The following is a 46501-nucleotide window of genomic DNA, read 5'->3' as shown; positions in this document are numbered from 1 at the left end:
CGGCACGACGACGAACTTTCTCTACGACGGCGCCAATGCCGTGCAGGAACTCGCGGGCGGCACGCCGAGCGCGAACATGCTGACCGGCCTCAGGGTCGACGAAGTCTTCGGTCGTACCGACAGCTTGGGGACGAGAAGTTTTGTGACCGACGCTCTGGGCAGCACAGTGGCGCTCACCGATGGCAGCGGCGCGGTGAAGACGAACTACACCTATGAGCCGTACGGCAATACGACGACGAGCGGCGAGGTGAATGGCAACGCGTCGCAGTACACCGGGCGGGAGAACGATGGCACGGGCCTCTACTACTACAGGGCGCGGTACTACAACCCCGGCTTTGGTCGATTCGTGGCGGAGGATCCAATTGGAATTAGGGGAGGGAGCAACCTCTTTAGCTATAGCATGGCCGACCCAATAGACTATGCAGATCCAGTTGGCAATATGACGACGCCTGGGGCTAGCCTGGTTGAGTCGATAACCGGCGACGCAGCGCCGGCGGGACCAGGGGCCGGCTCAGCTTGTCCCGTGCCAAAAGACGGCATGCAAATCGCAGCGTCCACGAATAACGAGAACTACGCAGCCAAGATGCTGGGGTATGACAGAAACGAATTCGGTGACATGATTCATAGCCTTAAGTATGATTCCGGTCTGCGAGGAGATGATAATTTGCTATTTTATGACACAGGAGATGTCTATTTTAACGGTGAACACTTGGGGAATATACATGACTGGGCTCGGTAAGTTGAAGCCGTCCTCCAATAGCGAAGGGCCGCGAGCATATGCGACCTTTCTCATATCAGGAGATTCCGTTTTTCCAGATTTTTGGACAAAATATTTTGGAGTTGATCCAGATGCCGTGATAACAAAGGGAAAGCCCTTCGTGACGCCATCTGGCCGAATAAGTGCTGCCCCGGGAAGAACTGGCGTTTGGGGCGTATCGAGTCGCGCGACTATCCATGATGATGGTCTCGATGCACATCTTCGGTTTTTAATCTCTTTGCTCGGTTTGCCTCGAGAAGATCTGTCCGTCGCGCTGCGTACGGCTGGTGCGACGATGCGCTTTTTTTGTTATTGGGAGAATTATTCCGGAACCAGAACGCCTCATATATCAATCGATATCACGGAAATAGTGACTACCCAAGGAGGGGTGATCGAAATTGACGAATACCCCCAAAGACATAGGTTTAAAGGGAACGATGGCGAAGAGGAGGTTTGGGTTTAGCGATTCCTTCTAACGTCGCGAGCGGCGCACTGTAGGCTGTGCCACAGGACCTCTAGAGGTCGTCGGTAGGATACCTCGCTTACGGGTAAGATTCGCGTAACCGGCTTATCTCGCTCACGCTAGCCGCGACGAGCTTTGCGTACGATGCCACGAGGAGACGTAACGGCAAGGCGATCAACGGCGCGAAGACAAACTTCCTCTACGACGGTGCCAGTGCTGTGCAGGAACTTGCGCGCAGCACGCCGAGTGCGAGCCTGCTGGCCTTGGGATTGACGAAGTCTTTAGCCGCACCGATAGCTTGGGGACGAGAAGTTTTGTGACCGACGCGCTTGGCAGCACAGTGGCGCTCACAGATGGCAGCGGCGGCGCCCGCGTCGGCATCGGCGCTGACATCGACCACCGATGCTTCAATGGTGACGCCCCGCTTTAGGATATCGAGATCCGAAACGAGCATACCGTCTCCGTCGATCCGTTCCGGCTTGTCGCGGATGAGGATCGAATTGGTGGCGGCATCGGCTTCGATCGTCGGTAGCGGTGCGTCGAATTCGACGATTCCTGGCGCGTCCGCTTGAGTCGAATCGGCAAGGTCAAGTGGATCTTCATGGAAGCGCCGCTTCAACAGCGTAGCCGCACCCGGCACGACGACGGGCCGACCGCCGACTACACGCGATTCGTCGGCGGCACGCGCGAAGGACAGCCGGAAAATGCGGACCGTCGTGCGCACGCGCCGCGCTGCGTCGTGCTCGAAGTGCGCGGCGGCGACGCGAATGCGGGCGACATAGGTGCGCGGGCCGCGTACGCTCACCGTGCGCTTCTTGCCGTCCAATTCGAGCGGGAAATGCGGATCGGTCACGCCGGCCCGCACGAGCGCCGCGCGCAAAGCCTTCGCGCTGAGGTAGTTCGGGCGCATCGCAATGCGCGTTTCGGCGCTTGCCGGCGAGATCTGCAATATCGCGCCGTCGACGTACCAGACGAAGCCGTAGGCGTTGCCGAGCGTATCGAGAAAGTCTCGGGGCGCCAGGGCGAAACGCCCGCTCACCACGCCTTGGACGTTGCCGTCGACACGTGCCGACAGGCCTTCGTCAGCGGCGAACAGGTTCAGCGTCTGCACGATGCCGCTGCCGTTCGTCGCGTAGACGAAGCGGCCGCTCGTCCATGCATGCGGGGCTGCACCGGCATCGGCATATCCGCCGAAAAAGGCGAACAAGCCCGCTACGAGCGGTGCGCAGATGCGCAAGCGCGGCGGCGATGTATTCACGATCGGTCCGACGAGCCCGGCTCGGGTTCGGGCTCCGGCTCGCCCTGCGGCTTGGCGTCGGACTTCAGGGTCAACCGGTAACCCGTGGCATAGACCGACTGCACGTTCCACGCAATCCCGGCCGCTTTCAGGTTCGAGCGCAGACGGCTCACGTACATGTCGACGGAACGGCTTTGCACGGCCGCGTCCCAGCCCCAGACGACGCTCATCAGATCCTGCCGCAGCACCACGGTGCCCATGTGGCGGGCGAGGTGCCAGAGAATATCGAACTCCTTCGTGCCGAGCTTATGCGCCGCGCCGTCGACGGTCAGCGAGCGAGCGTGCTGGTCGAGCGAGCAGTGATCGTCGACGAGCAGCTTGCTGCCCTGCAGATTCATCGGCGCGAAGCGGCGCAGCAGCGCGCGCACGCGCGCGAGCAGCACCTGCCGATCGTAGGGCTTCACGAGATAGTCGTCGGCGCCGGCATCGAGGATGTGCACGATGTCCGACTCCGCGGAATGCACGGTCTGGAACATGACGGGCATCGTCGAATTCGCGCGGCTGCGGATTTTCTGCAGCAGCTTGTCGCCGTTGATGCCCGGCAGGTCCCAGTCGAGAATCGCGAGATCGGCCCAGTTCTCGGACAGAAATTCGTGCGCGTCGCGCCCGCGCTTGAAGGCATCGATGTGGTAGCCCTCGGCCTTCAGCCACGAATTGACGAGCGCATGATGCGCCACGTCGTCCTCCACGAACAAGATGCGTACCGGTTTGCCTGCAAGCGATTTCATCGTCAAACCTTTCTATGTGCGGAGGCGGGGCCTCGCATGCGTCAATCGGGTTTCGCGGAACGCAGCGCCCGATCGGCATCGACCAGCGATGTCGGGGGTGCCGACCCGGCCGGGGGATTCAGGCACGGCAGGCGAAGCACGAACACGGTACCCCCTTGCCGGTTGAGCTCGGCATAGAGTGCGCCGCCGTGCAGGGCCACGATCTGCACGGCGAGTTTCAGACCGAGACCGAAGCCCGTGGCCGTCTTCTTGCCGAGCCGCTCGAAATCGGTCAACCGCTCGCCTTCGGCCAGGCCCGGCAGCCCGCCCGCGCGATCGTTGACGAGCACTTCCGCGAAGCCGTCTACGCGGCGCAGCGATACGGTCACCGCTTCGCCGCGTGGCGAAGCGCGTACTGCGTTGTCGGTCACGTTCTGAATCGCGCGCGCAACGAAGTTGCGGATGCCGTTGACCCAGACCGGGGAGCTGTCGGGAAGCCACAACTGCAGCGGGACGCCGCAATAGACCGCGGTGACCTCCAACTGAGAGACGATCTGACGCAGCGTCGCACGCAGATCCAAGCGCTTGAAATCGCGCCGATGCAAATGCTCCGCCACCGACGTGAAAATGAACTGCTCGCCGAGCGAAAGAACGTAATGCGCGAGCGTCGTGATTTGCTGCATCCCGCCGCAGCGCTCGAACTCTTCCGGGTCGCTCGCATCGAGTTGCGTGAGTGCACTGATCGAGTTGAGCGGCGAGCGCAAGTCGTGCAGCAGAAAGCGCAGCGACATCGCGCGCTCTTCCAGCGAGCGGGCGAACGGCGTCACGTCGGTCACGGCGATCACCGTATCGACCGCGCCCGTGCCCGCGGGGCTCGACTGGATCAGCAGCGTCGTCTCGTCGACGCGTAGCTCTCGTCCCGCTTCCCAATCGCGCGGACGCGGCACGTCGGGCATCTCGAAGCGCTCGCTGACGGCCACACTGAAATCCACGCCTGCTGGCAGGTCCATCCTCAGCATCTCGAGTGCACGTTCGCTCGCATGCACCACCGCGCCCGAGCTGTCGAGCGTGATGACCCCGCACGGTAGCCCGCGCAGCACGCTTCTCAGGCGGCGTGCCTCGTCGTCGGACATACGCTGATCGGACTCCACCATGGTCTCCTAGGACGGGGAAATGACGCGTGGCGACAACAGGAACAACTGCTCCATATGGCTCTTGCTCCGGTTGTCCGTGCGGAACAGGGCGCCGAGCACGGGAATCTTCGAGAGCAGCGGCACGCCGGTGCGGCCGAACGACGAATCGTCCGCCCGATAGCCGGCGATGAGGAGCGCCTGTCCTTCGTCGATGACGGCCTGCGTATTGATCGTGCTGTTCTGGATCACGGGCAGGTTGCTGACGGTCTGCGAGGTGAGTTGGCCGTCCTGGATCGCGACGTCGAGCTTGATGCGCGTATGGCCGTCCTCGTCGACGACCATCGGCAGCACGCGCAGCGTGATGCCCGCGGAGACGCTGTAGAGATTGCCCGACGTATAGCCGGAAACAGGCACGAAGAACTGCGTCTGATTGTCCATCACCGCTTCGATGTTGTTGAGCGTGATGACCTTCGGACTCGCGTCGATTTTCGCGAGATTGTTGCCTTGCAGCGCCGAGATGCGCGCCATCAGATAGCGCCCGGCATTGCCGAGGACCGCTGCGATCGACACGCCCGCCGGCGTTGCGTCGGCGGCCACGTTGCCCGGGAGGTTGGTCTGGCCGAAGCTCTGTGTGATGGCGCCGCCGCTGTAGACGCTTTGCGCAAGCGTGCCGCTGCCCGTCTGTACGTTGACGTGGCTGTTGTTCGCGGTCCAGTCGACGCCGAGTTTCGAGAGCGCGTCGTCGTCGATCTCGATGATGTGCGCTTCGATTTCGATCAACTCGGGCTTGACGTCGAGCCGTTCGATCAGCGGCGCGTATTGGCCGATGCGGTCGGGCGTATCGCGGATGACGACGGAATTGGTGCGCTGGTCGGCGACGATCACGGGCAAGGCGTCTTGCCCCGATGCGCCGGCAGCCGTACCGGGCTGGCCCATGCCGCCCATCGCTGTCTGGAGAACCGCCGACGGTTTGCCCGATAGCCCCGCGAACATGTTGCCGGCCGTGCCGGCACCCGCGGGCAGCGGCGGCGGCACGAACGGGTTCGTGTAGGTCTTGCCGTTCACGTCGTTCACGGGCGCGTTGCGCGTCACGTTGCTCGCCGGCAGCGCCATGGATCCGCCTGCGCTGTCGGTCGCCTTTTGCGCTTGCGGATGGTAGACCGCATTGAGCACGGAGGCGACACCGGGCAGCGTGACCTGCCGTCCGTCGATCGGAACGCTCCGGTCTTCCGACCAGGCGTGCAGCAGCGGAAAGACGCGCACCTCGGTGCCGGCGCGGTGCACGGCGTTCGTTTCGAGCCGGTCGGCCACGTCCTGCACCATCTTCACGTAGCGCGGCGGCCCGCTGACGAGCGCTGTGCCCTGCGAGGCGTCGTAGACGATTGGAAAGCGCGGATCGGCGATATGGAGCCGGTCGAGTTCTTCCCGCAACTGGCCCGTGTTGGCGGTATCGAGCTTGACCAGCGTGCTCTGCAAGTCGGACGCGGTCGTGATGTCGAGCACTTCGCCATCGTAGTACCAGACGAAGCCGAAGGACGCGGCGAGCGTATCGAGAAAGCGCCGCGGCCGCAGATGAAACTTGCCGCTGACGGTGCCGGAGAGTTCCGAGGCGATGCGCGTCGGAATGCCTTCCACTCCGCCGAAATCGCGCAGGACGTCCTTGATGTCCTTGCCTTGGGCTTCGTAGTCGACGACGGACGTTTTCCAGTGCACTTGCGCGGCTCGCGCGGCCGAAGGGAGGAAGGCCGTCGCGGCGAGAGCGAGCGAGCCGGCAAGCGCGACGCCCGCCATGCGCCGGCGCCATCGCGACGACATCGCGCCGCGGCGCGCGCAAGGAGAGAGGCCCGCCGTCAGGCTTGCTGTCAGGCTCGCCGACATCGCGCGCGTCTCCGACACATTGATGGGATTTTCAGGTAAGTTCCGACTATCTCTCATTCGAAGGCCTCGACGATGAACGCTCCAAGTCCGGAACGCCGCGATCTCACCCGCGAGATTCTCGAACTGATCGATTTGCGACAAACGTTTACCGACATTCATATCGAGCAGGACCGGCCGATCATGATCAAGGCGCCGCGCGGCTGGCTCGCGGTGGGCGAGGAGCCGGTGCTCTACGATGAAATGGTGCCGACGCTCGCCTCCATCGATCCCGATTGGGAGATGCTGCTGCAGCGTGGCGCCATCGACCGGCCGTTCGTGCTGACGCGCTGCCGTCTGCGCTGCAACATCTATCGAACGAATGCCGGCCGCAAGATCGTGATCTCGATCCGCCGCTTGCCGCTCACGCCGATCCCGCTCGACAAGCTGGGTCTGCCCGCCTATGTCCGCTCGATGATCGACAGCGCGAAGGGGCTCATTCTCGTCACGGGGCCGACGGGTTCGGGCAAGACCACGACGATCGCGTCCTTGCTCGAGCACATCAACCGCACGCGCAACAGCCACATCGTTACGATCGAGGAGCCGATCGAGTACGAACTCGAGGGGCGCACCTCGATCGTTTCGCAGCGTCAGGTGCCCACCGATACGCCGAGCTTTGCCGCCGGCCTGCGCGAAGCGCTGCGTCAAAAGCCCGACGTCATCATGGTGGGCGAGGTGCGCGATCCGGAGACGGCCGAAACGGCGCTGCAGGCCGGCGAATCGGGCCACCTCGTGCTGGCCACGATGCACACGGGCAGCGCGATCGGCACGCTCACGCGGCTGCTTTCGTTCTTTCCGGCCGAGCAGCGCGAACGCTACGCCGCGGCACTGTCGAACTGCCTCATCGGCGTGATCTGTCAGTGTCTCGTGCCGACCGGCGACGGCGAGAACCTCGTGCTCGCCAGCGAGCTGCTCTTCAACAACAACCAGCAGATCAGCGGCATGCTGACCGATCCCGCCAAGCTGCCGTTCCTCGCCGATTTCATGAAGCGCAAGGAGGACAACATGTCCCGGCTGCTCAACGAGCACCTGTTCAGTCTCGCGGCCAAGAACCAGTGCCTGCCGCGCGACCTGCTGCGCGCCACGTACAACCGGCTCGAACTTCACGAAATGCTGCAAACGCTTGCGCCTCATGGTGGTAGCCAGTAAGTAGTCAGTAGTAGGTGTTGATCGCCCAGCCGGCGGCGACGGGCGTGTTCTGTATCGTCGAGCCGTCCTGCGCGCAGTAGCTGCTCGACCACGGTGTGCCGATGGCGGCATAGGTGGCCCAGTTCGTCGTGAACCGGACGCTATAGGTGCCGGGCGAAGCGGCCGTCGCGATCGAATTGTTGATGCCGCCCGAGTCGTCGACCAGCGTCGGTCCCTGGCTTTCGGTGTGGGTGATGTCGTTGCCGTTGCCGTCGAATACGTCGACTTGCTGCGAGATCTGCGCCGCATGGCCCGGTTTCGACCCGCACACGCCGTCGTTCAGATGCGCCCAGCCGATCGCGACGATGATTCCGGGCTTGATGAGCGTGACGGACTTCGTATAGATGTAGGAGTACGTGCCGTTGGTGCCGTTGTAGGCGTACGGCGATCCTGTGTAATTGAAGGATTGCTGCGGCGCGCACGACGGATAATCGTTGGCACCGGGGTTCTGCATGATGAGCTGGCATGCCACCAGCGTCATGCCCGGCACGACTTCGCTTTGCGTTTGCCAGGAGGCGCCGGTCGAGCTCGTCGAATCGGCTTGGCAGGACAGAACGCGGCCCTTCGAATCGGTCGAGACGAGCGTCGTATTCGACGTCGGCGTGCATGGCGTACCCGCGGTCTGCGCATTGCCGAGCGCGAGGTTGCCGGCTTCGTCCACGGCCAGCGCCTGCCAGGCGTTCGTCGCGCCGTTGTACGTGTAGGCGCGATTCGTCGCGAGCGTCATTCGCACGTCGCCCGCGTTGGCCGGGGTCGGCAGCGATTGCGCATCGGCCACCGGTTCGCGCCAGTGAAACGAGGCCTGCGGTGTCCATTGCTGGCTTTCCGCATCGCAATTCAGCACGTTGCCTAATGAGTCGGCCGCGATCGATCCTGGTTGCGAGCAGGACGTGTAGTCCGCCACCGCCTGCTGAAGGACGATCGGCACCTGCATGGTATTGGCGGCCGCATCGCCGGGCACGGCGACGCGGTACAGGTAGTCGGCGTTTTGCGCCTGCGTGCCGTTGTAGTAGATGAGGCTCGCGAGGTGGCCGACGTTCGTCTTCGTACCCGAGCAAGACACGCCCGCGGGATTCGGTGCCGTCAGCGCCCAGCTTCCGTACGCGCCCTTCGCCTCGCCCGCCGGGGTGTTGATGGCTTGAATCGAGCCGCCGCCCGCGCCCGAATTCGCCGCGATATAACCGAGTTGCCCGTCGGGGATCGTGCCGCCGCCCTCGGTCACGAGCAGCCCTTGCAGCGCGCCCGGCGTCGACGTGCCGTAGATCAGCAGGCAAGGAGTTTGACCGTACGCGTTCACGTTTTGGACTGAGCTCGGCAAGTAGTTCGACAGTTTGTAGGTCGTGCCCGTCAGCGCCGCGACCGCGGGCGTCGTGGCGCTGACCTGCGAGGCGAGCGCCGTGTAGTTCTGCTGGATCAATCGCGTGGCGGCCGCCGTCATCTCCGATTGATAGAGCGCGGCTTGCTGGGCACGCGTATCGTCGAGCGAAGAATTGACCATGGCCGCGAAGCCGGCAATCATGATTGCCGCGACCGCCAGTGCGGCGAGCGCCTCGATCATCGTGAATCCGCGCTCGCGATCGCGCGGCCGGCTCTGCCGGTTTCGGCGCAGGTTTTGGCGCAGGCTTGCGCGGATGCGCGCGTCCTTCATGAGCGGGGTGGGCCTCTTATTCATAGGCTTGCGCCATCCATACCGGCATGCCGTCGGCAATACCGTTCGCGAGCGCGGCGGGCAGGCTCACGGGAGGATTGCCGGGCGAGACGATCGATACGCCCGCGGCTACGCCGGCCATCGCCGAGCCTTGCGCGAGTTGCTCCATGGCCGGGATGACGGCAGTCGCGGCCGTCGACGATGCGTAGACGATCACGAGGCTGCCCGCATAACCCGTGTTCGTATTGGGTTGAACGTAGTTGAGCCATATCGGATTCGCGACCACCGGGCCGAGGTAGGGTTGCAGGGTCTTGATCGGCACGCTGCCCGTGAAGCTCGGGTTCGCCTGCGCGAAACCGACCAGCGCCTGCCGGTACTCGCTCATGTTCGTCGCGAGCCCGAACGCCGAGGCCGATTGCGTCGCCGGTGCCGATTCGGCACCGAACAACGCATAGGCGCCCGTGAGTGCACCGAGGGCGACGACGACCCAGATGACGTACATGGCGATAGGGAGTCGGGTTGGCGGCCGAAAAAGAAAAGGGGAGAACCGGGCGATGCGATCAGGTGGAGGTCCACGTGATGTCGACGGGGCCGGAGCTTCCGCAGTCGGTTTGGGCTGTCTTCGGATCGAGCGGCACGGCCGTCTCGGTATTCGTCCCGATTTTGATGGTGGTCCAGCTCCCGCCCGCCGTGACGGCGTTGATGCAGACCGAAGTTGGAACGTTGGTGTACGCGATATCGAATGTCGTCTGGGTACCCGTTATCGTGACGTTCCCGCCCCACGCATTGGTTGCAGACGAGCCGGAGAATGGAACGGTCGCGGGAAGGACGCCCGCGGAAGAGAGCACGGAATCGTTCACATTCGTGTATCCGCTGGACTGCCCCATGTAAAGTTTCTTGACGCCCGCCTGAATCGCATTGACCTGTTCCGACAACTCGTTGGTGCCGGCACTCGTGAATGCGCCGTTCAGCAGCGCGACCGCGCCGATCACGACGATCGCGGCAATGCCCAGATACGCGATCGCTTCGAGCAGCGATGCGCCACGTTGTTGCCGCCGGAACCGGCGGACGCCCCGTTGCGCACACATGGATGCCTTCATAAGCCCTTCTTGCATGTTGTTCTCCTTCGTTTCGAGAATCTACGATCGATACACGAGACACAAGACTGCGCGTGCCGTCCCGCGGACGGCGGCAATACCGCTCCGTTCGGTACAACGAGGTGGCGGGTTCAATGCATGCTTCGAGCCATTGCGGCGATTTCTTGCTCGATGCCAAAAAATCCGGTGATCAGCCAACTGAGTACGAGCGCGAGGCCGATGATCGCGGCACCGTTGATGACGCGCATCTGCGCCTCGATCCGTTCGATGCCGTCGCTCATCCATTCCGCGGCAATGGCGTGCAGGGCTTCGGCAAAGCCTTTGTATTCGGCGTAAATGCAGAGGTCGTCGACGATCTCCTGCGAAGGAAAGCGATAGCCCGTGTTTTTCATCGCCTCGCCCACGTTGAGCCCGGACTTCACACCGAACAGCATGTCGTCGATGCGTTGTCTCAACCACGGCCGCGCATCGGCCGCCAGCCGCGTGAGCGAGCGCTCGACCGTGAAGCCCGCGGTTTGCAGCGAAGAAAACGCAACGAGAAAGCCGCACCCGACGACGAGGCGATAAATCGAGTAGGGCGGAAAGCGGTCGAGCACGACGCGCGCATTGCCGGCCCAGCGCGGCATCGAATAGATCAGCAAGGCGAGCAGCACGACGAGCAGCGCGACGCAATAGAACATCCAGTGCTGCGCGAAGCGCGACAGGTCGTAAAGCGAGCGCGCGACGCCATGCCAGCGTTCGGGGCTGACGATCGTGGCGAAGCGCGGAATCACGAGCTTGCCGAAGAGGTAGAGGTATCCGACCGTCATCGCGAGGATCACGATCGGATAGGCCATGCCGCCGACGATCGCCACCCGGATGCGGCGGCTGTACTGCACGACGGAGCACACGTTCAGCAATGACGCTTCGAGACGTCCTGACTGCTCGCCGGCCATCACGATCATCTGCTCCGTATGCGGGACCCACCACGACATCGCCTCGGCCAGCATGCCGCCGTTCTGAACCACCCCGCGCCAGTCGGCCATCGTGATGGCGAGCGACTCGTTCGGTTTGCGGCCTTCATGCGAGGCGCGCAACTCGAGATCCTCGAGGATCTTCAGCAGCGGCAGCCCGTTCGCAAGCATCTTCGCGATTTTCCGGTAGATCCGCAGGCGCGCGGTCGGCGTCAGCTGCAGGCGCGCCCAAAGCCGATTCGGGTCAAGTGCCATAGCTGTTTCCGAGCGTCAGCTGACGTTCGAAGTCGCCGCTCTGCCGCAGCGGTCCGACCACGCGTTCCGCCATGCGTGGATCGACGAGCCCCGCGGCAACCTTGGCGAGCGCGTGTTGAGCAACGGTCTGTCCACCGAGTTCCGTTAGCCAGTAGCGATGCGCATCGGGCTTGCGACCCGCGCGCAGCAGTTCGCACAGTGTCTGATCGGTGTGCACGACCTCCGCCACCACGGTGCGGCCGATCGTGCCGTTCTTGCAGTTCGGGCAGCCCGGCCCCGCAATGCGGACATGCTCGAAATGCGAACCGACCGCGCGCTTGATGCGCGCCACGAGCCCCACGTCGAGTTGATGAATCGCTTCGGTGAGCGGCTGCGAACAGTGAGGGCACAGGAGCTTCACCAAGCGCTGGCTGATTAGACCCGTCACGAGCGATTCGTCGGTGATCATCGCCAGCGGCAGCCCGAGATCGACGAGCCGGTCGACGATCGCGAGCGAACCGTTCGCATGAACGGTCGTCCACACCTGATGGCCGGTCATGGCCGCGCGCAACGCGCTTTGCGCCGAGGCGCGATCGCGGACCTCGCCGATCATGATCGTATCCGGGTCCAGACGCATTGCATTGGCGATGGCGGCGGCAAAGGCGAGGGAGCGCGCCTCTTCGGTCGTGGCGTTCACAACGGGTGTCTGCACGGCGCCTTCGATCGGATATTCGACCGGATCTTCCACCGTGATGACGTGAATCGTGCCCGCCGTTTCCCGCAACTGCATCGTCAAGAGGCGTTGCAGCGTCGTCGATTTGCCGGAGCCGGTTGGGCCGCTGATGATGTTCATCCCATGCGGCTGCTGGGCCAGCAGATCGAACACGCTCGCCTGGGTCGACGTGAATCCGAGCTCCATCAGATCCGTGGCTTCGCCCGCATCGTTGTAGAGCAGGCGCAACACCATCAGGTTGCCGATGCTCGTCGGCGCCGTCGCGATGCGCACGCCGAAGAGGCGGTCGGGCAGCTTGTCGCGATCTCCGATGGCGGCGTCCTGGCGCTCGTTGGGCTTGTAGGTGGCGTCGGACACGCTCGACATGGCCGCATAGAGCGTGGCCAGCAGCCGCTCGCCGTACTCGCGGGTCTGCTCGGAAACACGGACGAGTTCGTTGTGGATCCGGAACAGGATCTCGGTGCTGAAGCGGTTGACTCGGATATGAATGTCGGAGGCGCGCTCGTCGCACGCTCGCGCGATCAGATTCTTCGCCACGACCTGCATCTGTGTGTGATCGATGCGCTCGGCGCTGCCGTCGCGGCGCTGGCCTTGATACGAGCGCCGGATCGCGTCGATGCTTACGAGCCGTGTCACGTAGCTGAATTTCAGGCGCCCGAGCCGGGCCCGGTAGGACAGCACGAACGGATTCATTTCGTGCCCGTCGGCGATCAGCAAGATGCCGTTGTCGAGCAGGCAGAGGAACTTGCGTTCCTCGCCGCTCGCGGCGAACTCGCCGCTGTCGGAAAGCGGGTGCGCGTTCGCCGTCGGCGACGGGTTGGGTACGACCGCATGCGCCGGAACGGATACGATGGGTGACGCTGTTGCGCTTGTAGTCGTTTCGCGCGCGGGGGCCGGCGCGGCCGAGCCATCGACGAGAACGGGTCTCGCGGCACGCGGCAGAACGAGGGGGGTGACCTTCTTGTCCGAGTCGTCCGGATTCAACGGAAAGGAGCCCATCGCGGTCACCTCAATGAAGTGGGCAGGGGCGGGAGCGGCGATAGGCCGGCGCCGTTCGCGGGACCCGTCACCGACGCATCGCGCAGGCTTTGCTGCGGCGGAACGACGGCGAGCGTCTCGCGATGGCCGCTTCGGCCCGCGAGCACGACGGCACCCGGGCGGATCGACACGACACGCATGCCGTTCGGCAGGACTTCGCCGGCCCGGACGCTGAACTCCGCGCCGTCGCTGCTCGAGAGCGTGGCGCTCGTTACCTTGCCGAGGCTTTGCGTGGCGGTCAGCGCGAGCTCGCCATACGCGACCGGGCCGCCCATCCGGCGCAGCGCTTCTTCCCGCTCGGCCACCTGCGCTTGGGCATCGAGCTTTTTCAGCTGGGCTTTGAGCAGCAGGGTTTCTTCCTGCAACTGCATCAATTCGGTAGCGGCCTGCGTGGTGGCCTGCGTCGCCGGAGCGGGGGACGCAGGGGCGGCGGTAGCAGCAGAGGCCGCGGCCAGCGGCTTCGTACCAGCGCTCGCGGCGGAGGCGTCTCCCGTCGCCAGTGCGCAAGCGGGCCACGCGAGGGAGCCGGCGACCATCCACACGATCATTGCGTGGTCATTCCTATTCCTCATATAGCACTCCGTCTAGTGACCATTGCCCCGACTTGTAGGAGAGTTTCTCGATTCGAACGCCCGGCTCGTCCAGGTAATGGATCACGCTGCCGGGCCATACGTCGCCGAGATTTGCCGAAATGCGCCAGCTGTGCCACCCGGGCGGCGGCGGTGCGCCGCCCACATGCAGTTTGTCGAGCGTTTGCGAAACACGGCCCTTTTGCTGCACGCCGGCCGCCTGCGGTGCGAACGCGAAATTCACGCCGAGCAATTGGAACGCGGACAACATGCGCAATCGCACGCGCCGAATGCTTTCGATTGCGTCGTCGCCGCCCGCGGGCAGCGCCAGCGGCTCGACGTAGGTTGCATGGTCGCCGTCGTTGTCGATCACCGCACGCGGCTCGATCGCCATCAGCATCGCCACGTTCGAGCCGTCGCGCGACCAGCTGTAACTGACGTTCGACGCTCTGCAGTCATATTCGTCGAGTTGCCAGCCGCCCGGCGCCAAATTCGAGAAGCGATTGAGACAGGCGCGAACGAATACCTCGGGCGAGGGCTCCGTCGCCCAGGGATGCACCGGTTTGCTCGGAGCGGACTGCGTCGGCGGGTGCCGCAGCAATTGCGCGCGCATCTGTTCGAATGCTTGCTCGCGTGCGACTTCGAGTGCGTGGCGGCGATAGGCTTGGAAGCCGAGCGCGCCGCCGGCGATCAAGGCGGCGGCGAGTGCCGCGACCGCGAGCGTGCGCCGCGAAACCTGTCTCGACACGCGCCGCAGATTCAGCCAACGGGGCAGGTGAGGCTTGCCGCCGCGGCGCGGAATCATGTCTTCTATCCGCCGCGGATAGAAGTTGTGAAAGCCCTGGACTTCGAGCTGCGCATCGCCGATCACGACATTCCAGCCGCCGAGGCTGTAGTCGCTGTGCAGCCGTTCGAAAACTTCTTCGCTCGTTCCGGCCCAGTCGCCGTTCGGCAGAAACGCGCCGTCGCGCACGGCGAAGTACGCCCAGCGGCCATCGGGCAGACTAAAGGCGCCGAGCCAGTTCGGCGCGCTCTGTTGGCGGCCGTCGTAGAACGCGCCCTCCGTCGCGATCGCCTTCGAGACCAGCGCGCCGAGCGACGGCAGCCCGACTTGGGCGCCTTCTTTCGTGCTCGCGAAGCCGACGCCCGCGAACGTGCGGTCGATGCGCAGCACCATCGCATCGAAATTCAATCGTGCGGCCAACTCGATCGCTTCGGCACGCAACTCGTGCCGGCGCGACAGCGATTGCCAGAACAATCCGCAAATGAAGCGCTGCCGATCGATCTGGATGACTTGCGTCGCCATGACGGAGCTCCTGAGCGGTCCGGGTGATCAAGCGCCGTTCATGACCACGGGCGAGAGCAGCACGACGATGATCTCCCGCGATCGCGATGCGTTGAGCCCTCCGCCGAGCGCGTAGTTGGAAGGCGTGCCGACGCCTTGTCGATTGCCCTGGTCGGTGATGCCCTCGTACCCGCTGATCACGAGCGTCTGCCCCGATTTCACCGCGATGCGCTGCAGGAAGTTGCGCGTGTCGACGGTCGGAAGCTGTATCTCCTCGCCGTTCGACCCGAACTGCTGCAACGCCACGAGCGATGAGATGTTCGTATAGAACTGCATCATGACGGTGCCGTCGTCGAGCACGTGCGGCAGCAGCGTGAGGTTGAAGCCGGTCGTCACCGAGCCGGGCGTCAACGAAGTCTCGCTGCCTACGTTCACGGTGTTCGTCGTCGAGATCTGGGCGAGGTAGCTTTGCTGCTCCGCGACTTGAACCGGCACCGGCTGATCGTTCATCGTCGTGAGCGAAGCCGAGGTCTTGCGGCGCACCGAGCCTTGCGTCGAGAGCGCGCTGATCACCGCGGACGTCGCATCGGCACGGCTCGAGGGCGAGATGACCGTGGCCGAGTACTGATTCGGACTCGAGATCAGACTCGTAAAGGCCGTCGTGATGCCGAACCGCGTGCCGAGCGCTTGATAAACGGCTTTCCAGTCGATGCCGTAGCTGTCGCCGGAGTTGAGCGTGACGGACAGCACGGTGACGTTGACAAGCACTTGCCGCGACAGTACGCGGTTTTGCTGCGCCATGTACTCCCCGATGCGTTCGAGCGCGTCGGGTGTGTCGGTGACCGAAATCGAGCCCGTCGCCGGCGTCGTGATGACCGATCCGGCCGGCGAGAGCATGGCCTTGATCGCGGTCTGCAAACCGTTATAGACGGACAATTGCGCGTTCATCGCGATGTTGTCGGTGTTGGTCGACGACACCGACGGCATGGCTCCGGTCGTGCCGGTGCCGCCGCCGATCGTCGTGCCGGCGGCCGGTGTGCCGCTCGACGATTGACCGCCCGAGTTGCTCGCGCCGCTCACGACGTTGGTCGCGACCGACGAATCGCCGGGAATCGCCTGCACTTGGAAGACGCGCGTCTCCGTATAGAAGAAGACGATCGCGTTGCCTTCGTATTTCCAATAGACCCCGAAGCGCGCGGTGGCCGTGTCGAGCAAGCCATGCAGCGTGCCGCCCGAATAGGCGATGTGGACGGGCGTGGACGGAATCGAGGCGCCGCGTCGCGAGGCTGACGCATGCAGCCCCGGCGCTTGCAGCATGCCTGTCGGCAGCGGCGGCGTGCCCGGTGTGCCGGTGCCCGTTTCGTTCGACATACCGGCGGGTTCCGTGGCGCGCGCGGCGGCTTCGGCTGCGCTGGGCGCGACCTTCACCGGAACGTGAACGAGGCGCGAGATGCGATCGGCGAACGTTCTGAGCGAATCGACGGTGCCATCGAAGCTGGCCGGTTCGTCGAATACGGGCGGCAGCGCGACCGTCTTCGTCAGTTTGAGGGTCTTGCCGGACAGCCAGAGCTGATCCTTGACGACGACGGCGTCGGCATCCGCATCCGCATCCGATGCGCGGTTGTCGCCGGCCTCGGATCGGCCGAGCAGCCGGGTTGCGTGCGCGTTGTCGGCGCCGGTGTCGCGATCGATGCTTGAAAGCAGACCCGTGCAGCCGGTCAGCAGCGCGAGGCATGCCGCAACGGCAGTGAAGTGACGACCGAATGCACTCATCAGCTTGCCCCCTTGGCAATGACGCGCAAGACGCGGTTGCGCTCGTACATGACGACCTGGATCGGGACCTGCGAACTCGCCAGCGCATCGACGACCTGGCGCAGCGCTTGGGCGAGGGTGCCGTGTATCGTGGCCGTCGCGTCGATCGCGAAATCGGTCGGTACGTCCCAGACGAACTGCCAGCCTGCTTCTTGAGCCCAGCGCGCAAGTGCCTGGCGCACCGATCCGTCGGATATCCGCAATTGCCACTCGGCTTGAGCGGCCGGCAATGGCGGCGATGGCGGCGACATGACGGCGGGCGGCACGGACGGCGCCACGCGAGCGGGCAATCGAGTAGACGCTAGTGCCGTGGGGGAGGCGGATACCGGCAACGAGGGTGCCGCCATGGGGGCCGCGATCGGGGCCGCCGCGGCTTGAGTTTGCATCAACGGCGGCTCGATCGGGCCGCCGGGGCTCGCGGCCGCCGCATTCGGCAGCAAGGGGGCGGCCGCGGTCGTTGTGGCCGCAACGGAATTGGGCTGTGCCGCCGGCATGGCCGGCTGCGATGACGCCGTGTCTTCAGGCGAGCGCGCGCGTTCGGTGACGGTGACGAGGCCGAGGTCCGTGTCGATGTGAGCCTGCAGCAACGGGTTCACCGACAGAATTTCACCGAGTACGTGAACGAGCGAGCCGCCCCGATCCCAGCTCACGGAGACGTCGGCCCATGGGCCGGCATTCGGGACGTTGACACTGTAGTGGGCCGGCACGACTTCTTCGAGCGCGTGCAGCAGCGGCACGCTGTGGCCGCCCACGCGAACGGCGTCTCCGACGTGCCGCGAGCCTTCTACGATGACCTGTGAATCCGACGCATGGGCCGCGCAGCATGCAAGCCATGCACAGCACAGCAGTGCTTTGATGGTCTGAATCGCCGGCATTTTGCGCGGTGCCGACCTCGGGCCTTCGCGCGCGCTATCGCCCGAATGCGGCGGGCGTCTCCTGTCTATCGTGGCCACGATATATCCCACTAAGTGGTGATAATTCTGGTCGCTGACGACGGCAAATCCGGTCCCGGCTCTTCAATTGCAGCCGCGTCGTACCGAGCGTCAACCCTTTGAAATAGCCTTATTTTTATGGTCAATTGCCCCTCTCTCGGGTAATTGACCAAGCTATATTACGGCAAGTTCGTTTCCGTCTGAAGAAAAAAATTAAGTTGTTACAGGGTTCGTCTTGGCACGCGGGTGTTTTCATGCTCACTCATGCGCGCAGCCACATGTAATCGCCGCGTGCGATGCCGGCGAACATTTCGTCGCTCGACTCGATGATGTGGCGGCGCCAGTAGCGGCCATGCTCGGCGTAGTGCGACAACAGATCGGCCACCGCGTTGCCGTCGATGCCGTCGGCGAAGGGCAGCCGCACGATCAGGATGATGCCGCCGGTATCGGTGTCGAGACCGAGCTGCGCCTGGTCCTGCGCGTAGATCAGCAAATTCGCCTCGAGCATCAGCCGGAAGATCACCAGCGTGCGTCCCGCGGTCACCGTCCCATAGTGGAAGTTCACATACATCGCGTCCTGGTCGTTTTCGAAGTGGTCGAGACGCACGTCGAAGCCTTCCACCTCGATCGCGCGCGTGTCGAGCACGTGCTCCGCGTCGGGTAGTCCGACCACCTCGCAGACATCGCGTACGACGTTTTCAAAGTGCTCGAAGCTCATGTCGGTCCGGGGAAGAAATGAGAGCGCGGCGTGCACCGTGAGCGCACGGCATGAATGCGGCGCGCCGCGCGCGCATCAACTCTTCTTCGACGCATCCTCGACGTCCGATGCCGCGGTCTTTGCGACGTTCAGCACAGCCATCACCATCGCCATTTGGACTTGCGCGGATGCGGCGGCCGTCATCACCGGAATCATCGAGTTCAGGATCGAGCTGATGGCCGAGATTTCGCTGCCGCCGCCGCCCTCCCCAACGCCGCCCGATGAACCCAGATCTATCATCACCATGTCAGTACTCCTTGTTCGAATAACTCAGGTCGCTTGTTTCAACTCGGTACCGTGCTTGACGATCGGTCGCGCGCTACAGCGGCGCCGCTTGGCCCGGATTGGGCAATTCGTGCAGCCGCTGCACCAGCCGGGATGCCGCGAGCAGCCCGCGATAGAGCGTTTGCAGTTGCGCGCGCTGCGCTTCGCCGGCAACGTCGCGCGGGCGCTCGGCGATCAGCCGGATCGTCTGGTCGAACGCTTCGCTCACGCGGCGCACGCGGCTCGTCGCGTCGTCGGATGCGAGCATGGCCGGTAGACGCTTCAGTTCGTCTCGGATCGCTTCCAAAGCTTCGTACATCGATGTTCTCCTAGTGCTGTTGCGGGGAAGGGTCTTTTGCATCGGCGAGCTGCGCCGGCGCGCGAGCCGGTACGAGCGTTTCGCGCAGCCGAGCCGGTGCGCCGTCCGTCGGCGCGCCGTCGACGAACAAATGCTTGATGCCGTCGGAGGTCTGCACGTAGAGCGTGCCGCCGGCCGCCATCATCGAGGTGTATTCCGTCTGCGGCAGGGCGTTGGTGCTTTGCGTGACGTCGACTTCGATCCGTCGCACGTTCGAGTCGAGATCGGTTTGCACGCGGTCGAGCGCGTTGCGCAGTCGTGACAGCGATGCCACTTCGCCGGTCACGCTGAGCACCCCCGGCTCGCGCCAGGCGACATGCACGCCGTCGCTGCCGAGCGATTCCTCGAGGCTGGCCAGATCGGTCTGCTCGACGTCGTAGCGACGGACGACACGCGCGTCGTCGAGCTTCATCAAAACGCCGCGTGCGGCGAGGTCTTGCGCGGCGTTGGCGACGAAGCCATCGACCTCGACCAGGGCACCGTGCGCGGCGGCGTGCAGCGCGGGCAGATGGGCCGCGCCGAGCGCCGCGTTGACTTGCGCGGCGAGCTGAGCGGGATCGGACGACGCAAGCGTATTCGCGTGCGCGCGAGGCCGTCCCAACAGCCCCGATGCGACGAGCGTCACGCCGCCGAGCGCCAAGATCCCCGCCGCCGCGCGGCGCAGCCGGCGCTGGCGCCGCTGTGCGTCGAGCGCATCGCGCGCTTCGCCGGGTGCCGGCTGCTGCGCGCTTTCCTCGCGCGTGCCTCGATACATGCCCGCGAGCAGTTCGATATCGGGGGGCCAGGGTACGTCGTCGGCGCCGAAGCAGAGCACCGTGTTTCCAAACGGGAACGGCACGAGATCGGGTATCAGCACCACGGAGGCGTCGAGCGTCGGCTCGTTCTCGCGCGGCTCGGCGGGCGGCTCGGCGCGACCGGCGTCGCCGGTATTGCGCCATGCGCGCAACCCACCCGCATCGTCGAGTTCGACGAGCACTTCGTCGTCGTCCCAATCCGTGATGCAGACGTCGGTTTCGTCGCCCTTGCCGATCCGGTAGCGGCCCGGTTCGAGCCGAACCTGGATGCCCGCGTGAGCGCCGGTGAGGATGCGCAAGGTCTTCATTCGGATGCCATACGATGATCGGTCACTGGTGGATCGGCGCACACCGCCGTGCGAATGTTGGAGGCAGTGTAGATGGGTGCGGCGGGCGCTTTGCCCTTCGGGGCGAAGCGATCACGAGTTCTCCGAAGTGTCGTCGTTCGGGGTGCCGTGCCGTTGTCCTTCGCCGCCGTCGCGGGTGTGTCCGTCGCCGGGTTCGCGCGCTTGCACGGCATCGACCGGCGCACGCCGGCCGAAACGCAGCGTCGCCAGCGCGGTTTGCAGATGGCGGCGCGAGCGCTCGCTAAGCGCCGGCGCGAAGCGGCGCAAGCTCGCGAGCGTCACGAGCGGCGCCAGCAGGAACCAAGTCTGGCCGGATTCGGAGGTAGGGTCGGGCAGCTTCAGATCGGGCCGCTGCGCACGCGCGTCGGTCAGTAGCTGGGCGACGCGTTCGAGCGTGTCGAGACGCGCTTGATCCGCCGAGTCGGCGCCGTTGGCCGCGTCGAGCCATCCATGCGCGTCGAGCATGTCGAGCATCAGAGCCATTTGCTCGCGTGTCGGCCACTCGCTCGTCGCGGTGAGCCATTGCAATTCGGCGAATTTTTGTGGCAATGCGCCGCGCAGCATCAGCGGCCGATCGGCGAGTCGAGCAGCCAGCGCGCGCAGATCGTTCGGCGAGCCTGCTTCGATGCCGGCACCCGGCTGACGGGGCGTATGGCCGCGGTCGTTGCCGGACGAAGCAGGGGCTCGGCTCGCGTTTCTTGCGCTTTCCGCATCGGTCGCATTGGCCGCATCGTCGAGCGATCTCGGCGTGCGAAACATGGCCGCCGCGCCGACGCCGTCGACATTGAGCCCCTGCCGGCTGTCTCCGGTCATGCGGCCCGTTTCGCGCGATGGCGTTTGCGCTTGACGGGAAGGGACGTTCTCGCGGGGGCGCGGCTGTTGTTGACGCGGCTGTTGCTGCGGTTGCTGTTGTTTTTGCCGTTGTTGTTGCTGGCGATTGCGTTGACCGTCCTGGCGCTGCTGCTTGCCGCCGCGCTGACCGTTTTGTTGGCCGCCGCCGGAATGCTGACGGTTCTGACCGCGGCCGTCGCCGTGCCGCGGCATGACTTTGTGCGACAGGCCGCTCGAGGCGAGGCGCCGGCGGCCTTCCTCGAGGTTGTGCGGCTTGCGCGCCTGTGAACTCTGCGAAGCGTTCTTGAAGGCGGTGGCCTTGCGCAGGCTCACGCGATGATGCGAGTGGTGGCGACGGCTATCGGCGACGCGCTGTTCCTCGAGTTGCGTCTGCTCGGCGGCGTCGGTTGCCGGCGGCTGCAGGCGAGTCGAGTCGATGCTCATGTCGGCACCGCGATGGTCATCAATTGCTGTTCGAAGCGAAGGATCGCCGACGCGCCCCACGCGCCGCATATCGCGATCGTCACCGTGACCGCGATCAGCTTGATGCTATGCGAGATCGTCTGGTCCTGCAGCGACGTGATCGCCTGGACGAACGACACCAGCAATCCGGCAACCGCCGCGACGGCGATCACCGGGAGCGAGACGTATAGGCACAGCAGCAGCCCGTGCATGGTCAGGCCGATCAGATCCTCGGTTGAAGTCATGGATAGCGCGCTCCTCGCGTTACTCACTTGTAGGTCAAGATCAATCCGTGTATCAGCGCCGACCAGCCGTCCATCACCACGAACAGCAGCAGCTTGAACGGGATCGCGACGTTGGTCGGCTGAACCTGATTCAGGCCCATCGCGAGCAGGATGTTGGCGACGACGAGATCGACCACGAGGAAGCCGATGTAGAGCAGAAAGCCGATCTTGAACGCATCGGTCAGCTCGGACAGCGTGAACGCCGGGGCGAGCACGATCAGATCGTCGGGCTTCAGTTGATCGGCGAACTCCTGCGGCCAAACCACGTGCGCCGAGCGCAGGAAGAAGCGTTTCTCGCGTTCGCGCGTGTGCTTCGTCAGGAACTGCCGGAACGGCTCGCGCGCGGCGCCCAGGGCTTGAATCATCGCTTGCGACGCTTCGCTCGAGACTTGCTCGTGCGAGAGCGTGCGCGCCGCGCTCATGCCGACCGGCGCCATGACGTACAGCGATACGAGGATCGCGATGCCGTTGAGCACCATGTTCGGCGGCACTTGCTGCACGCCGAGCGCATTGCGCAGCAAGCCCAGCACGACGACGATCTTCGCGTAGGACGTGACCACCATCGCGATGAACGGGACGAGGCTGATCGCCAGCACGGCGACCAGCAGGCCGGTGAAGTCACTGAACTGAGTCATGGGTGCCGGACATCTGAATGATCCGTACGCCGAGCTGATCGCCGACGCTCACGAGTTCGCCCGAACCGATCATCTGGCCGTACGACATGAGCCGCACGCGCGCGTCGCGCACGGTAACCGGGAGTTCGAGCACGTACCCCGCACGCAGCGCGGAGAGTTGAACGAGGGGCAGCGTAACCGTCTCGATTTCGATCGAGACCGGCAGCTGAAGCGAATCGATCGAGGCGGCATCGTCGGTGCTGGGCAGGGTGTCGGGGCGGAAGGTGTCTTGGGTCATGAGAGGATCCGAATCGAGGACGAGGCGCGTGCCGTCGAGCGTCGCGCGCACGCCGAGCTGGCGCGCGCCGCCTAGCCCCCACAGCACGTGGAGTTCGAGCGGCCGCGCGGGGGGGGCGAACCAGCCGGAGAGCGCGGGATCGAGCACACGCAGCAACACGTCCCCAGGCCTCAGGCTTTCGAGCGTATGTACGGCCAGTACCGGTGTACCGAGACGCGCGCAGCCGGGCACGGGAATTTCGCTGAGCGCGCGCGACAGCGGTACGTGCAGATCGGCGAGCCGCTCGTCGACGAGCGCGAGCCAGTGTGGGGCCGCGTCGGCGACGAGACATTCGTGGTCGCGCCCGTCATGCGCGAAACGTATCGCGAGCGCGTCCGGCGTCGCCTGCCGGTGGCCTTGGGCCGGCGGGGCATCGCGCGGCACCGCGATTCGGATGTCGTCGTCGCAGAAGGCCCGCAGTGCGTCGAGCGCCGGCGCGAGCAGGATCGCGGCAACCGCGTGCCGCAGCGTGGCGCTGAGCGTCGCATCGGCATCGCGGGTGCCGTGCGTGGCCGCGCTCGCGAGCGCCGGATAGCGCGCGGCATCGAAGCCGACGCGCGCCGCGCCGAGTGCGCAGGACAGATCGATCCAGGCCGTGCTCGCCTCGGTGTGCGCCAGGCTGCCCTGCGCACGCCAGTCGGTCACCCCATGCTGTTGCGCGAGCCAATTGCGCAGCCGCGCGTCGCAGAGCGTGCGGCTCAGCCGTGCATGATGCGGCGGGACGGTGCGCAGCCCATGCCCCGTGGCAAGTTCGGCAAGCCGCCGAATCGATTTGCCCGCGTCTAGCGGTGTCACGTTCATAGTTCGTGGTCGTCTTCGTGGATGCATTGCATTGCGGTCGACCGCTGCCCGCCTCGACGGTCGAGGCGGTCGCTCACGCTTCGACGCTGACGTCGCGTGGGCAGTCGAGCGTGTCGAGCAGCGTTTCGAGTTGCCGTTCGAGCACGGCCTGATGCGCGCAGATTAGCCGCCGCACGGCGGGGTCGCGGGCTTCGAACCGAAGCGCAAGTTCGAAATGCGAAAGCGTCAGATGCAGCACGCACTCGGGCAGCAGCTTGTCGTCGAGCGGCAGGCGTGCGCTCCAGTGGCCGCTCGCGACGATCGCGCGGTCGGAGCAGAAATCCGCGATGCGGTTCGCGAGAAAATGCATCAGCTGCGCCATATGCGCTTGCTGCGCGGCGAGCGTCGCCACGAACGGCATGGCCAGCGCATCGGCATGACGCCGCGCGGCGGGATCGGTTTCGTCGGTGCGGTGCTCGGGATCGGTTTCGAGCGTCTCCTCCGGTTCGTCGGCGGCACTCGGCGGCGGTGCGTCGAGCGGATCGGCATCGTCGCGCCGGTCGGTCGCGCGGCGCGGGTCTTGTTCGGTGCGTGCGCTTGTCTGCGCGGCTTGCGCGCGTCGATGTGCGCGCCGTACGAGCGCGGCGTAGTCGAAGCCGCGCCGCACGGACCGCGGTGCCGGTGCCGGCATCGGCTCGGCTTCGTCGTCGGCCGGCAAACTGGGCGCGATGATGCGTGGAGAGATTCCGTCCATGCTTGCGGACGCTCGCTACAGCGTGACGCGGCCTAACGGGCGCAACTCGACATGCTCGCCGAGTTCTTGATACGAGTGGACGGCGAGCCACGCGGCGCGCGATTCGATCATCCGGCGCACGTAGCGGCGAATGTCCATGGACGTCACCAGTGCGATGCCCGCGCGCGGCGAGTCGCCGGCGAACGAAAGGATACGTTCGACGAGCCGGCCCATCTCGTCGGGCGGCAGCGCGAGGAAGTTGCCGGTCGGGGTTTGCTTGATCGACTGGCGGATATGCTGCTCGACGTCGTTGCCGAGCAGCACCGCTTCGAGGATCGGCGCACCGCCGCTCGCGCGGTAGGCGATATAGCGCGACAAGTCGCCGCGCACATATTCGGCCAGCATCAGCATGTCCTTTTCCTTCGGCCCCCACACCACGAGGCTCTCCAGGATTCCGCGCGCGTTGCGGATCGGCAGTTGCTCCTCGAGCAGACGGCGCAGCACGTCGGCGATGCGCTGAAGCGGCAGGGCCTTCTGCACTTCGGCCACGAGCCCCGGGAACTCCGCGCCGAGTTGATCGAGGATCCATTGGGTTTCCTGAATGCCGACGAACAGGTGCGAGCGCAGCCTCACGAGTGCGACCGTGTCGTGCGCGATGACCTGCTCGGCCCGCCAGACGGTCCGATCGGCCGGGGCCTCGCGCTCGCCGATCCAATGGCTTTGCGGGAGCCCGCCGGCCGGACCGCGTTTCTCGCAGCGCGCGGCGAGTGCCGCATCGGCCGTGGCGTCGGGCACGAGGACCTTGCCGGGCGGCATCTCGACTCGCGCATGCGGCACGTCGTGCAGCAGGACTTCGTAGGTATTGCTCGGCAGGGTGTCGCTGATCCACATCGCGATGCCCGGAAACGGCACGCCGATTTCCTCCTGCAGCCGCGCCCGCTGCGTCTCCAGGGTGTCGTTCAGAGAAAGCGCCGCGAGCTTGGCGGCAAGGTCCGGCGCGAGCCGTACGCCGATCGCGCTGGTGAACTGCGGGGCCCGCGGCAGGATCGCGGCCGTTTCGTTCTTCGCGCCGGCGCGCTGCAACGCGCCGAGCTTCGCGGCGCCGCCGTCGCCATGCGGCTTGGTCTTGCGCAAACGGTAAGACGCGTACCCCAGCCCGGCGGACAGCAGGACGAACCACGGCCACGGAAACCCGGGCACGAGCGCGAAGCCGAGCAGCAGCACGCTGCCGAACAGCAGGGCATTGGCGCTCGCGGTCAATTGGCGCAGGATTTCCTCGCCGAGCGAGCGTCCGGCGCCTTCGGCGCTGTCGTCGTTGACGCGCGTGATCATCACGCCGGCGGCCACGGAAATCAGCAGAGAGGGGATCTGCGACACCATCGCATCGCCGACCGACAAAATGGAGAAGCGGTTCGCCGCCTCGCCGGCGCTCATGCCGTGATAGGCCATGCCCACGGCGATGCCGGCCAGCATGTTGACCATCGTGATGAGCAGCCCGGCGATGGCGTCGCCCTTGACGAACTTCATGGCGCCGTCCATGCCGCCGTACAGCTGGCTTTCGATCGCGAGGCGGGCGCGCTTGCGGCGTGCTTCGTCGGGCGTGATGATGTTCGCGCGCAAGTCGGCGTCGATGCTCATCTGTTTGCCGGGGAGCGCATCGAGCGTGAAGCGCGCCCCGACCTCGGCCACGCGCTCGGAGCCCTTGGCGATCACGATGAACTGCACCGTGGTGATGATCAGGAACACGACCAGTCCGACGACGAGGTTGCCGCCGACCACGAGCTGACCGAAGCTTTCTATGATGTGTCCCGCGTCCGCATGCAGCAAGATCGACTTGGTCGATGCGATGTTCAGCGAGAGCCGGTACAGCGTGGTGAACAGCAGCACCGACGGAAACACGGAAATCTGCGTGATCGTCGGGACGTACAGCGTGATCATCAGCAGCGTGACGCTGATGCAGATGTTGACCGAGAGCAGCACGTCGATGGCCGCGGGCGGAAGCGGCAGGATCATCAGCGAAACGATCGCGACGATCAGCACCGCGATGCCGATTTCGCCACCGGCCGGCAAATGCAGGTTCTTCAGCATGGGGCTTCCTTCATACTCAGGCTGCCGGATGGCCGGCCGGGGGCGCGCGATGCACGCCGATCGCATCGACCCAACGCAAGATCGCGGCGACGACTTCGAACATTTCCTCGGGGATGGGCGCGTCCACCGCGAACTCGTGCAGCGCACGGGCGACGGGCGGGTTCGCGACGATCGGCACGTCGTAGCGCATCGCCGCTTGGCGCAGCCGCAGCGCCTCGGCGTCGCAGCCCTTGGCCAAGACGATCGGCAGCGGGTATTCGTCGGGCGCGTAGCGCAGCGCCACCGCGTAGTGGGTGGGATTGACGACCACGACGTTCGCGCGCGCGACCGCGGCCTGCGCGTTGCGCTGCGGGCGTGTCATTTCCCTAGCGCGTTTGCGCCGCTCCTGCTTGATCTTCGGATCGCCGTCCGAACTCTTGTGTTCTTGCTTGATTTCGTCTTTGCTCATGCGCTGCGAGCGCAGGAAGGTCCAGCGATGAACCATCCAGTCGGCCGCGCCGATGACGATATACAACACCACGGCGATGGCCAGCAGGCGCATGAGCGCATACCAGAGCAGCGCCGCGAGCTGATCGATCGGCTCGTAGACGCCGCGCATGACGAGCGGAAACAGCCACAGCATGGTGCGCCAGAGCACGACGGCGAGAATCGCGGCCTTGATCGCCATCTTGGCGAATTCGAACAGCGAGCGTACCGAGAAAATCCGCTTCAGGCCGGCCGCCGGGCTGATCGATTCGAGTTTCGGCATCACCGGCTCGAACGAGATCTGCAGCCCGACTTGCGGCGCGCCGCCGATCAATGCACCGACCAGCCCGACCAGCGAGATGGCAACCGAGGCCAGCGCCGCGAACGCGAGGAGATGCGTCAAGGTCGCGGCGAGCGCCTGCATCGAGCGTGGGCCTTCGACGAAGTCGAGCGCGTCTTGCAGGCCCTTGCGCAACATATCCAGCACGAGACCCTTGCCGATGCCCAGCGCGCAGAGCGTCGCGAGCAGCGTCGCCGCGGCGACGACGTCGGTGCTGCGGGCCACCGCGCCTTTCTTGCGGGCTTCCTTCAGCTTCTTCGGCGTCGCTTGTTCGGTCTTTTCCGTGGCCATGGGAATTCGCGTGAGGACGGATCGATCCGGGAGAGCACGACCTTATCCGCGCGCGGCGGCGCATCGCGCGATCGACGCGAAGCGTGGCGCGGGGGGGCGAACGCGGCTTCGCGCACCGAATGCTTCTCGGCTCCCACGGCAACCGATCGCGCCCGCCGCATGCGTCGACTTCGGGCGGCCGCATAGCGCTTCGGATCGCGCGACCGGCCGGCCGTGCCTCGTTTGCTACCTTGCAGACATCCAACCGGCGTCACTCAGTCACTCAACGAGAGGAACCCAGATGAACGAACCTATCGATGCGATACAGGCCAGCGCCGAGCTGGTGGGCGGCCTGACCGAAGTCCTGCGCGTCGCGCTTGCCGATCAGTTTCCGGCAACGCGAGCCGATGTCGAGGACATCGAGCAGCTGCTCGACGCGCTGCATCTGCTGCGCCCCGAGCTGCCCGAGCTGCGAATGTTCGACGGCTTCGTACAGGTCGTGCGCGCCGACTGGCATGCGGCGATCGAGACGTTCAGCACGCTGGCGGCGAGTTCGCAATGCCTGCCGGGCAGCAAGGCGATGCTCGCCTACTGCCTCGACGCGACCTCCGACGTTTCGTGGCGGCAACTCGCGCTCGAGCTGCTCGACGATCCGCGGGCCGACGCGCAGGTGCGGCTGCTCGCTCAGGCGCTCGTTGCGCGCAACGATATGGAGGATGCCCGGATGGTCGCGCTGCGCACGGGCAGATTCACCGAGCCCGAATCGCTGCGCACCCTGCATGGCACCGGCGGCGCGGCGGCGGGCGCCGAGCCGCACGCACCGGCTGCACCGGCTGCACCGGCGCCCGAACCGCAGTACCTGCGCCTGTGAACGACGATCTGCTGAGGCCATCATGGATGTCATGCTCGCGCTCGCGCAACTGCAGCCGCCTCCGCCGCCCGCCGGGGGGCCTGCACTCCTGCAGCCGCCGCTACCGACCGATCTGCGATCGCCGGCCCAGGTCGGCCTTCAGTCATCCGTGCAGGTCGATCCGCCCGCGCCGCTGCCCCCAATCGACGCGCCGCTCGCGGCCCGATTTTCCAAGCTGATGGCGCATGACCGCTTGCCGCCCGTCCAGGCGCCGGAGTCCGAAAGCGGCGCGTGGATCGGACAGCTGCTGCGCAACGAAGACATGGCGATTCAATACGTGTCGAACGACATGCTGTTCATCCTGCAGCATGAGAATTCGATGACGATATCCCAGTTCGGCGCCGCGGCGATGCAGGTGCAGATCGAGGCCGGGAGCCTGCAGGTCGACTTGCAGGCGAAGATGAGCGTGGTGACTTCGTCGAAAGACGCCATCGAAACGCTGATGAAGAACCAGTGAACCAACGATATGAACCGGACCGTGCTTGGCGGCGCCCGCACAGCTCGACGTGTCGCACTGTGCGTCTCGCTCGCCCTGTGTATGGCGCTCGCCGGCTGCCAGAAGGAGCTGTACGGCAACCTGAGCGAGCGCGACTGCAATGAGATCGTGGCCGCCTTGCTCGAGGCGGGGATCCATGCGGAGAAGTCGACGTCGGACGGCGGCAAGACCTGGAGCGCCATGGTCGACGACGGCCAGATCGTGCACGCCATGCAGGTCTTGACCGAGCGCGGTTTGCCGGCCCGCAAGTTCGACGATCTCGGCGATCTGTTCAAGCAAGACGGCCTCGTGTCGACGCCGACCGAAGAGCGCGTGCGCTTCATCTACGGCCTCTCGCAAGAGCTGTCCGACACGTTGTCGAAGATCGACGGTGTGGTCGTGGCGCGCGTGCATATCGTGCTGCCCCAAAACGATCCGCTCGCCACCACGATCAAGCCGTCGTCGGCGTCGGTTTTCATCAAATATCAGCCGGGCGCGAATCTGGCCACCCTCACGCCTCAGATCAAGAACTTGGTCGTGGGCAGCGTCGAGGGACTGCAATACGACCGCGTCAGCGTGACGCTCGTGCAGGCCGATCCGCTCGATCTCGCGGTGGGCCGCCCGGCCCCGGCGCCGCGCGGGATCGGTGCGCTGATCGCGGGGGCGGCGATCGTGGTCCTCGCGTTCGTGCTGCTGGCTTTTTCTCGGTCGCCAGGGGCGGCCGGCACGCTCGGGGCACGCCTGGCGCGAGTCCGCAAGGACTCGGGCGAGGCGCCGTGAGCCGGCCGGCGGACAAGGGCGCGCCATGACCGACCTCGACGGGAACGGCGGCATCGCCGACGTCCTCGCCCAGCGCGTGCGGCAATACGCGGCCAATCGCCTCGCGCTGTTCGAGTGGATCCACGAGGACTGGCTGCGCGGCGACTGGCGAGCCGCGTTGCGCGAGGCGGCCAAGCAGGACGGATCGGAGCAGGCGCGGCAGCGGCATCTTCGCGCGGTCGACACCTGCCTGCGCGGATTCGGTCTCGCGCCGCCGCCGCTCGATGCGTTTCGCGGCGACGAGGGCGTGCTCGCCGCGCTTCCGATGGACGGACTGCTGCGTGCGCTCCGGCTGCGCGCGCTTCATTTTCGGCGTGCGGAGCTGCGTTACTGGATCGATCGGGGCAGCCGCGCGCGTCTGTCCGCGTGGCTCGGGAGCGAGGCCTCGGGTGTGCTGCGCTGGCTGATGAATATGCCGCATCCGCCGCAGTTGGACCGGCTGATGAGGGTTGCGGGTATGCCGCCGCTCGACGAACTCGACGACGAGGCGCTCGCTTGGGAAGGATTCAGCCTGTGCTTGCGCGCGGGATGGTGCGGGCCGCGTGCGCCGCTTTCATTGGCGCGTCTGGCTTGGCGTCCCGGTTTGGCGCCGCCCGATTGGACGGACGATGCGGGCGCGGCGGCGGGTATCAGCGACGGTGTCGCCGTGGTGCGGCGCCTTCCGGAATTTTTCGAGGAGCGGGCATGATCGTTTGGCTCAGAAGGCACGTTTCCGAGCCGCTCTCGTGCGGCGAACGGATCGGCGTCGGCGTGGAGGGAGCGGTGGTGCGGCGCGAGACGCTCGCGCAACTCGTCGAACTCGATGAAGGCTGCTTGGCGCTTGCGCGGCAGCATCGCGAAATCCTCGCCGCTGCCCAAGAGGAAGCGGCCGCGCTGATCGCGCAGGCGGCCGGCGACGCGCAAGCGTTGCACGAGGCCGCGCAGCGCGAGTGCGATACGGCGCACGAGCGCGGCTACGAGGCAGGGCGCCGCGACGCGCTCGCCGATTGGTACGGGCGGACGGCTCGCCAGCTCGCCCAGCGGCACGCGATGCAGCGCTCGTTGAGCTCGCGGATTGCCGAACTCGTGGTGGGCGCGGTCGAGAAGATCGTCACAACGGAATCGCCCGCCGCGCTGTTTGCCCGCGCCACTGAAGCGGTCGAGCGGATCGTCGACGGCGGCAGCTATCTGCGCGTCCACGTTCATCCGGACGAGCATGAGGCGGCCGCGCTCGCATTCGAAGGCGCCGCCGAGCGCTGGCACGAACTCGGGCGCGCCGTTGCGCTGACTGTCAGCGCCGATTCCTCGCTCGAACCGGGGGCGTGTCTGTGCGAGACGGATATCGGGTCGGTCGACGCCAGCCTTCGGGTCCAGCTCGATGCGGTGCGCACCGCGGTGGAGCGTGCCGTGCGGCGCGCCGGCCGGGCCGAGCGCGAGGGGCGGCGTGGGGATGACGGCGATGACGGGGATGCGCGCGATCCGGTGGCGGGCACGGATGGCGAGCCGCCGAGTGCGGTTCCGGACGGCATCGAGGCCGACGAAGCGCGGCTTGGCAACGACGCCGATGACGTCCCGGACGATGATGATGACGACACGAACGCCGACGATGCGGACAGCGACGGCGCGCCGGATTGGAACGTGCTGGAAACGCATGGGTGATCGAATGAACGATGCCGAACCGGCCTGGGCCGCCGACCCTGAAACCCGCGAGGAACTCGATCAGCTGACCGACACGATCGCTGTCGAGTTGAACCGGCATTCCCCGATCTCGGCGCAGGGCAAGGTGCTCGAGGCGATCGGCACGCTGTTGCGCGTGGGCGGCGTCGACGTCGAACTCGGAGAACTCTGCGAACTGCGCGGCGCGAGCGGCGCGCTGTTGCAATACGCGGAAGTGGTCGGCTTTGCGCGCGAAACCGCGCTGCTCTCGCCGTTCGGCCGCGCGGGGGCGCTCTCACGCGAGACGCGGGTGGTACCGCTGCGGCGGCCGTTGACCGTGCCGGTCGGCGACGTGCTGTTCGGACGCGTGATCGATAGCATGGGAAATCCGCTCGACGGGCGGGGCCCGATCGACGCCGCGGAGTACCGCCCGATTCACGCCGATCCGCCGAGCCCGATGACGCGGCCGCTGCTCGAGGAGCGCCTCGACACCGGCGTGCGCGTGGTCGATGCGCTGATGACGCTCGGAGAAGGACAGCGGATGGGGATCTTCGCCCCGGCGGGCGTCGGCAAGAGTACGCTGATGGGGATGTTCGCGCGCGGCACGCGCTGCGACCTGAACGTGATTGCGCTCATCGGCGAACGGGGCCGCGAAGTGCGCGAGTTCGTCGAGCAGATTCTCGGTCCGGACGGCATGGCGCGCTCCATCGTCGTGTGTGCAACGTCGGATCGTTCGTCGATCGAGCGGGCCAAGGCCGCCTATGCGGCCACTGCGATCGCCGAATACTTCCGCGATGCCGGCAAGCGCGTCTTGCTGATGATGGATTCGCTGACGCGCTTTGCCCGGGCGCAGCGCGAAATCGGCCTGGCCGCGGGCGAACCGCCGGCTCGGCGCGGCTTTCCGCCGTCGATCTTCGCCGAGTTGCCGCGTCTGCTCGAGCGTGCCGGGCTTTCGGAGCACGGCTCGATCACCGCGCTCTATACGGTGCTGGCCGAGGACGAAAGCGCGGGCGATCCGATCGCCGAGGAAGTGCGCGGGATTTTGGACGGCCACATGATCCTCTCGCGCGAGATTGCCGCGCGAAACCAATACCCCGCAATCGACGTGCTGGCGAGCCTATCTCGCGTGATGCCGCAGGTCACCGACGCGGAGCATCGCGAGTCCGCGGCACGAGTGCGCCGGCTGATGGCGAAGCACCGCGACATCGAGACGCTGATTGCGCTCGGCGAATACCGCGAGGGAAACGATCCCGTGGCGGACGACGCGGTGCGCTCGATCGATGCGATTCGCGCGTTTCTTTCTCAGCCGGTCGATGAAGTCTGTGGGCGCGAGGACACGCTCGACCAATTGCAGATGCTCGGCCTATGACGCGCGCTCGGATCGACCACGCGCTGGGCGCGATCGTGCAGCGGCTGCGCCGCGCCGACGAGACGCTGCGCGCGCGGCTCGGAGAAGAGCGCACGCAGCGCGACGAGGCCTGCGAGGCGGTGCGAATTCGCGAGGACGAGCTGGCGCGCCTCGACGATACCGTTGCGGCGCACGCGGCGCGCATCGATTCGCTCCAGACCGGCCGCCGGCCGGTGCGTATCGACACGCTGCTCGGCTGGCAGGCGCAGCGCGACGATGCGCAAACGCGTTGTCGCGCGCAGGCCGCGGCGGTGACGCAGGCGCGCGAGGCGCTGGAGCGAATCGAAGCGGGCATCGCCGGCACGCGCAACGAAATCATGCGCAACGATGCGCGCGTTCGCCAATGCGAGGCGCGTTTGGCTCAATCGCGGGCGCAAGCGGAACGAGAGGACGCGGATCGGCAGGACGAGGAGGCGGAGGACATGGTCGGCACGCGGCGTCTTGCCGGCCGGGCATCGAATGGGACGGTGCGGGCGGGAGGGGGACGATGAATCCGTTCGACTATTTCGGCGGGCTCGAACAGATCGGCAGTTCGCTGATGACGCTGTTCATCCTCGTCACGCTGTGCTCGGTGCGCATCATGGTCGTCATGATCGTGTTTCCGCCGACGGGCGACAACGTATTGCAGGGCGTCACGCGGACCGCGATCGTCGCGCTGTGGGGCGGCTTCGTCGCATTCGGCCAGCGGGGGCTGATGCCGCGGCTGCACGGGTTGTACCTCGTCGAGGTGGCCGCGAAGGAGGCGGTGGTGGGGCTCGTCATCGCGTTTCTCGCGTCGCGCGTGTTCTGGCTCGCCGAGTCGGTCGGCGCGTATATCGACGATGTGACCGGCTACAACCACATCCAGATGGTCAATCCGAGCCAAGGCCAGCAGACCTCGCTGACCTCGACGCTGATGAGCCTGTGCGCGTCGATGGCGTTTTGGACGCTGGGCGGGATGACCTTCCTGCTCGGCGCGATCTTTCAGTCGTACCGCTGGCTTCCGGTGGATCGGTTCACGCCGGTCCCGGCCGAAATCATCGCATCGTTCGCGCTCAAGCAGACCGACTCGCTGATGATCTCGATCGCGAAGCTGGCGGCGCCGGCCGTGATGCTGCTGCTGCTCGTCGACGTGGGGCTGGCGCTCGTTGCGCGTACCGCGCAAAAGCTCGATCTGATGGAACTGAGTCAGCCCATCAAGGGCGGGCTCGCCGTGCTGTTGCTGGCGCTGCTGATCGGCACGTTCATCGAACAGGTGCGCGATCAGCTTTCGCTGCTGCATATCGCCGACGTGCTCAAAGCCGCCCTCGGCGGGCATTGAGATCGAGACCTCAGCTCTCAGCCCGCCTTGCGTTTTTCGAGTGCGTCCGCGAGGCGCGTTGCCATCCCGTCGAGGCGCTCAATCTGGGTTGCGGCCAAGGCTGCGTAGGCGTTCAAGAGCCGTTCGGGCGAGCGCAGCGCGTCGGCGTCGATCCGTTCGAGCACGTTCGAGGCAAACCGCGGGTCGTCGCAGGCGAACACACATTCGGGCAGTTGCGTGTCGTCGAACAGTTGGGCGATGCGCTCGTCCATCGATACGCCGAATACGGGAACGCCGTGCGCCATCGCGAACAGCGCGGCGTGATAGCGCGTCGTGACGACGCAGCATGCTCGGGCGAGTGTCGAGAGCACCGTGTCGATGGCCGCGCGCGGACGCGCGACGATTTGCGGCGGGTCCGGCAAGCGTGCGGCGATCGCTTCGCAGGCGGCGATATCGCCGCGCTCCATGGCCACGAGTACGGGCTCGATCCCGCGGCGGCGCAACGCCCTCGCGAGCAGCGCGTAGCCGTCCGCATATCGGGCAAAGCTTCGCGCGCGCGCCTCGTCCCAGGTGTGGAAAGTGAATGGGCCGTGACGCGGCGGCGAGCCGGCACTCCCGCGAGGCAATGCCAGTGCGCGGCGCCCGTCGGTCACCACGGGCCACCAGTAGGGATTGTTCGGGCAGAGCGCCGCGAAGCGGCGAGGCGCCGTCGGCAGCGTATTCGGCGAAGCGCGGTAGCGCCAAGCGGGGTCCGCGCCGGGCAGGGGCGCGAGGCCGAGTGTGCCGAGCCGTTCCAAGGCGCCGCGGCTGCGGCAGTAAATCAGCGCGCCGGAGGCGGACGACGCCACGAACGCGCTGAGCCGCTCGGTCATCGTGCCTGCGTCTGCGCCATAGGCGCAGGCGAGCGCGCCATGCGCATCGGCAAGCGAGATGCCGCCGATTAGCGTGGCGGCGAGCGTGTCGGAGAAGCGCGACGTGTAGGTGGAGCCTTCGATGTTGAGCACCAGGTCGAAATCGGGCAGCGCCGCATCGAGCGCGTCGGGCAGATACGGCGTGGACGGCACGAAGCGATGAACGCCGGCCAGCTCGGGATGGTCGAGCAAGTCGCCGATGGCGAGCAGCGTCACCGTGATCGCCTGTCGGGCGAACGTCCGGCGCAACTGCCGGATCACCTCGATCGCGCGCACGTCGGCGCCCGTGTTGCCGGCGCCGACATAGCCGAGCAGCAAAACGCGCAGCGCGCCGTCGCGTGCGCGGCGCCGCGGTCCGCGCACGCGGGCGCGCTCGATCAGTTCGAGCATGTCGTCGAGGAACAGCGCATCGGGATCGAGCGCGGTCAGAAAGCGCTGTTCGCGCGAGCCCGGGGCACGCATCAAGGCGGTCATCGGACGGTTCCTTATCGGCCAGGTAGGGATATGGTGTGGGCCGTCGGCCGGGCGGCACCGACTGCGCGCATGCCGGCAAGCGCCGAGCCGGGCGGCACCCGTACTTCGACCACGCTCGCGCCCGGATGCGCGCATGCGGCGTCGAGCGCGGCGCGCAGCGACTCGATGTTGTCGGCTAGCGCGTACGGCAGCCCAAAGCCGGCGGCGATGTGCTCGGCATCGAAGGCGTGTGGATTGCGGACCGCCACGTCGTAGTGCGGCCGCCGCGAGAGCGGCAGGAAGTCGAAGATCGCACCGCCGCCGTTGTTGATCACGCAGAGGCAAGCGCTGGTTGCGAGCCGCTGCGCAAGTGCGAGCGCGGGCAGGTCGTGCAGGAACGCCAGATCGCCGACGAGCAGAAGCCCGGCGTCCCCTCGCGCGTGCGCTTCGCCGACGAACGTGCCAAGCGTGCCGTCGATCCCCCATACGCCACGATTGCTATAGACCGCCTGTGGTTTTGCACGCGTTGCATACAGTAAATCCGCGTGGCGGATCGGCGTCGAGTTGGCTAGATGCATGAACGCGAATCCATCGTGTGCGAGCGCCGTTCGCAGCGCGGGCAGCTCGCCCCAGCCGAGCCGATCGACGATCGCATTCCGCTGCCGCGCGGCGGCGGATGCCGCCGCCTGCCACGCGGCGAGCCAGTGCGGGTTGCCGCCGCTGAACTCGTTCGCGGTCTCGAGCAGGACCGCGCGCGTCGGCGCGACCAGCGCTTCGAAATGCGGATGAAGATAGTCGGCCGAGCACGGCACGCGGGACACTTTCAGCGTGGCGCAAGGATGCGCGAGCAGATAGCGCTGCACGGCGGGCATGACCGGCGCGAGGCCGAAGCGAATCACCAGCTCGGGTGGCGGTAGCGATGCGGCCTCCGGCGAGGTGAGCGCATCGTGCCCGTTCAGCACCGTGGCGAGCCCGCTGCCGCGCAGGCCGCTGGACGTGTCGGCAAAAACCGGCAGTCCTGCCTCGGCCACGAACGCACGAAGCGTGTCGGGCGGCACACCGCAGTCGGGGCCGGCGATCACGAGCGCACGCATCGCGCTGTGGATGCCGAGCCGCGCGCATAGTGCCTGCACGTCGACGTTCCTTCGGCTGGGAGCGGCCCGCGCACCGGCGCTTGCCGGAAGCGAGCGCGCCTTTCGCGCGAGTTCCGGCTCGACCGGAGCCGATTCGGACGAGTCGAAATAGCCGTCGAGCGGGACGTTGATGTGCACCGGGCCGGGAAATCTGCCGCCGCTTGCGGCGAGCGCATCCGTCAACGTGTCCTTGAGCGCGATGAGCGAGGCCGGATCGGCGGCGGGGTCGGGTAGATCGACGCTCGCTCGCGTGAACGATCGGCAGGCGCCGATGTGGTCGATCATCTGGCCGAAGCCGGTGTTGCGCAGCGAGCGCGGACGGTCGCAGCTCACGAGCACGAGCGGAAGCGCGCACTCGTGTGCCTCGGTGAGGGCCGGCACCACGTTGGCCACTGCGCTGCCCGAGGTGGTGACGATCGCGGCCGGTTCGCCGCCGGCGCGGATCATGCCGAGCACCGCGAACGCGGCGCTGCGCTCGTCGTTGGCGACGAGCGGGGCCGTGAAGCGCGCGTCTTCATGCACCGCCAGCACCATCAACGCCGAACGTCCGCCGGGACATAGCACGACGCGCCGCACTCCGGCTTCGGCAAGGGCGTCGAGAACCACGCCTATCCAGACGTCATTGAGCGTGTATTCTTCACGGGGAGCGCTTGCGCGACCGGGCGTCGCGCGGATCGCTTGCGCATGCCGATACGGCTGAGCAGTGCGCGTGGCATGCCGGGCATCGCTGTCGAAATTCATGTGCCCTCCACGTTCAGTTCGCCGTGGGCCAATCGGCCGACCAGAACCGTTCGGTTTCGCGCGCGAGCGCAGCAATGCGCTGAACGGCCGGCAGATCGCTGCGGGCCGCGTCGATTTCCCGCACGAGTTCGCGCATATGCAGACGTTGCAGCAGCATCCGCCGCCACGCGCCGACGAGATCCGTGAATTCGTCGTTGACGGCGCGCAACCGCTGCTCCATGGCGGCTGGGCGCGAGCCGTGCACGGGGGCGCCGTACCAGGGAATCACGTCGTACAGTTCGGGCGCGAACGGCGATAGGTCGATCCAATCGCAAGCGTCATCAAGCACGGCATGCTTCATGGAAACACCGGTGGACGCGGTGGCGGCAGCATCGATCACATGCAGCCCGCAGCCGTCCGAGGCAAGCATCCCCGGTGCCGTCGGCGCAGCGACACGCTGCATGGCGGGGGCGTCGGGGGAGGGCACCGAAACCGGAGGCGCATTCGCGGTCCCGCGGCTCTTGCTGCGTTTGCGCGTCACGCTCGCTCCGACGTACAGCCGGCCGTCGACCGCGCACGCCCCGCGCAAATAGCCGGGCAGCCGCGCAAACGACGAGCGCGGATCGCCCGCGACGTGAATCATCGTGCCGCTGCGTGAATCGAGGCACATCAGCGTATCGCCGACCACCGTCAGCGAGTGCGGATGCCGCAGACCGCGCGCGACGACGGCGCCTCCGGCATTCAGATCGAGGATTTGCCCTTCGTCGGCGTGATGCCACTCGGCGTCCGGCCGGGGACCGAACATCGACAGATAGACTCGGCCATCGAAAACCTGCAGCGAATTCATATGCAGTGTATCGATTCCCGGCGCCTGCTCGTAGTACACGCGGCTCGCGGGCGGCCCGCCGTCGGGCCAGGAGAGCGCGAACACTTGATTGGTGCCGCTGCCGACGAGCAATAGTTCGTCGCCGTGCGCGATCATGGAATGTGCGTCATAGATATGGGGCAACGGCGCCGCGCGCGTCACGCGAGCCTGCTCGTCCAATTCGACGAGGTAGGTGCCCAAGGCTTCGCCGAACTTGACCTGCAACGCGGCGTAGTAGCGCATGTCCACGCGCACGAGGCCCGCCGCACCGTAGACGGGCGCCGGCACGCTGCTTACGTCGACCCATTCGAACGCGCCGTTCTCGGTGTCGAGGCGCGCGATCGCGTGGCCCAAGGGGCGTGTGTAGCAGAAACTGACGAGTAGTCGGGGCATCGTCGTTTTTCCTGTTTGCGATGGATCAAGGCTCAAGGCTCATGGGTTCTGGGCGAGCAGCCCCCAGCGCGTCAGCGTGGCGCGGATCAAGCGCGCGTAGGCGTCGCGCAGCCGAGGCGTCTGCGAGTGGTAGGCGCCGATCGCCGCCCAGGTGTTGCCGTAGCGGACGATCTGCTTCTTCAATTGCCATGCGGCGACATAGATGTTGACGCATGGGTTGCGCAATGCCCGCGCGTCGATTCCGTAGACCGCGAGTTCGCTCAGATGCGAGGAATTCACTTGCAGCTCGCCGATATCGACGGTGCCGTTGGCGTTGCGATGTTCGGCGTCGGGATTGCCGTGCGACTCGACCCAGGCGATGCTGCGCAGGATCGGCGCGCTGACGCCTTGGTAGGCGGCGGCGCTGTCGAAGCAGTCGGCCAGCACGGGACGCGCGCCGCTGAGCAGCGCGCACGCGAGGGCGATTCGTATTCGGCGATGAGCGTGGCGGCGGAAGGCATCGGTCGGCATACGCATGTTCAAACCTCGGAAAGCGATCAGTTCGATGTGCCGTGCGGGCGCATCGGCATGACGACGACGGGTGCGCGGACGGCGGTTTGCGGATCGAACTTTAGCCACGCGGTGAAATGCGCGGCGCGATTCGCTTCGGGTTCGCGTTGTCCGGTTCGCATCGACCTTAGGGATAGCAGCGGTGCGCGCGGCCGCTTCGGATTCGATGGCGCGACTTCGCGGTGCTTAGGCCGGATGCTGTGCGCGGGGCTATAACTGTGCGCGAGGCGGTGTTTCACGCGCTCGGTGTGAGCGCGCGGCGATCGTCGTGTCGTTGAGAGGAACGGTTATGCCTGGCTTGAGAGGATTAACACCCGAAGTTTCCCAAACGGAACGGATCGATAGGATCGCCCCCGGGCAGGGCGGGCACGAAGTCGAAGAACTCGAGCACGAACGGCGATCTTCGATTTTGCAGGACAACCCGATGCTCAGCGGACTGAAGGGCGACGGCGTGGCGCCGGCGAATGGAATTCGTGCGCGCAGTGTTTCTCCTGTTTCTCCGTTGGTGACGAATCGGCTCCCGACCGGCGTGCCACGATCACCGAGTCCTACCTTATCCACCGGCTCCGCTCCGACGCCTATGCGCCTGCATGCGCCGACCGCGAGGCGCAATACCGAAAGTCCGACTTGGCTCAGTCAGCATCGATTCGACGAGGGGAGCGCTCCCGACGAACTCGCAGGAGCGCATTCGCTTCGACGGGGTCCTGGGCGGAACGGTGTCGGGCCGATGCATAGGTCGGGGTCGCCCGAGACCGAAGATCGATTCACGCACGACGAGCGGCTGACCCATACTTCGCCGCCGACTCCATCGGTCCGCGACGACACGATCCACACTCACGAGTTCAACAACGATCCGCTCGAGCATCGTCCGGCATCCGGCCCCCCGCATTCCCACGGGATGCCTCCTATGCCGCCTGTGGATCCGGCGTTCGGGTCCGGTGGTGCCGGCGGTCAGCCGAATCGCCCGGGCAAGCTCGGAATGGTCGACCGATTCTTCCAGCAGGCCGTGCCGGTCGCGGGTACGTTGATGTCGATCGGATCGAGCCTCGCGAACATCGTGTTGAACGCCGTGAAGACCATCCTCAATATCGCTGAAACCGCGGCGAAGGATACGGAGCAGCTGTCCAGGAAGTGAGCGATGCCGACGCAGCCGTGCGAAAGGTAACAGAACGTCAAAGAACGGCTGCGTCGGCGCCTGCCGATGTCACGATGCAAGCCATCGACTCGTCGTCGCTTTCATCGTCATTCGGAACAGGAGCTGGGTATGCCTACGTCGCTCTACTTCGCAGTTGCGGCTGCGCTTTCTTCCACCGAGCCGGCATCGTCGTTTTGCGCCAAGATGCTGGCCGGAGAATTCCACGAAGCATCGGCGATCGCCGCCGCACGGGTCGAACCCGAGCAGCCGGCATCCGCGAGCGCCCCGTGCTACGAGCACTGGCAGGCTTACGCCGATGTCCAACTCGTGCTGGGCCGGTACGAGGAGGCCGAGGACGGTTACCGCCACGCCCAGCGCGCCGTGCGCGGACAGCGCGGCGAGACGCGCGCGGTGCTGTCGCGCAACGCCGGCTGGCAAGCGCTGTTCCGCGATCATCTGGACACCGCGCTGCGCAGTTTCAGGCGAGCGATCGACGACGAATCGGCACGCGTCGAACTGAAGCTCGAATGTCTCGTTGGCGCGGCGCTTGCGCTGTTCCATCTCGGGCGGCTGGACGGCGCCCGTGCGCGACTGGACGCGCTGGCCGCGCTTGCCGGCAACGCGCACGAGCGCCGCTGGTCGAGGCTCGCCGACGCGCTGCGCCAAGAGTTCCTCGCGCAGTACGCGCTGCGCGCGTCGGACGCGTTGGACGACCACATCTACTGGCGCTCGGCGATTCTCGAGTTCCGGCCGGCCGAAGCCTCGACGGACGCGGCCGCGCTCGCCGAGTCCGATGCGCCGCAAATCGGCGTGCTCACGCGGCGAATCGATTTCTTCCAGCACCTGCAGGCGCTCGCGCGCGGCAGCCACAGCGCGATCGTTCAACTGGAGCGGCATATGCGCTGGAGCGTCGAGGCCAAAATCGACGAATACCACCGCAGCCTGCGGCTCGAAGTGGCGCTCGCGGCCTTGGCCGCGAACATGCCGAGCGTCGCCGAATCGATGCTGTACCTGTTCCGCGATACGCCGGCACATGCGCACCAGCACGCACGCTGGTACCTCGAATACCTGTACTGCCAGTCGAAGGTTCGCGAGCGGCAAGGCCGTCTGCAGGATCACGCGCAGCTGTACCGGCGCTACGCGCTCCTGTCGCTCAAGCACGTGCGCGCGGACAGCGCGACCGCGGCCGGCGAAGCAGCCGAGCGCGCGCAACCGGTCGCCGACGACATCAGTGCACGTTTGCCCGGCCGCTATCGGCGCGCCTATCGATATCTCGTCGATCATCTGGGCGAGTCGAGTCTATCGGTGAGCGAAGTGGCCGCGCATATCGGCGTGACCGAACGCGCGTTGCAGGCCGCATTCAAGAGCTATCTCGGCGTTTCGCCTAGCGAGCTGATTCGCCAGAAGCGGCTCGAGCACATCCGCAACGATCTGCTCGACGAGGATATGCCCAACGGCAGCGTCCTGCGTATCGCGAACCGCTGGGGTTTGCAGCATCGCTCGACGCTGCTCAACGGCTATCGGAAGCGCTACAACGAACCGCCGTCGATGACCGCGGCGCGTTGAGCGGTCGGATCGTCATGCGCGCGGCGCCTCGCCTTTCATGCCGCGCGCGAAGGAGGGAGCCATGGAGGGTTTTAGGCCGCCTGCGTTCATCGAAACCGATGCCATGACGTTCAGGCCGTTCGTCGCGGACGACGCGCCCGCGCTCTACGAGACGATGCTCGGCGACGAGAAGCAGACCGAGTGGCTGTCGCTGCTTCGGCATCGAAGCGTCGGCGATTCGTTGCGATATATCGATAGAAAGCAGCGGGAATGGGCCGCCGGCACCGGCTTTACGTGGGCGTTGGCGGACCGCGCGAGCGGCACGGTGGTGGCGTCGATCGAGTTGCACGCCGGCCCGCCGCGCGCGGAACTCGGCGTCATTACGAGCCGTTTCGCTACGTCTCGCCAGCGACGAGCCGGACTTGCGGCCCTGCTCAAGCTGATCCGCTGGCTGCTCGCGCAGCCGCAGCTGTGCCGCGTGCACGCCTATTGCGCACCCGAGAGTCCCGCGGCCAGTACGATGCGGCGGCTCGGCTTCGCCTTGGAAGGCCGTTTGACGAACTGGTTGTGGCTGCCGAATACGGCGGCCGGGGTCGGCGATGCGCTGCTGTTCGCGATCTGCCGGCCGGCCTCGGCGATGAGCGCGGAGCAGGATGGCACGGAGACGGTCATGCAGGCAGAACGGCGCCGCCGGTACGATCGCGGCGCTCGCGAGGCTCACGCCGCCCGCCTTGAGCGTTTGGGCGGCTATGCGCCGACCCCAGCGCTACCGCTTCCGTAATGCCATCCGGCATGCGCGCACGACAGCCGAATCGTACGCGGACCGGCTGATCGATAGCACGTCGTCGAGCGCCCACACTGCGTGAAACCAGCCGGCGGGCAGCACCAGCAAGTCGCCCGGCCCGATCGTCACGTCGGCTCCGCGCGCTTGCGCGAAGCGCGGGAATCGCGCTAGGTCCGGCGTATCGCCTTCGACCCGACAGGGGCGATACATGTTGAAGGCATCGAGCGCGTAGAGCGCATCTTGCTGTGCGGGTGCGTAGACGCGGATGCGCTTGCGGCCGCAAAGCTGCGCGAGGAACGAGCTTGCCGCATCGCAGTGCAGCCGCGTGACGGGCGCCGAGTCGCGCGCGCGGCCGGCCCACAATTGACCCGGACCGAATGCATGCGGTATAGGCAGCGGCAGGACGAAGCGCGATTCCCAGTGCGCCGGGATCCCGCATCCGTCGGAGTACGGGGCTGTGCTTCCCTGCGCGCCGCCCACGTCCGCAAGAAATGCCCCGACGCTTTGCCATGCGCCGCTCGCCGGGTCCCGGCGCAGTCGTGTCGCGCCTTCGCGGCGGCGCCAATGCTCGAGCGTCCAGCCGATTTCGGGCCAACGGATCAGTCCGCGCAGAACGATGGGCTCGCAATGCCGCAGTGCGTTGCCGAGCCGAGTCAGCACCATGCGGGCATGGGCTGGATCGTCCTGGCTGCACTGGATCGCGTCGACCTCCGCGATACGAGCCAGCGCGGCCGGAGCTCGAACGATCGCGCGCGCGAGCGTGCGGCGAGTGCGCACGGACGGCCGCTTGAGCAGCTGCAGCCAATAGCCTGCCACGGCGGGCGAGCCCGAGATGCGGATGCCGCCGAGCGCTTGAGCGCGGGCATTGCGTGCATCGAACCCGGAGGGATCGTCGAGCATTGCCGTGAGCAGATCTGCGCTGAGCGCGATCCGCGCGTCGGAAGCCGAGCCGAGGCTTGGAGTACGCCGCGGTGTAAAAGTCAGCGTCGGCCCGAGCGTGAAGAGACCCGATGCCGGCAGCCAGTCGTCGACCGTCAGGTCGATCGTGACCTCGCGCGAGAGCGGCCGGTAATGCTCGGTCAGGCGCGCAAGCAATCGTTCTTGCAGAGCTTCGTACATGGGGGCGGCCGTGTTTCGCTTCGGCGGTGGCGGTAGTCGGTGCCCGCCCACCTGGATGTCGCCGTTCATGGCTTGCGCCAGTAGACCGTCTGCCGGTCGACATCGATCAGCGGTGCGCCGATCCCGTGGCGGGAGCGGTACTCGTCGACCGCGCGTGCGCATCCGGTCGGCAGCCGGTAGTCGTCGACGATCGCATAGCCTCCATGCACGAGCTTCGGGTAGAGTGCATCGAGCGCATCCCAGGTCGATTCGTACCAGTCGCCGTCGAGCCGCATCATGGCCAACTGAGAAATTGGAGCGCTCGGCAGCGTATCGGCGAACCTGCCGGGCAGGAAGCGGACCCGCTCGTCGAGCAGCCCGACGTAGGCGAATGCCTCCTTGACGTCGTCGAGGCTGGCTTCGAGCGACTGCACCGAGGTCATCACGTGAGCCCAGATCGCGTCGCGCAAATCGAGCGTTGGATCGGGGGCAGGCAGGCCCGAGAACGAATCGGCGACCCAGACGTTGCGCGTGTTGTCACCGAGCGCGCGCAGCAGCGCGCGCATCCAGATCGTCATGCCGCCGCGCCAGACCCCAGTCTCGATCAAGTCGCCCGGGATGTCCTCCTCATGCAGTCGGAGCGTGAGTTCGAGGACGTTGTCGAGCTTGGCGTCGTCGCACAGCGTGAGCCGCTTGGACGTTTGATGCATGTAGTTCAGTGCGCGCGCGGCGTGCTCGGCGGTGGCGCCGACGAGACCCGCTGCGCTGGTTCTACGTTTCGCGAGTTCGTCGGCGAAAACGCGGTCGGCTTGGTCGAATAGCTCGGCTACTCGGGTGGCCGTGATCGGCTGAGCGAAGTCGGCCGCACGCGTCTCGCCGCAGACGTATCGCCGCGTCGGCGCGAGGCGGCCACGAAGCGAGGCGAGCGTGCCGGAGCGGGCCGAAGGGATGTCGAGAAGGGAGTGATCTGGCATGGATGCGTCGCGGCACCGTAGGGCGCACGCGCTCGAAGTTGCGCAGCCTCCAGTATTCGCCGGCAGGCGGTGCGGCGTTGCGCTTCGGCCGAAGCGTGGCATCGGCGAGCGAACCGCGTATAGGACGCCGTGATGCGCACGTATTTCGATGGTTATGCTGCCATCGCCATCGCCATCGCCATCGCCATCGCCATCGCCTGCACCTAGCCGGGTGCTCGCGTTGTCGGAGATCTCGGCGCGAGCGCTTCGAAATGTCCACCCTGATCCCAGACCACGACCGTGCGCGCACCCGCGGGAGGGCTCGGCACGAGTCGATTCCGATGGACGACACCGTCCTGCTCGGACACGACCACGACGTCGAGCTTCGGCGTAAGACCTGGGTCGGCGTTGACCAATTCGAGCAGCCGGCGCGCGGCGAGGCTGCCCGCCGAAATCTGCGCATTGGGCCGAAGCGCCAGCTCCGGCGTGTCGACGAGGATGCGCCGGTACTGCGCGGCGAGTTCGAGGCGCTTTGCCTCTGAGAGCGGCAGGAAATGAAGGACGGACAGCACGAGACAATCGTTGCGTCCCGCCGGTGTCATGCCGTCGTTCGGTACCGCATGCATGCCGGCACGCTGAAGTGCGCGGTCGATCCGCGAGCGCGTGGTGCGGAAAGCCGCGACTTCCTCCATGTATTGGAGCCGGCCCGACGGCGATGCCGAGTAGGCCGCACGGATGTCCGGCTCCAGCGCGTCGAATTCGATGCTCGCTTCGTGGCCGAAACCGCGACCGTGAGCGCTCGCCGCTGCGTCGAATTCGTCGTCGAGTCTCGGCAGTTCTCGGAGGAAACGGTCGACGCACCGTTTTTCCGCGGCGAGCGACGATAGATGGCGGCGGCGCGCCAATTCGGCCGCGCTGGTGGGGTTGGGTCGGAGGCTACCGTGCGGCGCGATACCCGGCGGCGCTATGCCATGCGTTGCCGCGGCGGGCGGCGGCGTGTAGTACTGCTGCGGATATCGCACGACAGGGGGGGCATAGCCGTAGTGTCGCTGAGGCATCTCGGCGAACGGCGTGCCGGCCGGAGGGTGAGGCACGGACCAAGGGCCGTGCGGCTCGTAGCCCGCGCCGTATGCCCAGGGCCGGCCCTGATGCGGGGCGATCCGATGCTCGACATGCCTTTCCAAGCGATCGGCGAAGTCGTCCAGCTCACGGACGAGGCCATCGAGCAATCGCATGAGACCGAGCATCGGGAGGTTCCTCGCAAATTCCGTTGGGATCGGTGTCCGATAGATCGGTTGCGTGTACAACAAAATGGCGCGCGGATCAGCGCTCGATCGTATCGGTCGGTACTTCGTTGAACTGCTTGCGGTATCCCGCCACCAAGGCCGATCGGCTGTGCACGCCCCACTTGCGTGCGGTGTGCATGACGCCGCGATCGGCGGCGACCAGTTCGGCGCGAATCCGCTCCATCCGTTCGCGGCGGATCACTTCGCGCGGCGACAGCCCGAGAAATGTCCGGAACGCGTTCTGCAGGGCGCGCTCCGTGACGCCGATCTCGGCGGCGATTTCGTGCACCGACAGGTCCTTGCGATCCAGGTTGGCCTGCATGAACGCGTACGCGCGGCGGTACCGCGCCGGCAGCCGTGCGCCGAGATCGTCGAGCTGCGGCCGGCGCCGCGCGGGCCGGCTCGCGAAGGTCACGCTGGGATGAGCCTCCTGCCGCAGGCTGCGCGAGGCGATCGACGCGTGCCTTCGATAGAGTGCCAGCGCTTCCTGGTGGCGGCCGCGCGCGGTGCAGGTTTTCGCGGCGCAATAGGTGCGGTCGAGTTCGCTGAGCGTTGCGCCTTGCTGCCGCGTTCCTCGCTGCAACGGTTCGAGCACCCGCTCCGCGACGTCCTCGCAGCCCGCCGCGATCAATGCCAGTGCAACTTCGATGCGCGTCGTGCGCATGT

Annotated in this window: 45 protein-coding genes (1 of these 45 only partly in view); 13 read left to right on the top strand and 32 right to left on the bottom strand. The window is 66.2% G+C overall.

The genetic code is table 11. The annotated features are described in order from the left end of the window. Positions 1-739, top strand: a 739-nt coding sequence (locus DWV00_RS22525) for an RHS repeat-associated core domain-containing protein (protein WP_147297959.1), incomplete at its 5' end; no start/stop codon positions are given. A gap of 680 nt (positions 740-1419) precedes the next feature. Here DWV00_RS22525 and DWV00_RS22515 read toward each other — a convergent pair. The 4 genes from DWV00_RS22515 to sctC are packed head-to-tail and all read right to left on the bottom strand — an operon-like array spanning position 1420 to position 6172. Further along, positions 1420-2478 carry a hypothetical protein gene (locus DWV00_RS22515; protein ID WP_115535830.1) on the bottom strand — a complete coding sequence of 353 codons (1059 nt, stop codon included), beginning with the start codon at positions 2476-2478 and terminating at the stop codon, positions 1420-1422. Next, the gene (locus DWV00_RS22510; protein WP_115535829.1) at positions 2475-3245 is read right to left on the bottom strand and encodes a response regulator transcription factor; all 771 of its coding nucleotides are present in this window, start codon (positions 3243-3245) and stop codon (positions 2475-2477) included. Before DWV00_RS22510 ends, DWV00_RS22515 begins: the two co-directional genes overlap by 4 nt. Positions 3246-3286: 41 nt before the next feature. Further along, entirely contained in the window at positions 3287-4378 is a 1092-nt protein-coding gene (locus DWV00_RS22505; RefSeq protein WP_115535828.1) for an ATP-binding protein, read from the bottom strand. Positions 4379-4384: 6 nt separating this feature from the next. Further along, the gene (gene sctC, locus DWV00_RS22500; protein ID WP_425452816.1) at positions 4385-6172 is read right to left on the bottom strand and encodes a type III secretion system outer membrane ring subunit SctC; all 1788 of its coding nucleotides are present in this window, start codon (positions 6170-6172) and stop codon (positions 4385-4387) included. A 135-nt stretch (positions 6173-6307) separates the two neighbouring features. Between sctC and DWV00_RS22495 the strand changes: the two genes are divergently transcribed. Beyond that, complete coding sequence (locus DWV00_RS22495) at positions 6308-7420, top strand: type IV pilus twitching motility protein PilT (protein WP_115535826.1); 1113 nt, start codon at positions 6308-6310, stop codon at positions 7418-7420. 4 nt (positions 7421-7424) lie between these two features. Here DWV00_RS22495 and DWV00_RS22490 read toward each other — a convergent pair whose 3' ends face one another. The 20 genes from DWV00_RS22490 to sctU form a co-directional block, all read right to left on the bottom strand. Then, positions 7425-9131, bottom strand: coding sequence for a prepilin-type N-terminal cleavage/methylation domain-containing protein (locus DWV00_RS22490; RefSeq protein WP_245964989.1), 1707 nt, complete (start codon positions 9129-9131; stop codon positions 7425-7427). After that, complete coding sequence (gene pilM / locus DWV00_RS22485) at positions 9124-9609, bottom strand: type IV pilus biogenesis protein PilM (RefSeq protein ID WP_115535824.1); 486 nt, start codon at positions 9607-9609, stop codon at positions 9124-9126. The genes DWV00_RS22490 and pilM overlap by 8 nt, the downstream gene beginning before the upstream one ends. A 58-nt stretch (positions 9610-9667) precedes the next feature. After that, positions 9668-10222, bottom strand: coding sequence for a type 4 pilus major pilin (locus DWV00_RS22480; RefSeq protein ID WP_181885563.1), 555 nt, complete (start codon positions 10220-10222; stop codon positions 9668-9670). Positions 10223-10335: 113 nt separating this feature from the next. Next, positions 10336-11412 (bottom strand): type II secretion system F family protein, encoded by a 1077-nt coding sequence (locus tag DWV00_RS22475; protein WP_115535822.1) that lies wholly within the window; start codon positions 11410-11412, stop codon positions 10336-10338. Beyond that, on the bottom strand, positions 11402-13123 hold the full coding sequence (locus DWV00_RS22470; protein ID WP_245964988.1) for a GspE/PulE family protein: 1722 nt from the start codon (positions 13121-13123) through the stop codon (positions 11402-11404). Before DWV00_RS22470 ends, DWV00_RS22475 begins: the two co-directional genes overlap by 11 nt. A 5-nt stretch (positions 13124-13128) precedes the next feature. Next, positions 13129-13734, bottom strand: coding sequence for a type IV pilus biogenesis protein PilP (locus DWV00_RS22465; RefSeq protein WP_147297958.1), 606 nt, complete (start codon positions 13732-13734; stop codon positions 13129-13131). Beyond that, positions 13724-15037 (bottom strand): type 4b pilus protein PilO2, encoded by a 1314-nt coding sequence (gene pilO2 / locus DWV00_RS22460; RefSeq protein WP_115535820.1) that lies wholly within the window; start codon positions 15035-15037, stop codon positions 13724-13726. The genes DWV00_RS22465 and pilO2 overlap by 11 nt, the downstream gene beginning before the upstream one ends. Before the next feature lie 27 nt (positions 15038-15064). Beyond that, positions 15065-16789, bottom strand: coding sequence for a PilN family type IVB pilus formation outer membrane protein (pilN, locus tag DWV00_RS22455; protein WP_115535819.1), 1725 nt, complete (start codon positions 16787-16789; stop codon positions 15065-15067). Further along, positions 16789-17703: a toxin co-regulated pilus biosynthesis Q family protein gene (locus DWV00_RS22450; RefSeq protein ID WP_115535818.1), complete on the bottom strand. Its 915-nt coding sequence runs from the start codon at positions 17701-17703 to the stop codon at positions 16789-16791. Before DWV00_RS22450 ends, pilN begins: the two co-directional genes overlap by 1 nt. 319 nt (positions 17704-18022) lie before the next feature. Then, positions 18023-18478 carry a CesT family type III secretion system chaperone gene (locus DWV00_RS22445; RefSeq protein ID WP_115535817.1) on the bottom strand — a complete coding sequence of 152 codons (456 nt, stop codon included), beginning with the start codon at positions 18476-18478 and terminating at the stop codon, positions 18023-18025. A 75-nt stretch (positions 18479-18553) separates the two neighbouring features. Further along, a complete protein-coding gene (locus DWV00_RS22440) occupies positions 18554-18763 on the bottom strand; it encodes a hypothetical protein (RefSeq protein WP_115535816.1) in 210 nt (69 codons plus the stop codon). Between the two features lie 73 nt (positions 18764-18836). Further along, positions 18837-19100, bottom strand: coding sequence for a type III secretion system protein (locus DWV00_RS22435; protein ID WP_147297957.1), 264 nt, complete (start codon positions 19098-19100; stop codon positions 18837-18839). A 10-nt stretch (positions 19101-19110) separates the two neighbouring features. Then, on the bottom strand, positions 19111-20241 hold the full coding sequence (locus DWV00_RS22430; protein ID WP_115535814.1) for an FHA domain-containing protein: 1131 nt from the start codon (positions 20239-20241) through the stop codon (positions 19111-19113). 111 nt (positions 20242-20352) lie between these two features. Further along, positions 20353-21555 carry a hypothetical protein gene (locus DWV00_RS22425; protein WP_115535813.1) on the bottom strand — a complete coding sequence of 401 codons (1203 nt, stop codon included), beginning with the start codon at positions 21553-21555 and terminating at the stop codon, positions 20353-20355. Then, positions 21552-21818: a type III secretion system export apparatus subunit SctS gene (gene sctS, locus DWV00_RS22420; protein WP_115535812.1), complete on the bottom strand. Its 267-nt coding sequence runs from the start codon at positions 21816-21818 to the stop codon at positions 21552-21554. The genes DWV00_RS22425 and sctS overlap by 4 nt, the downstream gene beginning before the upstream one ends. Before the next feature lie 23 nt (positions 21819-21841). Beyond that, positions 21842-22492, bottom strand: coding sequence for a type III secretion system export apparatus subunit SctR (sctR, locus tag DWV00_RS22415; protein ID WP_115535811.1), 651 nt, complete (start codon positions 22490-22492; stop codon positions 21842-21844). After that, a complete protein-coding gene (sctQ, locus tag DWV00_RS22410) occupies positions 22476-23609 on the bottom strand; it encodes a type III secretion system cytoplasmic ring protein SctQ (protein ID WP_181885562.1) in 1134 nt (377 codons plus the stop codon). Before sctQ ends, sctR begins: the two co-directional genes overlap by 17 nt. A gap of 73 nt (positions 23610-23682) precedes the next feature. After that, complete coding sequence (gene sctP / locus DWV00_RS22405) at positions 23683-24342, bottom strand: type III secretion system protein SctP (protein WP_115535809.1); 660 nt, start codon at positions 24340-24342, stop codon at positions 23683-23685. A 15-nt stretch (positions 24343-24357) separates the two neighbouring features. Further along, positions 24358-26409: a type III secretion system export apparatus subunit SctV gene (gene sctV, locus DWV00_RS22400; protein ID WP_115535844.1), complete on the bottom strand. Its 2052-nt coding sequence runs from the start codon at positions 26407-26409 to the stop codon at positions 24358-24360. A 16-nt stretch (positions 26410-26425) separates the two neighbouring features. Further along, complete coding sequence (gene sctU / locus DWV00_RS22395; protein ID WP_115535808.1) at positions 26426-27505, bottom strand: type III secretion system export apparatus subunit SctU; 1080 nt, start codon at positions 27503-27505, stop codon at positions 26426-26428. A gap of 280 nt (positions 27506-27785) precedes the next feature. Between sctU and DWV00_RS22390 the strand changes: the two genes are divergently transcribed. The 8 genes from DWV00_RS22390 to sctT are packed head-to-tail and all read left to right on the top strand — an operon-like array spanning position 27786 to position 34031. Then, positions 27786-28355 carry an HrpB1 family type III secretion system apparatus protein gene (locus DWV00_RS22390; protein ID WP_181885561.1) on the top strand — a complete coding sequence of 190 codons (570 nt, stop codon included), beginning with the start codon at positions 27786-27788 and terminating at the stop codon, positions 28353-28355. Positions 28356-28377: 22 nt separating this feature from the next. Beyond that, complete coding sequence (locus DWV00_RS22385) at positions 28378-28851, top strand: type III secretion protein HrpB2 (RefSeq protein ID WP_181885560.1); 474 nt, start codon at positions 28378-28380, stop codon at positions 28849-28851. 9 nt (positions 28852-28860) lie between these two features. After that, entirely contained in the window at positions 28861-29649 is a 789-nt protein-coding gene (gene sctJ / locus DWV00_RS22380) for a type III secretion system inner membrane ring lipoprotein SctJ (RefSeq protein WP_115535805.1), read from the top strand. A 25-nt stretch (positions 29650-29674) separates the two neighbouring features. Further along, on the top strand, positions 29675-30376 hold the full coding sequence (locus DWV00_RS22375; protein WP_115535804.1) for a type III secretion protein HrpB4: 702 nt from the start codon (positions 29675-29677) through the stop codon (positions 30374-30376). Next, positions 30373-31326, top strand: a complete 954-nt coding sequence (gene sctL / locus DWV00_RS22370) for a type III secretion system stator protein SctL (protein WP_115535803.1) — start codon at positions 30373-30375, stop codon at positions 31324-31326. Before DWV00_RS22375 ends, sctL begins: the two co-directional genes overlap by 4 nt. A 4-nt stretch (positions 31327-31330) precedes the next feature. Continuing rightward, positions 31331-32692 (top strand): type III secretion system ATPase SctN, encoded by a 1362-nt coding sequence (gene sctN / locus DWV00_RS22365; RefSeq protein WP_115535802.1) that lies wholly within the window; start codon positions 31331-31333, stop codon positions 32690-32692. Beyond that, on the top strand, positions 32689-33222 hold the full coding sequence (locus tag DWV00_RS22360; RefSeq protein ID WP_115535801.1) for a hypothetical protein: 534 nt from the start codon (positions 32689-32691) through the stop codon (positions 33220-33222). The genes sctN and DWV00_RS22360 overlap by 4 nt, the downstream gene beginning before the upstream one ends. Further along, entirely contained in the window at positions 33219-34031 is an 813-nt protein-coding gene (gene sctT / locus DWV00_RS22355) for a type III secretion system export apparatus subunit SctT (RefSeq protein ID WP_115535800.1), read from the top strand. The genes DWV00_RS22360 and sctT overlap by 4 nt, the downstream gene beginning before the upstream one ends. A gap of 17 nt (positions 34032-34048) precedes the next feature. On the opposite strand, the gene DWV00_RS22350 is transcribed toward sctT, so the two are convergent. From DWV00_RS22350 to DWV00_RS22335, 4 genes are read right to left on the bottom strand one after another with little or no spacing between them, the layout of a single operon-like run. Next, positions 34049-35395: a polysaccharide pyruvyl transferase family protein gene (locus DWV00_RS22350; protein ID WP_115535799.1), complete on the bottom strand. Its 1347-nt coding sequence runs from the start codon at positions 35393-35395 to the stop codon at positions 34049-34051. 11 nt (positions 35396-35406) lie between these two features. Further along, on the bottom strand, positions 35407-37248 hold the full coding sequence (gene menD, locus DWV00_RS22345) for a 2-succinyl-5-enolpyruvyl-6-hydroxy-3-cyclohexene-1-carboxylic-acid synthase (RefSeq protein ID WP_115535798.1): 1842 nt from the start codon (positions 37246-37248) through the stop codon (positions 35407-35409). Positions 37249-37261: 13 nt separating this feature from the next. Next, positions 37262-38485 (bottom strand): DUF4915 domain-containing protein, encoded by a 1224-nt coding sequence (locus tag DWV00_RS22340; protein WP_115535797.1) that lies wholly within the window; start codon positions 38483-38485, stop codon positions 37262-37264. Between the two features lie 39 nt (positions 38486-38524). Next, positions 38525-39001 (bottom strand): lytic transglycosylase domain-containing protein, encoded by a 477-nt coding sequence (locus tag DWV00_RS22335; protein ID WP_115535796.1) that lies wholly within the window; start codon positions 38999-39001, stop codon positions 38525-38527. Positions 39002-39761: 760 nt separating this feature from the next. On the opposite strand from DWV00_RS22335, the gene DWV00_RS22330 reads away from it, so the two are divergent. The 3 genes from DWV00_RS22330 to DWV00_RS22320 all read left to right on the top strand — a co-directional run bounded on the left by DWV00_RS22330 (position 39762) and on the right by DWV00_RS22320 (position 42495). After that, positions 39762-40169 (top strand): hypothetical protein, encoded by a 408-nt coding sequence (locus tag DWV00_RS22330; RefSeq protein WP_115535795.1) that lies wholly within the window; start codon positions 39762-39764, stop codon positions 40167-40169. Between the two features lie 129 nt (positions 40170-40298). After that, positions 40299-41735, top strand: a complete 1437-nt coding sequence (locus tag DWV00_RS22325; RefSeq protein WP_115535794.1) for a helix-turn-helix transcriptional regulator — start codon at positions 40299-40301, stop codon at positions 41733-41735. Between the two features lie 61 nt (positions 41736-41796). Further along, positions 41797-42495 (top strand): GNAT family N-acetyltransferase, encoded by a 699-nt coding sequence (locus DWV00_RS22320; protein ID WP_181885559.1) that lies wholly within the window; start codon positions 41797-41799, stop codon positions 42493-42495. Here DWV00_RS22320 and DWV00_RS22315 read toward each other — a convergent pair. The 4 genes from DWV00_RS22315 to DWV00_RS22300 all read right to left on the bottom strand — a co-directional run. Continuing rightward, complete coding sequence (locus DWV00_RS22315) at positions 42481-43617, bottom strand: cupin-like domain-containing protein (protein WP_181885558.1); 1137 nt, start codon at positions 43615-43617, stop codon at positions 42481-42483. The two genes, DWV00_RS22320 and DWV00_RS22315, sit on opposite strands and share 15 nt — an antisense overlap. Before the next feature lie 65 nt (positions 43618-43682). Then, positions 43683-44570, bottom strand: a complete 888-nt coding sequence (locus DWV00_RS22310; protein ID WP_220274725.1) for a TylF/MycF/NovP-related O-methyltransferase — start codon at positions 44568-44570, stop codon at positions 43683-43685. A 203-nt stretch (positions 44571-44773) separates the two neighbouring features. Further along, on the bottom strand, positions 44774-45796 hold the full coding sequence (locus DWV00_RS22305) for an OTU domain-containing protein (RefSeq protein WP_147297955.1): 1023 nt from the start codon (positions 45794-45796) through the stop codon (positions 44774-44776). A 76-nt stretch (positions 45797-45872) separates the two neighbouring features. After that, positions 45873-46501 carry the 3' end of a helix-turn-helix domain-containing protein gene (locus DWV00_RS22300; RefSeq protein WP_181885557.1) on the bottom strand. It continues 835 nt past the right edge of the window, so the window shows 629 of its 1464 coding nt (coding positions 836-1464); its start codon lies off the right edge, out of view; its stop codon occupies positions 45873-45875.

Source organism: Trinickia dinghuensis (genome assembly GCF_003367175.1).
Taxonomy (GTDB): Bacteria; Pseudomonadota; Gammaproteobacteria; order Burkholderiales; family Burkholderiaceae; genus Trinickia; species Trinickia dinghuensis.
The sequence above is the reverse complement of the archived record's forward strand: the minus strand, read 5'-3'. Positions and strand labels throughout refer to the sequence as shown.

Bases quoted from the DNA above. Each gene is read 5' to 3' on its own strand.
- DWV00_RS22510 (WP_115535829.1), bottom strand. From the start codon at position 3,245: ATGAAATCGCTTGCAGGCAAACCGGTACGCATCTTGTTCGTGGAGGAC.
- DWV00_RS22475 (WP_115535822.1), bottom strand. From the start codon at position 11,412: ATGGCACTTGACCCGAATCGGCTTTGGGCGCGCCTGCAGCTGACGCCG.
- DWV00_RS22310 (WP_220274725.1), bottom strand. From the start codon at position 44,570: ATGCCAGATCACTCCCTTCTCGACATCCCTTCGGCCCGCTCCGGCACG.
- DWV00_RS22360 (WP_115535801.1), top strand. From the start codon at position 32,689: ATGACGCGCGCTCGGATCGACCACGCGCTGGGCGCGATCGTGCAGCGG.
- sctJ (WP_115535805.1), top strand. From the start codon at position 28,861: ATGAACCGGACCGTGCTTGGCGGCGCCCGCACAGCTCGACGTGTCGCA.
- DWV00_RS22330 (WP_115535795.1), top strand. From the start codon at position 39,762: ATGCATAGGTCGGGGTCGCCCGAGACCGAAGATCGATTCACGCACGAC.
- DWV00_RS22470 (WP_245964988.1), bottom strand. From the start codon at position 13,123: ATGGGCTCCTTTCCGTTGAATCCGGACGACTCGGACAAGAAGGTCACC.
- sctP (WP_115535809.1), bottom strand. From the start codon at position 24,342: ATGGACGGAATCTCTCCACGCATCATCGCGCCCAGTTTGCCGGCCGAC.
- sctS (WP_115535812.1), bottom strand. From the start codon at position 21,818: ATGACTTCAACCGAGGATCTGATCGGCCTGACCATGCACGGGCTGCTG.
- DWV00_RS22465 (WP_147297958.1), bottom strand. From the start codon at position 13,734: ATGAGGAATAGGAATGACCACGCAATGATCGTGTGGATGGTCGCCGGC.
- menD (WP_115535798.1), bottom strand. From the start codon at position 37,248: ATGAATTTCGACAGCGATGCCCGGCATGCCACGCGCACTGCTCAGCCG.
- sctL (WP_115535803.1), top strand. From the start codon at position 30,373: ATGATCGTTTGGCTCAGAAGGCACGTTTCCGAGCCGCTCTCGTGCGGC.
- DWV00_RS22435 (WP_147297957.1), bottom strand. From the start codon at position 19,100: ATGTACGAAGCTTTGGAAGCGATCCGAGACGAACTGAAGCGTCTACCG.
- pilM (WP_115535824.1), bottom strand. From the start codon at position 9,609: ATGTACGTCATCTGGGTCGTCGTCGCCCTCGGTGCACTCACGGGCGCC.
- DWV00_RS22325 (WP_115535794.1), top strand. From the start codon at position 40,299: ATGCCTACGTCGCTCTACTTCGCAGTTGCGGCTGCGCTTTCTTCCACC.
- DWV00_RS22495 (WP_115535826.1), top strand. From the start codon at position 6,308: ATGAACGCTCCAAGTCCGGAACGCCGCGATCTCACCCGCGAGATTCTC.
- DWV00_RS22335 (WP_115535796.1), bottom strand. From the start codon at position 39,001: ATGCGTATGCCGACCGATGCCTTCCGCCGCCACGCTCATCGCCGAATA.
- pilO2 (WP_115535820.1), bottom strand. From the start codon at position 15,037: ATGGCGACGCAAGTCATCCAGATCGATCGGCAGCGCTTCATTTGCGGA.
- DWV00_RS22340 (WP_115535797.1), bottom strand. From the start codon at position 38,485: ATGCCCCGACTACTCGTCAGTTTCTGCTACACACGCCCCTTGGGCCAC.
- DWV00_RS22305 (WP_147297955.1), bottom strand. From the start codon at position 45,796: ATGCTCGGTCTCATGCGATTGCTCGATGGCCTCGTCCGTGAGCTGGAC.
- sctN (WP_115535802.1), top strand. From the start codon at position 31,331: ATGAACGATGCCGAACCGGCCTGGGCCGCCGACCCTGAAACCCGCGAG.
- sctR (WP_115535811.1), bottom strand. From the start codon at position 22,492: ATGACTCAGTTCAGTGACTTCACCGGCCTGCTGGTCGCCGTGCTGGCG.
- DWV00_RS22425 (WP_115535813.1), bottom strand. From the start codon at position 21,555: ATGAGCATCGACTCGACTCGCCTGCAGCCGCCGGCAACCGACGCCGCC.
- DWV00_RS22430 (WP_115535814.1), bottom strand. From the start codon at position 20,241: ATGAAGACCTTGCGCATCCTCACCGGCGCTCACGCGGGCATCCAGGTT.
- DWV00_RS22445 (WP_115535817.1), bottom strand. From the start codon at position 18,478: ATGAGCTTCGAGCACTTTGAAAACGTCGTACGCGATGTCTGCGAGGTG.
- DWV00_RS22385 (WP_181885560.1), top strand. From the start codon at position 28,378: ATGGATGTCATGCTCGCGCTCGCGCAACTGCAGCCGCCTCCGCCGCCC.
- DWV00_RS22390 (WP_181885561.1), top strand. From the start codon at position 27,786: ATGAACGAACCTATCGATGCGATACAGGCCAGCGCCGAGCTGGTGGGC.
- DWV00_RS22320 (WP_181885559.1), top strand. From the start codon at position 41,797: ATGGAGGGTTTTAGGCCGCCTGCGTTCATCGAAACCGATGCCATGACG.
- sctQ (WP_181885562.1), bottom strand. From the start codon at position 23,609: ATGAACGTGACACCGCTAGACGCGGGCAAATCGATTCGGCGGCTTGCC.
- DWV00_RS22480 (WP_181885563.1), bottom strand. From the start codon at position 10,222: ATGCAAGAAGGGCTTATGAAGGCATCCATGTGTGCGCAACGGGGCGTC.
- DWV00_RS22505 (WP_115535828.1), bottom strand. From the start codon at position 4,378: ATGGTGGAGTCCGATCAGCGTATGTCCGACGACGAGGCACGCCGCCTG.
- DWV00_RS22440 (WP_115535816.1), bottom strand. From the start codon at position 18,763: ATGGTGATGATAGATCTGGGTTCATCGGGCGGCGTTGGGGAGGGCGGC.
- sctU (WP_115535808.1), bottom strand. From the start codon at position 27,505: ATGGCCACGGAAAAGACCGAACAAGCGACGCCGAAGAAGCTGAAGGAA.
- sctC (WP_425452816.1), bottom strand. From the start codon at position 6,172: ATGTCGTCGCGATGGCGCCGGCGCATGGCGGGCGTCGCGCTTGCCGGC.
- pilN (WP_115535819.1), bottom strand. From the start codon at position 16,789: ATGAGTGCATTCGGTCGTCACTTCACTGCCGTTGCGGCATGCCTCGCG.
- sctT (WP_115535800.1), top strand. From the start codon at position 33,219: ATGAATCCGTTCGACTATTTCGGCGGGCTCGAACAGATCGGCAGTTCG.
- sctV (WP_115535844.1), bottom strand. From the start codon at position 26,409: ATGCTGAAGAACCTGCATTTGCCGGCCGGTGGCGAAATCGGCATCGCG.
- DWV00_RS22450 (WP_115535818.1), bottom strand. From the start codon at position 17,703: ATGCCGGCGATTCAGACCATCAAAGCACTGCTGTGCTGTGCATGGCTT.
- DWV00_RS22490 (WP_245964989.1), bottom strand. From the start codon at position 9,131: ATGAATAAGAGGCCCACCCCGCTCATGAAGGACGCGCGCATCCGCGCA.
- DWV00_RS22350 (WP_115535799.1), bottom strand. From the start codon at position 35,395: ATGACCGCCTTGATGCGTGCCCCGGGCTCGCGCGAACAGCGCTTTCTG.
- DWV00_RS22375 (WP_115535804.1), top strand. From the start codon at position 29,675: ATGACCGACCTCGACGGGAACGGCGGCATCGCCGACGTCCTCGCCCAG.
- DWV00_RS22315 (WP_181885558.1), bottom strand. From the start codon at position 43,617: ATGTACGAAGCTCTGCAAGAACGATTGCTTGCGCGCCTGACCGAGCAT.